The sequence below is a fragment of the Lysinibacillus sp. UBA5990 genome (genome assembly GCF_002429815.1).
Lineage (GTDB): Bacteria > Bacillota > Bacilli > Bacillales_A > Planococcaceae > Lysinibacillus > Lysinibacillus fusiformis.
In genome coordinates this window covers 1-57,518 of sequence record NZ_DJAY01000017.1, presented here as the reverse complement: position 1 = coordinate 57,518, position 57,518 = coordinate 1, and the positions used below count along the sequence as shown (strand labels likewise).

55 protein-coding genes, 16 tRNA genes, 1 rRNA gene and 1 other annotated feature are annotated in these 57,518 nt (G+C 37.5%); of the genes, 22 read left to right on the top strand and 50 right to left on the bottom strand.

The genetic code is table 11. From position 1 onward, the window contains the following. Window positions 1–79 precede the first annotated feature (79 nt). Window positions 80–1,060 carry a peptidylprolyl isomerase gene (locus B3D94_RS22850; RefSeq protein ID WP_291761140.1) on the top strand — a complete coding sequence of 327 codons (981 nt, stop codon included), beginning with the start codon at window positions 80–82 and terminating at the stop codon, window positions 1,058–1,060. 87 nt (window positions 1,061–1,147) lie between these two features. On the opposite strand, the gene B3D94_RS22845 is transcribed toward B3D94_RS22850, so the two are convergent. From B3D94_RS22845 to B3D94_RS22830, 4 genes are all read right to left on the bottom strand, one after another. Continuing rightward, window positions 1,148–2,452, bottom strand: coding sequence for a methyl-accepting chemotaxis protein (locus B3D94_RS22845; protein WP_193833052.1), 1,305 nt, complete (start codon window positions 2,450–2,452; stop codon window positions 1,148–1,150). A 164-nt stretch (window positions 2,453–2,616) separates the two neighbouring features. Next, window positions 2,617–3,552, bottom strand: a complete 936-nt coding sequence (gene yhaM, locus B3D94_RS22840) for a 3'-5' exoribonuclease YhaM (protein WP_025117259.1) — start codon at window positions 3,550–3,552, stop codon at window positions 2,617–2,619. Next, complete coding sequence (locus B3D94_RS22835) at window positions 3,549–6,437, bottom strand: ATP-binding protein (protein WP_291761133.1); 2,889 nt, start codon at window positions 6,435–6,437, stop codon at window positions 3,549–3,551. The genes yhaM and B3D94_RS22835 overlap by 4 nt, the downstream gene beginning before the upstream one ends. Window positions 6,438–6,442: 5 nt before the next feature. Then, entirely contained in the window at window positions 6,443–7,657 is a 1,215-nt protein-coding gene (locus tag B3D94_RS22830; protein WP_069482608.1) for a metallophosphoesterase family protein, read from the bottom strand. Between the two features lie 266 nt (window positions 7,658–7,923). On the opposite strand from B3D94_RS22830, the gene B3D94_RS22825 reads away from it, so the two are divergent. Then, window positions 7,924–8,109 carry a YhzD family protein gene (locus B3D94_RS22825; RefSeq protein WP_008173354.1) on the top strand — a complete coding sequence of 62 codons (186 nt, stop codon included), beginning with the start codon at window positions 7,924–7,926 and terminating at the stop codon, window positions 8,107–8,109. A 46-nt stretch (window positions 8,110–8,155) separates the two neighbouring features. Here B3D94_RS22825 and B3D94_RS22820 read toward each other — a convergent pair whose 3' ends face one another. Next, entirely contained in the window at window positions 8,156–8,938 is a 783-nt protein-coding gene (locus tag B3D94_RS22820) for an enoyl-CoA hydratase (protein WP_069482609.1), read from the bottom strand. A gap of 139 nt (window positions 8,939–9,077) precedes the next feature. Here B3D94_RS22820 and B3D94_RS22815 point away from each other — a divergent pair, with 139 nt between their 5' ends. After that, window positions 9,078–10,049 carry a rhodanese-related sulfurtransferase gene (locus tag B3D94_RS22815; protein WP_291761129.1) on the top strand — a complete coding sequence of 324 codons (972 nt, stop codon included), beginning with the start codon at window positions 9,078–9,080 and terminating at the stop codon, window positions 10,047–10,049. Window positions 10,050–10,111: 62 nt separating this feature from the next. On the opposite strand, the gene B3D94_RS22810 is transcribed toward B3D94_RS22815, so the two are convergent. Further along, the gene (locus tag B3D94_RS22810; RefSeq protein ID WP_291761126.1) at window positions 10,112–11,761 is read right to left on the bottom strand and encodes an FAD-binding dehydrogenase; all 1,650 of its coding nucleotides are present in this window, start codon (window positions 11,759–11,761) and stop codon (window positions 10,112–10,114) included. Window positions 11,762–12,164: 403 nt separating this feature from the next. Next, window positions 12,165–12,405 (top strand) — a binding site (T-box leader). A 159-nt stretch (window positions 12,406–12,564) separates the two neighbouring features. On the opposite strand from B3D94_RS22810, the gene serA reads away from it, so the two are divergent. Then, window positions 12,565–14,172, top strand: coding sequence for a phosphoglycerate dehydrogenase (gene serA / locus B3D94_RS22805; protein WP_069482612.1), 1,608 nt, complete (start codon window positions 12,565–12,567; stop codon window positions 14,170–14,172). Between the two features lie 175 nt (window positions 14,173–14,347). Here serA and B3D94_RS22800 read toward each other — a convergent pair whose 3' ends face one another. The 5 genes from B3D94_RS22800 to B3D94_RS22780 all read right to left on the bottom strand — a co-directional run bounded on the left by B3D94_RS22800 (window position 14,348) and on the right by B3D94_RS22780 (window position 19,288). After that, window positions 14,348–15,136 (bottom strand): HAD family hydrolase, encoded by a 789-nt coding sequence (locus tag B3D94_RS22800; RefSeq protein ID WP_069482613.1) that lies wholly within the window; start codon window positions 15,134–15,136, stop codon window positions 14,348–14,350. 171 nt (window positions 15,137–15,307) lie between these two features. Next, the gene (locus B3D94_RS22795) at window positions 15,308–15,556 is read right to left on the bottom strand and encodes a DUF3006 domain-containing protein (protein WP_291761122.1); all 249 of its coding nucleotides are present in this window, start codon (window positions 15,554–15,556) and stop codon (window positions 15,308–15,310) included. Continuing rightward, on the bottom strand, window positions 15,543–16,730 hold the full coding sequence (locus B3D94_RS22790) for an MBL fold metallo-hydrolase (protein ID WP_069482615.1): 1,188 nt from the start codon (window positions 16,728–16,730) through the stop codon (window positions 15,543–15,545). The genes B3D94_RS22795 and B3D94_RS22790 overlap by 14 nt, the downstream gene beginning before the upstream one ends. A gap of 71 nt (window positions 16,731–16,801) precedes the next feature. Further along, window positions 16,802–18,148 carry a GntP family permease gene (locus tag B3D94_RS22785; RefSeq protein ID WP_291761118.1) on the bottom strand — a complete coding sequence of 449 codons (1,347 nt, stop codon included), beginning with the start codon at window positions 18,146–18,148 and terminating at the stop codon, window positions 16,802–16,804. Further along, entirely contained in the window at window positions 18,149–19,288 is a 1,140-nt protein-coding gene (locus tag B3D94_RS22780; protein ID WP_291761115.1) for a glycerate kinase, read from the bottom strand. It lies immediately after the preceding gene. 164 nt (window positions 19,289–19,452) lie between these two features. On the opposite strand from B3D94_RS22780, the gene B3D94_RS22775 reads away from it, so the two are divergent. Continuing rightward, window positions 19,453–20,532: a CdaR family transcriptional regulator gene (locus tag B3D94_RS22775; protein WP_291761112.1), complete on the top strand. Its 1,080-nt coding sequence runs from the start codon at window positions 19,453–19,455 to the stop codon at window positions 20,530–20,532. A gap of 39 nt (window positions 20,533–20,571) precedes the next feature. On the opposite strand, the gene B3D94_RS22770 is transcribed toward B3D94_RS22775, so the two are convergent. Continuing rightward, window positions 20,572–22,077 (bottom strand): coproporphyrinogen III oxidase, encoded by a 1,506-nt coding sequence (locus tag B3D94_RS22770; RefSeq protein ID WP_291761109.1) that lies wholly within the window; start codon window positions 22,075–22,077, stop codon window positions 20,572–20,574. A gap of 175 nt (window positions 22,078–22,252) precedes the next feature. Here B3D94_RS22770 and B3D94_RS22765 point away from each other — a divergent pair, with 175 nt between their 5' ends. Then, window positions 22,253–22,621, top strand: a complete 369-nt coding sequence (locus B3D94_RS22765; RefSeq protein WP_069482620.1) for a hypothetical protein — start codon at window positions 22,253–22,255, stop codon at window positions 22,619–22,621. A 46-nt stretch (window positions 22,622–22,667) separates the two neighbouring features. Here the strand turns inward: B3D94_RS22765 and B3D94_RS22760 are convergent, their stop codons facing one another. The 4 genes from B3D94_RS22760 to B3D94_RS22745 all read right to left on the bottom strand — a co-directional run bounded on the left by B3D94_RS22760 (window position 22,668) and on the right by B3D94_RS22745 (window position 25,994). Further along, window positions 22,668–23,576, bottom strand: a complete 909-nt coding sequence (locus B3D94_RS22760) for a copper amine oxidase N-terminal domain-containing protein (RefSeq protein WP_291761106.1) — start codon at window positions 23,574–23,576, stop codon at window positions 22,668–22,670. 119 nt (window positions 23,577–23,695) lie between these two features. Next, complete coding sequence (locus tag B3D94_RS22755) at window positions 23,696–24,358, bottom strand: ribonuclease H family protein (protein ID WP_291761103.1); 663 nt, start codon at window positions 24,356–24,358, stop codon at window positions 23,696–23,698. A 129-nt stretch (window positions 24,359–24,487) separates the two neighbouring features. After that, window positions 24,488–24,835, bottom strand: a complete 348-nt coding sequence (locus B3D94_RS22750; protein ID WP_008173388.1) for a YlbF family regulator — start codon at window positions 24,833–24,835, stop codon at window positions 24,488–24,490. Window positions 24,836–24,851: 16 nt separating this feature from the next. Further along, a complete protein-coding gene (locus B3D94_RS22745; RefSeq protein WP_069482623.1) occupies window positions 24,852–25,994 on the bottom strand; it encodes a DUF445 domain-containing protein in 1,143 nt (380 codons plus the stop codon). 189 nt (window positions 25,995–26,183) lie between these two features. On the opposite strand from B3D94_RS22745, the gene B3D94_RS22740 reads away from it, so the two are divergent. The 4 genes from B3D94_RS22740 (at window position 26,184) to B3D94_RS22725 (ending at window position 29,802) form a co-directional block, all read left to right on the top strand. Further along, window positions 26,184–26,387 (top strand): YheE family protein, encoded by a 204-nt coding sequence (locus B3D94_RS22740; protein ID WP_291761176.1) that lies wholly within the window; start codon window positions 26,184–26,186, stop codon window positions 26,385–26,387. Window positions 26,388–26,558: 171 nt separating this feature from the next. Next, a complete protein-coding gene (locus tag B3D94_RS22735) occupies window positions 26,559–26,975 on the top strand; it encodes a hypothetical protein (protein ID WP_291761094.1) in 417 nt (138 codons plus the stop codon). A 465-nt stretch (window positions 26,976–27,440) separates the two neighbouring features. Then, window positions 27,441–28,760 carry a hemolysin family protein gene (locus B3D94_RS22730; protein WP_175423136.1) on the top strand — a complete coding sequence of 440 codons (1,320 nt, stop codon included), beginning with the start codon at window positions 27,441–27,443 and terminating at the stop codon, window positions 28,758–28,760. 133 nt (window positions 28,761–28,893) lie between these two features. Continuing rightward, window positions 28,894–29,802, top strand: coding sequence for a cation diffusion facilitator family transporter (locus tag B3D94_RS22725; protein WP_069482626.1), 909 nt, complete (start codon window positions 28,894–28,896; stop codon window positions 29,800–29,802). Between the two features lie 18 nt (window positions 29,803–29,820). Here B3D94_RS22725 and B3D94_RS22720 read toward each other — a convergent pair whose 3' ends face one another. Both B3D94_RS22720 and B3D94_RS22715 read right to left on the bottom strand, forming a co-directional pair. Next, window positions 29,821–30,561: an effector binding domain-containing protein gene (locus tag B3D94_RS22720; RefSeq protein ID WP_291761090.1), complete on the bottom strand. Its 741-nt coding sequence runs from the start codon at window positions 30,559–30,561 to the stop codon at window positions 29,821–29,823. 63 nt (window positions 30,562–30,624) lie between these two features. Then, window positions 30,625–31,554 (bottom strand): helix-turn-helix transcriptional regulator, encoded by a 930-nt coding sequence (locus tag B3D94_RS22715; RefSeq protein WP_291761087.1) that lies wholly within the window; start codon window positions 31,552–31,554, stop codon window positions 30,625–30,627. Window positions 31,555–32,125: 571 nt separating this feature from the next. Here B3D94_RS22715 and B3D94_RS22710 point away from each other — a divergent pair. Beyond that, complete coding sequence (locus B3D94_RS22710) at window positions 32,126–33,247, top strand: response regulator (RefSeq protein ID WP_069482629.1); 1,122 nt, start codon at window positions 32,126–32,128, stop codon at window positions 33,245–33,247. Window positions 33,248–33,301: 54 nt separating this feature from the next. Here the strand turns inward: B3D94_RS22710 and B3D94_RS22705 are convergent, their stop codons facing one another. Further along, on the bottom strand, window positions 33,302–33,949 hold the full coding sequence (locus B3D94_RS22705) for a response regulator (protein ID WP_193833073.1): 648 nt from the start codon (window positions 33,947–33,949) through the stop codon (window positions 33,302–33,304). Window positions 33,950–33,961: 12 nt separating this feature from the next. Beyond that, window positions 33,962–35,077: a GAF domain-containing sensor histidine kinase gene (locus B3D94_RS22700; protein WP_025117285.1), complete on the bottom strand. Its 1,116-nt coding sequence runs from the start codon at window positions 35,075–35,077 to the stop codon at window positions 33,962–33,964. 183 nt (window positions 35,078–35,260) lie between these two features. On the opposite strand from B3D94_RS22700, the gene B3D94_RS22695 reads away from it, so the two are divergent. Both B3D94_RS22695 and B3D94_RS22690 read left to right on the top strand, forming a co-directional pair. Continuing rightward, the gene (locus B3D94_RS22695) at window positions 35,261–35,686 is read left to right on the top strand and encodes a disulfide oxidoreductase (RefSeq protein ID WP_008173406.1); all 426 of its coding nucleotides are present in this window, start codon (window positions 35,261–35,263) and stop codon (window positions 35,684–35,686) included. A 54-nt stretch (window positions 35,687–35,740) separates the two neighbouring features. Next, on the top strand, window positions 35,741–36,580 hold the full coding sequence (locus tag B3D94_RS22690; RefSeq protein ID WP_193833074.1) for an RluA family pseudouridine synthase: 840 nt from the start codon (window positions 35,741–35,743) through the stop codon (window positions 36,578–36,580). Window positions 36,581–36,628: 48 nt separating this feature from the next. Here B3D94_RS22690 and B3D94_RS22685 read toward each other — a convergent pair whose 3' ends face one another. Both B3D94_RS22685 and B3D94_RS22680 read right to left on the bottom strand, forming a co-directional pair. Then, on the bottom strand, window positions 36,629–37,459 hold the full coding sequence (locus tag B3D94_RS22685) for an aldo/keto reductase (protein WP_291761075.1): 831 nt from the start codon (window positions 37,457–37,459) through the stop codon (window positions 36,629–36,631). Between the two features lie 84 nt (window positions 37,460–37,543). After that, window positions 37,544–37,714: a hypothetical protein gene (locus B3D94_RS22680; protein WP_008173412.1), complete on the bottom strand. Its 171-nt coding sequence runs from the start codon at window positions 37,712–37,714 to the stop codon at window positions 37,544–37,546. A gap of 394 nt (window positions 37,715–38,108) precedes the next feature. Between B3D94_RS22680 and B3D94_RS22675 the strand changes: the two genes are divergently transcribed. Further along, window positions 38,109–38,954: a VOC family protein gene (locus B3D94_RS22675; protein WP_069482634.1), complete on the top strand. Its 846-nt coding sequence runs from the start codon at window positions 38,109–38,111 to the stop codon at window positions 38,952–38,954. A gap of 36 nt (window positions 38,955–38,990) precedes the next feature. Here the strand turns inward: B3D94_RS22675 and trmL are convergent, their stop codons facing one another. Further along, window positions 38,991–39,464, bottom strand: coding sequence for a tRNA (uridine(34)/cytosine(34)/5-carboxymethylaminomethyluridine(34)-2'-O)-methyltransferase TrmL (gene trmL / locus B3D94_RS22670; RefSeq protein ID WP_069482635.1), 474 nt, complete (start codon window positions 39,462–39,464; stop codon window positions 38,991–38,993). Between the two features lie 42 nt (window positions 39,465–39,506). Next, complete coding sequence (gene queG, locus B3D94_RS22665; protein ID WP_291761069.1) at window positions 39,507–40,667, bottom strand: tRNA epoxyqueuosine(34) reductase QueG; 1,161 nt, start codon at window positions 40,665–40,667, stop codon at window positions 39,507–39,509. Window positions 40,668–40,726: 59 nt separating this feature from the next. On the opposite strand from queG, the gene B3D94_RS22660 reads away from it, so the two are divergent. The 3 genes from B3D94_RS22660 to B3D94_RS22650 all read left to right on the top strand — a co-directional run bounded on the left by B3D94_RS22660 (window position 40,727) and on the right by B3D94_RS22650 (window position 43,825). After that, window positions 40,727–41,416 carry a B3/B4 domain-containing protein gene (locus B3D94_RS22660; protein ID WP_291761066.1) on the top strand — a complete coding sequence of 230 codons (690 nt, stop codon included), beginning with the start codon at window positions 40,727–40,729 and terminating at the stop codon, window positions 41,414–41,416. Window positions 41,417–41,431: 15 nt separating this feature from the next. Continuing rightward, window positions 41,432–41,941, top strand: a complete 510-nt coding sequence (locus B3D94_RS22655; RefSeq protein WP_069482638.1) for a hypothetical protein — start codon at window positions 41,432–41,434, stop codon at window positions 41,939–41,941. Between the two features lie 297 nt (window positions 41,942–42,238). Then, a complete protein-coding gene (locus B3D94_RS22650; RefSeq protein WP_291761063.1) occupies window positions 42,239–43,825 on the top strand; it encodes a catalase in 1,587 nt (528 codons plus the stop codon). Window positions 43,826–43,872: 47 nt separating this feature from the next. Here B3D94_RS22650 and B3D94_RS22645 read toward each other — a convergent pair whose 3' ends face one another. The 3 genes from B3D94_RS22645 to nagB all read right to left on the bottom strand — a co-directional run bounded on the left by B3D94_RS22645 (window position 43,873) and on the right by nagB (window position 46,208). Next, entirely contained in the window at window positions 43,873–44,274 is a 402-nt protein-coding gene (locus tag B3D94_RS22645; protein ID WP_069483418.1) for a cytidine deaminase, read from the bottom strand. Between the two features lie 22 nt (window positions 44,275–44,296). After that, window positions 44,297–45,199 carry a S66 peptidase family protein gene (locus tag B3D94_RS22640; protein WP_291761061.1) on the bottom strand — a complete coding sequence of 301 codons (903 nt, stop codon included), beginning with the start codon at window positions 45,197–45,199 and terminating at the stop codon, window positions 44,297–44,299. A 295-nt stretch (window positions 45,200–45,494) separates the two neighbouring features. Next, entirely contained in the window at window positions 45,495–46,208 is a 714-nt protein-coding gene (gene nagB / locus B3D94_RS22635; protein WP_193833083.1) for a glucosamine-6-phosphate deaminase, read from the bottom strand. Window positions 46,209–46,394: 186 nt separating this feature from the next. Between nagB and B3D94_RS22630 the strand changes: the two genes are divergently transcribed. After that, on the top strand, window positions 46,395–47,141 hold the full coding sequence (locus B3D94_RS22630) for an arylamine N-acetyltransferase family protein (RefSeq protein WP_069482642.1): 747 nt from the start codon (window positions 46,395–46,397) through the stop codon (window positions 47,139–47,141). Between the two features lie 40 nt (window positions 47,142–47,181). Here the strand turns inward: B3D94_RS22630 and B3D94_RS22625 are convergent, their stop codons facing one another. Both B3D94_RS22625 and B3D94_RS22620 read right to left on the bottom strand, forming a co-directional pair. Further along, window positions 47,182–48,267, bottom strand: a complete 1,086-nt coding sequence (locus B3D94_RS22625; protein WP_291761056.1) for an S-layer homology domain-containing protein — start codon at window positions 48,265–48,267, stop codon at window positions 47,182–47,184. 82 nt (window positions 48,268–48,349) lie between these two features. After that, complete coding sequence (locus B3D94_RS22620; RefSeq protein WP_291761053.1) at window positions 48,350–48,709, bottom strand: VOC family protein; 360 nt, start codon at window positions 48,707–48,709, stop codon at window positions 48,350–48,352. 174 nt (window positions 48,710–48,883) lie between these two features. Between B3D94_RS22620 and B3D94_RS22615 the strand changes: the two genes are divergently transcribed. From B3D94_RS22615 to B3D94_RS22605, 3 genes are read left to right on the top strand one after another with little or no spacing between them, the layout of a single operon-like run. Beyond that, window positions 48,884–49,480, top strand: a complete 597-nt coding sequence (locus tag B3D94_RS22615) for a TetR family transcriptional regulator C-terminal domain-containing protein (protein WP_069482645.1) — start codon at window positions 48,884–48,886, stop codon at window positions 49,478–49,480. Beyond that, the gene (locus B3D94_RS22610; protein ID WP_069482646.1) at window positions 49,481–50,182 is read left to right on the top strand and encodes an SGNH/GDSL hydrolase family protein; all 702 of its coding nucleotides are present in this window, start codon (window positions 49,481–49,483) and stop codon (window positions 50,180–50,182) included. Between the two features lies 1 nt (window position 50,183). Beyond that, entirely contained in the window at window positions 50,184–50,993 is an 810-nt protein-coding gene (locus B3D94_RS22605; protein ID WP_069482647.1) for an SDR family NAD(P)-dependent oxidoreductase, read from the top strand. Between the two features lie 40 nt (window positions 50,994–51,033). Here B3D94_RS22605 and B3D94_RS22600 read toward each other — a convergent pair whose 3' ends face one another. The 4 genes from B3D94_RS22600 to B3D94_RS22585 all read right to left on the bottom strand — a co-directional run bounded on the left by B3D94_RS22600 (window position 51,034) and on the right by B3D94_RS22585 (window position 54,214). After that, entirely contained in the window at window positions 51,034–51,708 is a 675-nt protein-coding gene (locus B3D94_RS22600; RefSeq protein WP_291761047.1) for an ABC transporter ATP-binding protein, read from the bottom strand. Between the two features lie 2 nt (window positions 51,709–51,710). Then, window positions 51,711–52,742 carry an ABC transporter permease gene (locus B3D94_RS22595; RefSeq protein ID WP_258270438.1) on the bottom strand — a complete coding sequence of 344 codons (1,032 nt, stop codon included), beginning with the start codon at window positions 52,740–52,742 and terminating at the stop codon, window positions 51,711–51,713. A gap of 146 nt (window positions 52,743–52,888) precedes the next feature. Then, a complete protein-coding gene (locus B3D94_RS22590) occupies window positions 52,889–53,689 on the bottom strand; it encodes a phosphotransferase family protein (protein WP_258270439.1) in 801 nt (266 codons plus the stop codon). A 174-nt stretch (window positions 53,690–53,863) separates the two neighbouring features. Beyond that, entirely contained in the window at window positions 53,864–54,214 is a 351-nt protein-coding gene (locus B3D94_RS22585; protein WP_193833092.1) for a hypothetical protein, read from the bottom strand. A gap of 390 nt (window positions 54,215–54,604) precedes the next feature. On the opposite strand from B3D94_RS22585, the gene B3D94_RS22580 reads away from it, so the two are divergent. Beyond that, complete coding sequence (locus B3D94_RS22580; RefSeq protein WP_291761036.1) at window positions 54,605–55,426, top strand: DUF2785 domain-containing protein; 822 nt, start codon at window positions 54,605–54,607, stop codon at window positions 55,424–55,426. A 516-nt stretch (window positions 55,427–55,942) separates the two neighbouring features. Here the strand turns inward: B3D94_RS22580 and B3D94_RS22575 are convergent. The 17 genes from B3D94_RS22575 to rrf all read right to left on the bottom strand — a co-directional run. Then, window positions 55,943–56,023 (bottom strand) — tRNA-Leu (locus tag B3D94_RS22575). Window positions 56,024–56,070: 47 nt separating this feature from the next. Then, window positions 56,071–56,144, bottom strand: a tRNA-Cys gene (locus tag B3D94_RS22570). Between the two features lie 8 nt (window positions 56,145–56,152). Beyond that, window positions 56,153–56,227, bottom strand: a tRNA-Gly gene (locus tag B3D94_RS22565). A gap of 7 nt (window positions 56,228–56,234) precedes the next feature. Next, window positions 56,235–56,309: transfer RNA gene (locus B3D94_RS22560), tRNA-Gln, on the bottom strand. A 4-nt stretch (window positions 56,310–56,313) separates the two neighbouring features. Continuing rightward, window positions 56,314–56,389: transfer RNA gene (locus B3D94_RS22555), tRNA-His, on the bottom strand. Window positions 56,390–56,430: 41 nt separating this feature from the next. Then, window positions 56,431–56,506: transfer RNA gene (locus tag B3D94_RS22550), tRNA-His, on the bottom strand. Between the two features lie 12 nt (window positions 56,507–56,518). Beyond that, window positions 56,519–56,592 (bottom strand) — tRNA-Trp (locus B3D94_RS22545). Between the two features lie 22 nt (window positions 56,593–56,614). Next, a tRNA-Tyr gene (locus B3D94_RS22540) sits at window positions 56,615–56,698 on the bottom strand. 9 nt (window positions 56,699–56,707) lie between these two features. Next, window positions 56,708–56,783: transfer RNA gene (locus B3D94_RS22535), tRNA-Thr, on the bottom strand. Between the two features lie 10 nt (window positions 56,784–56,793). After that, window positions 56,794–56,866, bottom strand: a tRNA-Phe gene (locus tag B3D94_RS22530). Window positions 56,867–56,881: 15 nt separating this feature from the next. Next, window positions 56,882–56,957: transfer RNA gene (locus B3D94_RS22525), tRNA-Asp, on the bottom strand. A 3-nt stretch (window positions 56,958–56,960) separates the two neighbouring features. Beyond that, window positions 56,961–57,035 (bottom strand) — tRNA-Met (locus B3D94_RS22520). Window positions 57,036–57,061: 26 nt separating this feature from the next. Further along, window positions 57,062–57,137: transfer RNA gene (locus B3D94_RS22515), tRNA-Val, on the bottom strand. Window positions 57,138–57,156: 19 nt separating this feature from the next. Next, a tRNA-Glu gene (locus tag B3D94_RS22510) sits at window positions 57,157–57,231 on the bottom strand. A gap of 23 nt (window positions 57,232–57,254) precedes the next feature. Further along, window positions 57,255–57,346, bottom strand: a tRNA-Ser gene (locus tag B3D94_RS22505). A 5-nt stretch (window positions 57,347–57,351) separates the two neighbouring features. Next, a tRNA-Asn gene (locus tag B3D94_RS22500) sits at window positions 57,352–57,428 on the bottom strand. Window positions 57,429–57,444: 16 nt separating this feature from the next. Further along, window positions 57,445–57,518: ribosomal RNA gene (gene rrf / locus B3D94_RS23140) — 5S ribosomal RNA — on the bottom strand; the annotation flags it as partial.

Below are 57,518 nucleotides of genomic sequence, written 5' to 3'. Positions count from 1 at the left end.
AGGGGGAACCATTTTGTTTTTAAAACGTTTATGTTATAGTAAAAAATGGACGAAACCATGTTAGGAGAGAATATCCACTATGAAAAAGACAGTTTTATCTTTAACTTTAGCTGCTTCTGTTTTAGCGCTTGGTGCGTGTAGCGGCGGAGATAGCAAAGCAATCGTTACTTCTAAAGCTGGCGATATTTCAGTTGCTGACTTTAATGAAAAAGCCAAATCTTTAACAGGCTCATATGTATTACAACAAATGGTGACTGAAAAAGTATTGTCTGACAAATATGAAGTAACAGATAAAGAACTTAAAGAAGCTTATGATACTACAGCTTCACAATTTGGTGATGGTTTTGCACAAGCACTTGCTGAAAGTGGCTTAACAGAACAAGGCTTTAAAGATTCTTTACGCGTTCAACTTCTTCAAGAAAAAGCTTTAAAAGATCAAGCTATTAAAGAAGAAGATGTGAAAAAATACTACGAGCAAATGAAAACAGAATTAAATGGTCGTCATATTTTAGTAGCAGATGAAAAAACAGCAAAAGAAGCCATTGAAAAAATTAAAGGTGGCGCTAAATTTGCTGATGTAGCAAAAGAGTACTCAACAGATACAGCTTCTGCACAAAATGGTGGAGAGCTTGGTTGGTTCTCTGTTGGTTCAATGGTTGATGAGTTTAACGATGCTGCTTATGCGCTTGAATTAAACACTTTAAGTGGGCCAGTAAAGTCTAGCTTCGGCTATCACGTAATCGAAATTACGGACAAGCGTGACGTGAAAGATGTTGGTTCATTTAAAGATGAAGAAGAAAAAATTCGTACATCGATGTTAAGTAAATTGAACCAAACAGGTGAAGCGCAAACTATTCTAAAAGACATCGTTGCGAAAATGGCAAAAGATGCAAATGTTAAAACTTCTGATAAAGATTTAAAAGATTCCCTAGAATTCTTTACTACAACAAGTGAAGAACAAGCTAAAGCAGCTGAAGAAGCAGCTAAAAAAGCAGAAGAAAATGCTTCTAAGGAAGAATCTAGCGACAAAGCAGAAGATACAGATAAAGAATCTAAATAATTAGGATGATTGACCTTTTTCATTAAAGGAGCGACATCCTCAAAAAAAGGGAGCATCTCATAATACGGATGCTCCCTTTCTCTTTTGCTATTTTACTTTAAATTGGCTTATTTCGGCTTGTAAGTCATTCGACATTGTCTGGAGAACATTTGCTGCACTTGCAATTTCCTCGTTAGAAGCCGTTTGCTGCTCTATAGAGAGCGCGATATGCTGTATACCTGAAGATGTGCTATTTGCAATACCAACAATTTCTTTCGTTGCATAATCTGTTTGGCTGGCCTTCTCATTTACACGCAATACTATATCCGTAACTTCCTTGGTACGATGGCTAATTTGTTGTAAATATTCTACAATATTTTTAAAGGCACCGCCTGTTTGTTCAACAGCCTCTCGCCCTTCCTCCACAAATTGTGTACCACTATTAATAGCATAAACTGCGCTTGATGTTTGGCTTAAAATATCATCTACTAATGTTCTAATATTGTCAGCAGCTTTCCCAGATTCCTCAGCTAGTTTTCTTACTTCATCGGCGACAACCGCAAATCCTTTTCCTGCTTCTCCTGCACGTGCTGCCTCAATGGAAGCATTCAATGCAAGCAAATTTGTTTGATCCGTAATGCTTGTAATGAGTGCTACAATTGTACTAATTTCCTTCGATTTTTCCCCTAATGCATTGACAACTTCTGTTGATTGGTGAACAGATTCATTAATAGTATTCATTTTTCCAATCGTTTGTTCAATTAACTGTAATCCTAAATCAGCCTTTTGATTCGTTTCATTCGCTATATCTGCAACTGCCTGTACTGCGGATGAAGCATGTTCCATATCTTTAGAAATTAAGTTAGCAGAGTCGGATAATAAATCCATTTGCTCCAATTGACCTTCCGCACTAGCAGCAATTTCACGAATCGCAACAGAAATGGTTTCAACTGTGTTACTACTTTGCTCTGTAATTGTCGTAAATTCATTTGTATATGCAGAGACATCCGTAGATGCTTTATTCGCCTTTTCAATAACTGAGCCAATTTGCTCTAACATATGATTAAATTCAGTCGATAACTGACCAATTTCATCTTTCAATTTATCATCAATACGTACTGTTAAATCGCCATCCGCAGCTTGCGTCATTGCTTTTAACACGCGCTTTACACGCTTTAAGACGATATATCTTGTACATAAAGAAATAATTACCGTCCCAATAAATAGTGAAATAAAAGTATTGATGGCAACACCCGCGCTACCATTTAACTCCACTACCTTTTCGATTTGTTGGCTGACGAACTCAGAAATATGTGAGCTAATAAATAAACTGATACCAATAGCTAGTATCATCTTGAAAATCAAACTTTTCCAAAATTTTATTTTACGTGAAACAAGTTCCTCTTTATCCATTGTTTTTCCCCATTCCTATAAATTCTTCCTATATTCTAAAATAAATACAGTATTGGTACAATGGATAGGTACTGAAATTCCACAGATATATAATTAGACTTATATAAAAGCTCGCTCACACAGTGATTTAGAAACAAAAATTTCACAAACAATATGTTGAGTGATTAAAATGTTGGCTTATAAAACGATCGGTTATCCAGAGGGAATAGTCGCTCTGTAAATTCACCAGGTGCCGTTTTACCTAATGCTCTAGTCAGCATATTCATCTTAGCATCGATGTTATCAATATAATGTAAAATTTCTGCTTCTTGAACCATCGGCTTTTTCGGGCTACCCCACTCTTCCTTACCGTGGTGAGATAATACCATATGCTGTAAAAGCATCACTTCTTCACCTTCGATTTCTAGTTCACTAGCAATCTTAGCAATTTCATTCACCATAATCGTAATATGTCCTAATAGGTTGCCCTCCACTGTATACGTCGTAGCAACTGGTCCAGACAGCTCCACAACTTTTCCAATATCGTGCAAAATAATACCTGCATATAACAGGTCTCGATTAAGAGTTGGATATAAATCAGCAATGGCCTTACCTAGTTTTAACATAGACACCATATGATCTAATAAGCCAGAAGCATAATCATGATGATTTTTAGTAGCCGCTGGAAAAACTAATATGGCGTCTTGATGTTTTTTAATAGCTGCTCTCGTAATACGTGAAATATTTGGATTTTTAATATCAAAGAAAAATTGATTCAACTCTTCAAATAGTTGTTCCTTTGGTGTTGCAGAGGAGGGTACTAAATCATGAATGGCAATTCCTTCTTCTGGCTTTGCCACACGAATGGCTTTGATGCGCAATTGATTTTTCCCTCTGTAGTCGTGAATTTCTCCACCGACACGTACAATGGCTTCAGCATGATACATCTTTTCATGATCTTCATTTGTATCCCAAAGCTTAGCCTCAATATCTCCACTTTTATCTTGTAATATTAGCGACATAAATGGCTTCCCAACAGTGGTAACTCCTTTTGTCGCTTGTTTAATTAATAAATATTGATCAACCGATTCTCCAACCTGGAGCGTTGTAATTCCTTTCATGTTGACGCCACTCCCCTTTCATTTGCTAGTGCCCCTACATCAATAATTTGCTCTTTCGGCCAATGTTTGAGCATTTCGTCATGGCAAGTAAAATATAAAATTTGACGTTCATATCCTACTTCTTTCATTAATTGTACCATTTTGTCTGTACGGTTTCGATCAAAATGGACAAACGGATCATCCATAATAATCGGGAATGGCGCTGAGGTCATCAACGTTTGCGCAAGTGCCATACGTAATGCAATGTAGGCTTGCTCCTTAGTCGCCTGCGATAATTCGACCATTTGATAACGGAGTCCCGCCACATCTTTCGCAATAAAGTAACCCTCTTCATGAATCGTAAGTTGATCGTAGCGCCCTCCTGTAAGTAATTGGAATATCCCATTCACCTTCGATAAAACATGTGGCAATTTTTCTTCCCGAAGACGAAATAATGTTTCATGAATAGCAGTCGCCACCGCTTTTTTCGTTGCCCAATGCTCAATCAGCTGCTGTAACTCCGACTTTTCCTGTTCAAACTGTTGAAGCATTTGGCCATATTTTTCGTCATTTAATAACTGTTCTTTTTCAATTTGCAAGGCAGCACGATGCTCAAGACATCGGTCTATTTCCACTTGCAAAGAAGTTTGCTCCTGCTCTAAAACACGCATATTCTCTATAACAGAGTCCTCTATTAACTCATCGTGTTTAGATAAATTCAACGAGGCTAATTGAGCCTGAACCGTTTGAAGCTCTGTCGTAATTTTCCTCTGCTGCTCAAATTGCTCATATCTCTCATAATAAGCTCTCTCGTTTTGCACCTGCGCTTCGTTCAATAGCTTTGTCATATCAGCGGTATAACAATCTATTCGTGTTTGTCCATTTTGTAGTTTAATCTTGATGTCAGCTAGCTGAGCTTGTGCTTGCTGTACTTGCTGTTGCTGTTGCTGCGCTTCCAGGTAGGCTGTGCGCAAATACATATATATTTCATGTTCATTATAAATTTCATTTAGTACTTGTTGAAGCTGTTCATAAAGACTGTTCTTTTCATCCTGAATTTCTTGTAAAAGGATAATTGAGCCGTCCCTTTTTACCGCCAATTCTTGCACATTTCGTATGCGCATAAATAATTCTGGCATTAACGTTCTAGCTATCGTACCTTGTAATCGATAGCGTTCTAAAAATTGCTGCAATGACTGCGTAGTTTCTTCACTCTCTGTCTCTGCTTGCTGAATTTTATATTCCAATTGGGCATACTGCTGCTCCTTATCACTTTGCTGCTCATTGACATGTAACCAGCGATTTTCCAAGCTTTGTTGTTTTAGGAGTATAGTTTGTACAGTCATTTCATCTTGCTCTAATTGTCGTAAGAGGTGACTATTTTCTTTATTGGGCGTCTCAGTCGCTTGTCTAACAAACTTTATCAACAATACTGTTATGATTGTCAAAACTACACCAATAATGGCTACTGCCATATTTTTTTGCATAACCCCATAAACAAATGACAATAAACCAATCAATAAAATCATCCAAGAAAAATAATTAGGCTGCCTTTGTTTAGTCCGTTGCGATTTGGCAGCACGCAATTGCTCTAGCCTCCGCTTTTGTTGAGGCCACTGTGCTAAAATATGTTCTTCTTCCTTTGTTAATGACTCCTGCTTTAGCCTTTGCTTTTGTTGCGTTATGGCGTCTAATTCTTGATGGACTTGCTCTAGCGAACGTAAATGAAACTTTAGCTCATCCTCCGCTGCTTCCAGCTTTTTTAATTGCTGTTGAAATTGCTGTTCCTGCTGTAAGGATACTGTTTCTCCAAGAAGAATGTTCTGTGCCTCTTTTTCTTGCACACCCAATAAACGAAACTGCGTATCAATTTCTTGCTCGAGCATAAAGAGATCATCTCGTAAGTTTTTCTCCTTCACGATCAACTGATGCCATGTTGCCTCTTTTTGCATGAGAAGGCCCATTTCATTTATGGTTTGCTCATTCACAGTAGCTAGCACTTTGTCCTGTAGCAATTGATATTGTTCTTTTAATTGCAGCAAATGCTGACTTTCGTGTAAAAGACGGTCCTTTACTTGTTCATATCGTCTTACACCTTCTGATGGAAATTGAACATGCTGATCATTCCCTAATGCTTGCTGCAACATCTGTTGTTGCTTGATAAGAGGCAAGGCCTGCTTTTGAACCGTTAAATATTGCCATTGTTGTTGTTGCTTTTTTTGAGTGGCATAAAGTTTCTCTAGGTTTTGCTCAAGGAGTTGCAATTGTTGTAATTTATCCTCAAATGTTTGAATCTTACCTTGCTCGAGTCTAATCGTTCGCTCCAGTTGCTTTAACTGCTCAATTTTTTGATTAATTACTGGAACTTTACCTGTCTTCTTAAATAACTCGTTCGCCTCTTTGTCCATTTTTTTCTCAAGAGCAGACAGATGCTGAATACCTGTTGTGCCAGAGGAGAGGAGAAGATGTGTTAGTTCCTCCTCTGACATTTTTTCAATACCTTGAAGCTCATGCAATGAAAAGGAAAAAATGGATTCAAAGGATGCTCTAGAATAGCCATATAAAAGCTTAGCTAACAGCTCCTCCTGTCCCGTTGTACCATCTTCAAGATAAACAGTAACATCACCTGCAGCCTTGCCCTTCACACGCTCAATAATGCATGAGCCATAAATAGGGTGTAATAGTGTCAGTTGACCACCAAACTTCGTCGATGCTTTTGGTTCATATTTGCGCTGTGTCTGCTGCCTTGTTGGAAAGCCAAAGAGCATCTGTAAAACAAATTGCTGAATCGTTGTTTTTCCTGCCTCATTTAATCCATAAAAAATTGTAACGCCTTCATTTAAGGGAATCGTCAGGTTTTCGTGCTTACCAAAGCCATAAATTTGTAGTTTTTTGATTGTTAGCATGTGCATCACGCCCTTTGAATTTCTTCCGCCAATAGTGACTGTGCGTTGTGCGTTAGATTCTTTATATCCTTTTCAGATAAAGGCTCGATCAGCCTAGCGCCACCAGCATACTGGTATAAGTCTTTTAGTATATCCTTCCAGTCATTACTATCCCATTGCTCCATTAAACTTACGACTGATTGCGTGGCAGCAGAATATTCACCATGAATCGAAGGTTTTTGTAACACCATTTTTTGTACCCAACACATTGGCTCAATCCCCTCTTCTGCCTCTCGAATGGTCTCCAGCCACGCGTCCACCGTCGCATGCTCAAACAAGGCCTCTGTCTGCTCATCAATATTTTTTAAATAAAGTTCCACTACCGCCGCTCCCAATGAAGTACGATTGACAGCAATTGCTTCTTCGCATCTTTTAAGTAATTCATTAGCATGTACGATATTCGTACAATCCACCTCTATCGTGTTATAAACAATGGCGGAGGTAGGCATAAAATCAAGTTCACATGTTGTTTGAGATAAAGTTACATCATAGAAACCTTTTATTCCTTGTTCTTTACGATGACGACTTTGAATATTGCCTGGATAAACTATAGGGGGGTTTTCATGTAAGAGCTGTCGTTTATGAATATGTCCCAACGCCCAATAATGGTAGTTCTTTTCAAGCAGCTGCTGTTTTGTAAATGGAGCATATAAAGCATGTGAAGTATCGCTAGCCTCACTGCCATGCAACATGCCAATATGAATTGCATGAGAATCTTGAGCGATTGGATAAGTATCAACAACCGACTCCTTTAAGTGGCGTTCACTATAGCTGAAGCCATATATACAGACTTGCTGACCACGGATTTTCAAATGGACAACACTTGTCTCAGCCGGTAATTCATAAACATTGCTTGGTAAAGAAAAACGTGTCCAAGTTCCTTTTAAATGATCATGGTTCCCATAGCTAATAATTACAGGAATATTGTGCTGAAAAAGTTTCTCCATTGCCTCTTGAAATTTTCTTTGAGCTTGTAAACTGCGATTTTCACCATCGTAAATATCTCCGACAATTAATAAAAAGTCGGGCTGCTCCTGAATCGCCTTTTGAATAATTTTATCAAAAGCATCAAACGTACTTGATCGAATTTCTTTCAAAATGTGTTCAGGTAAGCCAAATAAGCCCTTAAATGGACTATCTAAATGTAAATCTGCCATATGGAAAAAACGAATTGCTGACATCCAATCACCCCAACTATAGATAATTCCCACCTCAGTTAGTTACTACAAACTATCAACCAAGGCAGTCATATGATTACAAAACCGAATATTTGTTCTATTTTATCATACTTCCCTATTTATGAAAAATGGTAATGCTTAAAAAAAAGTGCCGACTTACTTTTTCCACAATTTTCGTAATTTATCAAATAGTTTACTAGTTTTACCGTGAAGTTTATAAATCTTCTATGTATAATAGATATATATTTCAATAAAAGGGTGGGGTTTGTATGGAGAATTATCGTTTCACAGCTTTCGAAAAAACAGGGGAAACATTGTTTGATGAAACATGGACTTTTGAAAATGATGAGGCTGCTAAATTAAATGGCCAACAACAAATAGAAGAAAAAGGTGTTGCCAACAAAACTCATCGTCTTGTAAACGCTTCAGGTAAATTAATTTTATTCCATGTTTAATAATTGAGAAAAGGCACGTAGGATATCTACATGCCTTTTCTTATTTTTATTTCCCTACAAAGACAGGTGTTCTTTTCTCTACAAAGGCATGAATTCCTTCTAAATGATCTGTCGTTTTACGCATAGTTGATTGACCTTCCGCTTCCATTGCAAGGATATTTTCGAGCTGTGGTAAATTTTGAGCGTGTAAAATATTTTTTGTCGTAATCATAGAAGAAATAGGTGAGGCAAGCATTTTACCAACTAGCTGATCTGCCATTGCAAATACAGTGCCGGCTGGTGCTATATAGTCAATTAATCCTGCATCTAATGCTTCTTGTGCTGTAAGGACCTTACCTTCCCAAATCATTTGTTTCGCTTTCACAGTCCCGACACGTTCCTTCATAAAGAAGTGACCACCTCCATCCGGAATCAGCCCTATCCCTATGAAATTCATAGCTAGCTTACTATTTTCACATGCCACAACAATATCTGCCCCTAGTGTTAAACTAAAGCCAAGACCTGCCGATGCACCATGAACTGCCGCAATGACAATCATAGGTAGCTGATAATAGGCCTTAACGATGCGTGTAAGATATACCATCGCTTCATCAATATTTAGAGGCTTATTTGAATCAAGCATCGCCTTAATATCGCCTCCAGCAGAAAAGACCTTCCCTTCTCCACGAATAACAAGTACTTGTATATCTTTTTCCTGTTGCAAAGCCTCAAAGCATTCAGCGAGTTCTCGCATCATAACGTCATCCATCGCATTCATCGCCTGAGGACGGTTCAATGTTAACGTTGCACGGCGATCTAACATTTCTAAAGTAATCGTTGAAAATTCCATCTCCATTACCCCCAAATATGAATAGTCATTCACTATTACTATTCGTGTTTTTTTAGAAAACTCCTTCTCCGCTAAACAAATTCGCTTTTGCTTATGCTATATTAAAGGACGAATATTGTTATAAAGGTGGTTACACATTTTGACACAAAAAGACTATCGTATATTACTTTATTATAAATATGTTACGATTGAAGACCCTATAGCATTTGCTGAAGAACATTTAGCATTATGTCAAGAACTCGGACTTCTTGGCCGTATTTTAGTTGGTTATGAAGGAATTAACGGAACTGTTTCGGGGACTATTGAACAAACAGACGCTTACATGAATCATATGAAGGTAGATCCTCGATTTAGCGATATCATGTGGAAAATTGACGAAGCTGATGGGCATGCTTTCAAAAAAATGCACGTTCGCCCTCGCCGCGAGATCGTTCACTTAGGTTTAGAAAATGATATTAATCCATTAGAAATAACAGGAGAATATTTATCTCCAAAGGAATTTATGGAACAAATGCAAGAAGAGAATACAATCATTATCGATGCACGGAATGACTATGAATTCGACCTTGGTCATTTTAGAGGCGCTATTCGACCAGATATTGAAAATTTCCGTGACTTACCAGAATGGATGGAAACACATAAAGAAGAATTTGCTGATAAAAAGATTTTAACTTACTGTACAGGTGGAATTCGTTGTGAAAAATTTTCTGGTTGGTTAAAACGTGAGGGCTATGGAAAAAGTGTTGGTCAATTACATGGTGGAATTGCCACATACGCGAAAGATCCTGAAGTAAAAGGTCAACTCTGGGATGGTCAAATGTTCGTTTTTGATCGTCGTCGCAGTGTACCAATCAATCAAGTGGAGCATGTCGTTATCGGAAAAGATTATTTCACAGGTGAGCCTTCCGAACGTTATACGAACTGTGCAAATCCCGAATGCCATAAATTAATGCTATGTGAAGAAAAGCATGAAGACTTTTATATGCGTAGCTGTTCTGATGAGTGCCGTCGTGCCAAACGTAACTTCTTCGTTGAGGAGCATGGCTGGACGGTAAATCAAATCGAAGAGCAAATCGCTAAAATTGCAAATGCCCAAAACGCAAATTCATAATAGACATCACTCCATTACTTGGCGGCAAAAAGAGCATCGTTTATGACGATGCTCTTTTTGCACTAAACTTCTGCTAAAAAACGTCCTACCTGAATACCACTAAATAAACAGCCACCAACAAACGTGCCTTCTAAAGCGCGGTAGCCATGAACACCACCGCCTCCGAAGCCACTTACTTCCCCAGCAGCAAATAATCCTTGAATAGGCTGACCATCTATCCCTAACACTGCCCCATTTAAGTTTGTTTGTAAGCCACCTAAGGTTTTTCTTGTTAAAATATTTAATCGTACCGCAATTAATGGCCAATTTTTAGTATCTAAAATTTTATGTGGCTTAGCAACACGTACAAGCTTATCCCCAATATAATTTCTGGCACCGTGAATGGCGTTCACCTGTAAATCTTTTGTAAACTTATTATCCATTTCTCGATCCCTTGCTAAAATTTGCTCTTTAATTTTCATGAAATCGAGTAAATTATTGCCTGCTAGTTTATTCATTCCATCTACTAGTTCTCTTAAATCATTTGCAATCACAAAATCCTCACCATGGTTTTTAAAGGCTTGGATTGGAGCAGGTGGTCCGGGCATGATCCTTTTTAAAACATCTCCAATGCTTTTGTTTGTTAAATCCGGATTTTGTTCCGAGCCAGATAGAGCAAATTCTTTTTCAATAATTTTTTCTGTTAAAATAAACCAGGAATAGTCATAGCCTGTTTTTTGAATGGTTTCTAGTGTACTGAGTGTATCGAATCCAGGGAAATTAGGTGCATGAAATCGGTTACCTTCTGCATCAAACCATAAGGAAGAGGGACCTGGCAAAATTCGTATTCCATGATTAGGCCAAATCGGATCCCAATTTTTTAATCCTTCTGTGTAATGCCACATACGATCACGATTCACAATACGTCCCCCTGCATGCTCTGTAATTTCTAGCATTCTCCCATCTACATATGCAGGGACACCACATACCATATTTTTAGGAGGGGTCCCTAATCGTTCAGGCCAATTTTTTCTCACTAAATCGAAATTCGCCCCGATACCCCCACTTGCCACAATAACGGCTGCAGCCGCATAAGAAAATTCTCCGACTCCTAATCTTGAGCTTTTTTCCCCTCGACTGATAAAGGTTTCTGCTAGTACTGTTCCACTTATCCCCATAATCTTTCCGTCTTGCTGAATAAATTCATCCACACGATGTCGTGGTTTAAAATCAATATAGCCATCTTTTATTGCCTGTTTGACTTTATCCACAAATGGCTTAACAATGCCTGGACCTGTTCCCCATACAATATGAAACCTCGGCACTGAATTTCCATGTCCACCAGCAAGAGAACCACCCCGTTCTGCCCAGCCAACAACAGGAAAAAATTTAATCCCCTTCGACTTCAACCAATCATATTTTTCACCAGCAGCAAAATCGACATAGGCCCTCGCCCATTTATATGCCCAGGAATCCTCATCTTCTAAACGATCAAAGCCTGCTGTCCCTAACCAGTCCTGCCATGCCAGCTCCTTACTATCCTTAATGCCGAGTCTTCTTTGTTCAGGAGAATTTACTAAAAATATGCCACCAAAGGACCAAAATGCCTGTCCCCCTAATGAATTTTCAGGCTCTTGATCTACTAAAAGTATTTTTTTCTTTGCATCGACTAACTCGCAGGCTGCCACTAAGCCTGCCAGTCCGGCACCAACTATTGCAACATCGTATTTCATTACTACACCCCCAAATCAATCATCCTTAATTTAAATTCTTCTCTCATAGTCTATTTACCTTCTAAAAATCAAAGTTTTGTCTAAAATGTGACAAGGCAAAATGTTCGTTTTCTTTCATGAAACAAACTAGTTCTAACTTAGAACAATTAATTAATTCCATTTAATTGCCATATAATATTTTTGCTATAAGCTTCATGGAACCTTGATACAATCAGTCTTTTTAAATAACGTTAACGCTTTCATTGTACACCCCTAAAAGACGAACATTATCAAGCTTAAATGCACAAAATATTCGTGTATTGGTATTTTTCAGACTTTTGAAGTCAATTTTTTTTTAGTTTTTTAGAAATATCATTGACAAAGGTGAACAATAGGGATTATGATGTTAACAAATTTAATCATAAAAAATATAACGACGGAGACACACTAGTCGAAAGAAAATCCAAAGAGAGCTGATGGTTGGTGTAAATCAGTGATTTCTACGATAATAGTTCCACTCCTGAATAGTTAAGCTGAACCATCTAAGTAAGCTTATCCGTCTCATGCACGTTACGCATATTGCTAAGACTGCAAGAATAGGTTTTTCTAGCAGTGATTAAGGGTGGTACCGCGAACCAATGTTTATACAGCCTTTCGCCCCTTACAACACAATAACTGTGTTTGTAAGGCGTGAAAGGCTTTTTATATTGCTTTCGATTCGGAAAGGAGATTGTTTGCATGTTGTAAGATGTTAGAATTTTACAAATTTCAGACCGTCGTCAATAAGACCACAATTTACATTTATTAAAAAGGAGCTAATTATAATGATTACTGCCACAAAAACAATTAACGTATTTATTGCTGACCCACTAAGTGAGGATGGGATTTTCCCATTACGCCAGGAACAAGATTTAGATTTAAACATTATCGTAGACACTGGCCTAGCACCAGAAGAATTAATCGCTAAAATTGCAGATGTAGACGTGTTACTTGTTCGTTCACAAACTACTGTGACACGTGAAGTAATTGAAGCGGCAAAAAGCTTAAAATTAATTGGTCGTGCTGGTGTAGGTGTCGATAATATTGACCTTGCTGCTGCCACTGAGCATGGTATTATCGTTGTCAATGCTCCAGATGGTAACACAAACTCAGCTGCTGAGCATACAATCGCCATGATGACATCACTTGCACGTCACATTCCACAAGCTTTTAATACATTAAAAAATGGGAAATGGGACCGTAAATCTTATGTTGGAGTAGAGCTAAAAAACAAAACATTAGGTGTCGTAGGCTTTGGCCGAATCGGTGTTGAAGTAGCTTACCGTGCAAAAGGTCAACGTATGAATGTTATGGCATATGATCCTTTCCTAACTGATGAGCGTGCAAAAGAATTAGGTGTCACAAAGGCGACAGTGGAAGAAATTTGTGAAGCAGCAGATTTCATTACTGTACACACACCACTTCTTCCTGAAACACGTAATCTCATTAATAAAGAAAAGTTTGCAATGATGAAAGATGGCGTACGTATCATTAACTGTGCACGTGGCGGTATCATTAATGAGGACGATTTGTATGATGCAATCGTAGCTGATAAAGTAGCAGGTGCTGCACTGGATGTATTCGTATCTGAACCAGCGACAGACCATAAGCTTCTTACTTTACCTCAAGTAATCGCAACACCTCACTTAGGTGCATCTACGATTGAAGCACAAGAATCTGTAGCTGTTGATGTATCAAATGACATCATTAAATTTTATAAGACAGGTACTGTAACAAATCCAGTGAATATGCCATCTATTCCGAAAGAACTTCTTGCACAAGTCGAGCCTTTCTTTGAATTAGCGGAAAAACTTGGTTCATTCTTATCACAAGTAACAACAGAGCCTGTAAAAGAAATCAACTTATCTTATGCTGGGGATGTAGCAAACTATGATGTCCGTCCATTAACTTCTAATGCATTAAAAGGTTTATTAGCTAAAAACCACGGCAATCATGTGAATGATGTCAATGCTCGCTATCTATCTGAGCGTATTGGTATGAAAATTATTGAGCATAAAACGACAACAGCTAAAGGCTTTACAAGCTTAATTACGATTGAAATTATTACTGCAAATGAAACACATACCGTAGCTGGTACATTATTAAATGGCTTAGGTGCACGTATCGTCAAAGTAGAAGACTATGTTGTAGATGTTATTCCACAAGGACATCTACTATATATTAAAAACACTGACAAACCAGGTGCAATAGGTCGTGTAGCCACTAAACTTGCAGAAAAAGATATCAATATCGCAACTATGCAAGTTGGTCGTGCCCAAGTTGGTGGAACAGCAGTTATGATGTTAACGATAGATAATGTTGTAACAGATGAGGATTTAGCATTTGTTGCACAGCTTGAAAATATCGATGAAGTAAAAGCTATTAATTTATAATAAGGAAAATGAAAAGCAGGGAGTTTTTACTCTCTGCTTTTTTGATTACTCTTTAAAGGGGAAGCTAGTGATCGTGATATTGGTGATAGCTTTTCTATTCATACGCTTGGCATAAAATATAAAATTTTTCCAATCAAAAAAATGTACTGCATCCATGAAGGAGCAGTACATTTCTCTAAAGTTTTTCCACTAGTTGTAATAAGTCTGTCAAGGAGACTATCTCATAGGTAGGTGTCACAGCTCCATTGGCTATATTATTTTCGCGATTAATCCATACGTTTCGCATCCCAACGCGAGAAGAGCCTAGAATATCAGTATTAAGATTATCGCCAACCATAATCGCCTCATCTGCTGTAATGCCTACTCTCTCCATTACATGCTCAAAAATAGAAGCGTCAGGCTTACCTTTTCCAAAGTCTCCTGAGATAATAATATGATCAAAGTATGGAGCAATTTCTGGCGTAATTTCCAGCTTTAAATTTTGCAAACTAGGTGCGCCATTGGTAAGTAAAACAAGCTGGTACTTCCCTTTTAATTCGTCTAACACAGTAAATGTATCTTCGTATAAAAATGGTGAGGCTTTGCGCTCAGCTACAAAACGTTCTCCTAGTTCTGTTCCGAAGTTTGCATCCTCTATACCAAGAGCAGCTAAACCTTTTGTCCATGCTGAAGCACGATAGCTCGGAACAAGCCCCTTCATTGTTTGAAAAGATTCAGTCGGGTCATCAAAAGTTCCCCATAGTCCTTCGAAAGGATTAATACCAATTAATACTGTATAGTCGTATGTTACATAACCTTCGTATAACGCACGAGCCTCTCGACGAACCGCTTCCTCTAGCTCAGCAGAATTCACATTATGTATCGTAGCAGCATAGTCGCACGTTTTTTCAAAAGCAGTTTTTACTGATTTTTTATCCCATAGTAGTGTATCATCTAAATCAAAAATAATAGTGTTTATCGACATTTTGTCCGTCCGCTCCTAGGTTCTGATTAATACTATTATTTTAGCATATTTTCAAAATATTTAGGATAACAAATTATGTCCAATTCCTCTCAAATTCCACCCATCTACAAGACATTACTGATTCAAAAATAAAAACAAGCTGTGGATAACTTCCTCACAGCTTGTCACCTTTTATTGATGTTTATGACGTAAACGGTCCATTAAATTCTGGATATCGGCTCTTTTTCGTTCCGTTTCTTCCCTTAAAATTTCAATATGGTACATGCCGTCGATTTCTTCTATCTGTACACGATCCCCAACAAGCACGGTCTTATTCATAGCTGACTGTAAAATAATGATTTGTTCTTCTTCCTCAGGATACTTTAAAAAAACAGCATAACCGTCTTCAATACGATCTAAAGTATATTTAGTCGAGCTCACTAACAAGTTCCCCTTTCTCATTCCGTAATTGCGCAGCATCTCCACCGTTTAGCCATATCTGTTTAGTGGTCCATTTTAAATAATTATCCCCTTCACGAGCATTAGCCCCGCTAGTAATATAAATGATCTTACCAGGCTGTAGTGATAAATTAGGAAAATTAAAAACTTGATTTCCTTCTAGAGAAATAAGCTGCCAATCGTTTAACGAAACAGCTTGTTGACCATTATTTTTAATGCCTACAATTTCTGTCACTAAATCTTTGCTGACGATCTCAACAGCTGAGGAAGGTAAAACAGTGGATGGAGTTTTTGGAGTTACAGCTCTGGAAGCCTCCTTTCCATTCACTGTGTAGTTTACCCCATCTGTTGCCACCATAATCGTTCCTAAGTCAGCAGTAGCATAGATGTTACTGCCAATTGCTTGCAATCGATCCACTACTTCTGCATGTGGATGTCCATATTTATTATCTTCACCATAGCTTAATATAGTGACTTCTGGCTTCACTGCATGAATGAATTCTTCTGAACTACTTGTATTAGAACCATGGTGTCCTGCCTTCAGAATAGTGGCTGTCACATCATTTTGCATCATTTCTTTTTCTAATGATATGCCAGCATCCCCCGTTAATAAAAAGGATACGTTGCCATAAACAACTTTTAAAACAATCGAAGCATCATTATTATCTGTTGCATGTTCATTTGCATTTAAAACCTTCACCTGTACATCCTTATCAAATTCAATAAGGTCCCCTGTTTTCGGTACATAATAAGGTATGTTTTTTTCATCAATCGCCATCAGCATTTCTTCAAAGGTTTGAGAGGTATGTACTTTGCCCGAATCATAAAATTGCTCAATAGGGATTGCCTGTAACACTGGAATGAGCCCACCTATATGGTCAGCATCGGGATGTGTTGCCACTACCTGATCAAGTTTATTCACACCAAGTTCCTTTAAATAAGAAACTACCTGCTGTCCTGCACCTTTCACGCCACCGTCTATAAGCATTGTTTTCCCATTAGGCGATTCAATTAATATGGAATCCCCTTGTCCCACATCAATAAAATGAACTCGCATCTCATGGCCAGCCGATACAGGCACTTGCTCTGTCTTAACTGCTTCTGTACAGCCTGCTAATAAAAAAATACAAAGGAGTACTACTATTAATTTTTTCATGTTACTAACTTCCTTTCTATCTTTCTATTATACAAAAAAGAGAGCTTACCATGGGCAGCTCTCCCCGTACTTTAAACAAATATCCACCATAAAACCATTGTAATCATGATTGTAACAATACCTTGCAATAATGTTGCAACGGTTTGTGCCTTATAGGCTTGTGTAACTTCCATTCCACTATACTGTGTAATTACCCAGAAGAAACTGTCGTTCACATGACTAACTGTCATTGCACCAGCTCCAATGGCCATTACTACTAATGCTAACGGGACAGCTCCCTCAATGCCAAGTGTCACGAGCATTGGTGCAACTAGAGTAGACGTAATAACAAGCGCTGTCGTTGAAGATCCTTGGGCGGTTTTTAAGGCAGCAGCTACTATAAATGGCACTAGCAGGAATAAAGTACCTGACGCAAACATCCCCAAATCCATTTCCTGCAGCATTTCTCCAACACCAGCATTTTTAATAACGGTTCCAAATGAACCGCCCGCTCCTGTAATAAGTAAAATGGGAGCGGCTTCTTTTAAACTCTCTCCAATCCAACCCGTTAAAGTCGTTTCACTAATTTCAGGTAATAATAAAAAGGCAGCAGCTACCCCTAAAAATAATGCTACTGTTGGTGAACCTAAAAACTTAAAGATCGTATTGAATGTTGATTCCGGATCACCTACTAACGATGCTATCGAACCAAGACCAATTAAAACAATTGGGAGGACGATTGGTAAAAAGGCTTTAAATGTTGAAGGCATTTTTCCAAAGGATTTAATGACTTCCTCATAGTCTAATGCCTCCACCTCGTCTTCAGGTACTCGAATTTTGGTTGCAACTTTCACTGACCACATATAGCCTACGAATGTAGCTGGTATAGCTACTAATAAACCAATGACAATAACTGTCCCTAAATAATTGGCCGCCCCAATATTTCCTGCTGCTGCTATGGGACCCGGTGTGGGGGGTACTAATACATGTGTCGCAAATAAGCCCGTTGCTAAAGCTACTGCCATTGATGCAATCGTTACGTTAGCCCGTTTTGCTAATGATTTTTGCAAACTCGATAAAATAATAAAACCCGAATCACAAAATACTGGGATGGATACGATGTAACCAATTAAAGACATCGCAAGTTGTGGACGTTTGGGACCGACGATTCGTAAAACCACTTCTGCCATTCGATAGGCAGCACCTGATTTCTTTAATATTAAACCTATAATAGTTCCAGCGATAATCACTAAGCCAATGCTCGTCATTAAACCACCGAAACCAGTGTTAATACTTTCTACCACTGTTAATAGTGGCATTCCTGAAGCAATTCCAACGAAGAAGGCACTAATTAATAACGCCAGAAATGGATGTAGCTTTAATTTTGCTGTGCCCAATACAACAAACAATACCCCTATTAAAATAATAATGAACAACATCTAGTCAGCCCCCTTTTGTATGTAAAGCTCTAAGATTTTCTTAGTTTTTAAACGAATAAAATGAGCAGGTTCTTGCATTGCCTGCTGAGTAGTAATCTCCTCATCTACTAATGTTTCTACAACGCTAAAATACTTTTGAAGTGCAGGTTTAGCCGTACTATCAATGTCTCCAGACAATAAAACTGCATCTACATATGCTAACGCAGCGGTTTTCGCAACCCCCAATGGAGCCTTACCATGTAATGTTTGGAGATCCGATTTTCCTTCACCCGTTATTACTAACTGTGCGGCTGCTATATGATCCTGTAACTGGACAGCATCTATGACTATATCAATTCCTGCATGAAATGTCCCATTTAAAAATGCGATTAACGCGCCTCCCAATCCTCCTGCTGCTCCCGCTCCTTGATAATCATGCAAACGAATAGAAAACTGTTGTTCGACGATATCTGCAAAATGCTTTAAACAGTTATCAAAATGTGTGACTTGATCATCCTGCACACCTTTTTGAGGACCAAATATAGCTGTTGCTCCTCGTTCACCAATGAATGGATTATCCACATCACAGGCAATGGTAAATATCGCTTCTGTTAATCTAGCATCCAGTCCACTTACATCGATTGCTGTTAACTCCAATAGACTAGAAATCCCATCCTCTAAATCGGAACCATCTTCCTTTATGAATCGCACACCTAATGCCTTGAGCATACCAATCCCTGCATCATTTGTGGCACTTCCACCTATACCGATAATAAATTTACTAAAGCCACGGTCGAGAGCTGCTTTAATAATTTGGCCAGTACCATAGGTTGTGGCAAATTCAGGATTTTTTTCGTTGTCTTGTAGCAACATGATGCCTGATGCCTGAGCCATCTCAATCACACATGTTTCTTTATCACCCAAAACACCATATTGTGCCTGAGTGTCTCTTCCTATTGGATCTAATACATCCACTGAAAAATATTGCCCCTTCGTAGAGGCAATAAGTGAATCAAGTGTCCCTTCCCCACCATCTGCAACTGGTAGAATAATGGTTTCTATTGATGGATCTGCATCCAGAATTCCTTTCTGCATGGACTTCGCTACTTCAACTGCTGACAGAGTACCCTTGAAGGAATCTGGACTAATAATGACTTTCATATAATACCTCCACTTATGTCGTCCATTGACATTTACGTAAATTTTAAATTCTTAAGTTAAGCGCTTACAAATTATTATAATGACAATAAATTCAGAAAACATTATAATAAATGTACAATTTAACTGTTCTATAACAGAATGTTTTTTATCCGAGGTGTATAAACATGTTGACCAAAAAATTAGCAGAAGATATCGTCCATCAAACAATGTTGCGTTTACGTCACAATATTAATGTCATTAGCCCTACTGGTGTAATTTTAGCCTCTGGAGATAAGATGAGGGTGGAAGATATTCACGAAGGTGCAGTTTATGTAGCACAAACAAAAAAAACATTGATTATTAATGAAGACAATATAGAGTTGTATCCAAATACAAAGCCTGGCATTAATATGCCTATTATGTATCAGGATGAAGTAGTAGGTGTGATTGGTATAACTGGAGATTCAGAAGAAATGCTTGAAATCGCCAATCTTGTTCAATTAACGACAGAGATCATGACACATCAGGCACTCGTTGAGTCTAAAAGCGAGTGGCAACGGAAGAATAATGACTACATATTCGAGGCACTCGTTCATGGAAGTAAGCTTGATGCTACTTTAAATAAACGAATTCAGAAATTACCCTTCTCACTAATAGCACCCTTCCAAGTTATTTTAGTGAGTTTACATGAAACATCTTATTTAGAAAATACGATGCCCTTCTTTTTTGAGGATTTATTTTATAGACAGCCCATTCTAGCTGGACATAGCCAATTACAGGAGTACTATATACTGCTAACCCATTGTCAGGAACAAAGCTGTCAATCTATTATAAAAGCTCTAAGAAAGAAAAAACAAAAACTACCTTCCTTACAAATTGGTATTGGTCCTGTTGTCCAGCAACTTTCACAACTTTCCTATAGCTATCAGGGAGCTAGAACAGCTCTTGAATTCGCGAACGTCCATAACGAGATTACTTTTTTTGAAGATGTAGAGTTATTTTCTCTTTTTAAACATCGTGAATCAGAGGAGGTACAAGCCTTTCATCACCGAATCCTTAAAAATATCAATGCAAAACAGTTGGAAACATTACAATCATTTTTTGACTGTAATTTACAGTTAAAGCTTTGTGCACAGCAACTAAACATTCATCGTCATACACTTACTTATCGATTAAATAAAATAAGAGAGCTGACAGGCTATGACCCACAATATTTTGAAGATGCAGTGATATTGCAAATGGCGTGTACATTACGAACTCTATAAATAGTAAAGGCAATCTGAAACACTCAGATCGCCTTTATTTTATATTTTGTATAACTCATCTAAAAACTCGATTTTTTTCTCAATAGCCTCTTCAAAGGTCATAATATATGCTGCAGGATCTTTTGGGTTGTGGAATTGCGTGATTTTTCCTGTTTCAGGATGAACAAATTTAGAAGATGCGCCACAACCAATCCCTAAGATTGTCTGTACCTCTTCCATGATCACAATATTATAAATACTCTCTTCACCAGCTTTACTATAGCCGACATTTTCGAGATTACCTAAAATATTTTTTTGGCGATATAAATAATATGGAACATAATCATTTTCCTTTGTCCAATCCTGTGCCATTTGCATCATTTCAGCAACCGTATCACGATCCGCTACTTTATATTTATCTTTATTGCGAGTCATTTCAGATGCACGTTTAAATGATAATGTATGGACAGTTAATGATTCAGGCTGCATCTTAGCCGATTCCACTAACGAATGTTGGAATTCCTCAATACCTTCATTTGGTAAACCAATAATGAGGTCCATATTAATATTGTTCATACCTGATTCACGAGCAAGCCAAAATTTATCAATTGTTTCTTGAACTGTATGATGACGACCAATAGCCTTTAACGTTTCGTCTGTATAAGATTGTGGATTTACACTAATACGATCAATTCCCCATTTTTTAAGCACTTCCAATTTTTCAGTTGTAATCGTATCTGGTCTTCCTGCTTCAACTGTAATCTCTCGAATTGTTTCAGGGTTTGGGAAGGATTCATACATCGTTTGATATAAGGCGTCCATTTCATCTGCTTCAATGGAAGTTGGAGTACCGCCCCCCCAATAAATAGAGGTGATTTTCATATTATTGTCCTTGAGCCATTTTCCCATTTCACGTAATTCAATATGCAAGCCATCTAAAAATGTATTTACACGACCTTGCTTACGATTACTTCCAATCGCATAGGCTGGGAACGTACAATAGGCACATTTCGTTGGGCAAAATGGAATGCCGATATATACACTAATCTCTTTCCCAATTTGATCAATATCTGGAATGGTTATTAATTGACGTTCCACGATATCCTTTAAAAGTGCTACCTTCTCCTCAGACAGGCGAAAATCTCGAATTAATAGCTCAGCAATTTCTTGATCCCCTTTTCCTTCTTTTCTAAACTTGTGATAGAGCTTAGTCGGACGGACTCCTGTTAAAATCCCCCATTGCTGAAGTACCCCTGTATGCTGCTCGAGAACATCTAAAAATACATGGGATAATGCTCGTTTCATTCGAATATTGAGGTCACGACCTGTTGCAGCTGATTCGTATTGGATACTGTAATCATTTGTATATTGCTGTCCATCTACAGTTAATATTGCTTTTGTAGCTATAGAAAAATTCTCTCCAACATCGTACGTAAATGAGACCGACATATCTGCTTCCCCCGGCTCAACTCGCAGCTTGGAATCCTCAAAAAATAAATTCGCTATATGATTTAATACGCGAATCCAATCCTCAGGATATTTTTGATCTATGTGAATCATTTTCATATTGTTTCGCTCTCTTCTTTTCTTATTCCATATATATTGCAGATTTAAGTTTAACAAATTTCTATGACTATAAGCAAAGTAACAATAAGAAACGATTAAAAACAGAATATTCAGTCTACATATAGACAAACTATTTTTTTGTCATTATAATTTTTTACAAAAGGTGGTGTTGATAGTGTTTCTTTTAAAAAATAGTAATCGTCCATCCATTTCGAGCTTTATTCATCAAGTAGAGGTAGCATTCCACCATTTTGACTTAGCGCGATGTGATGAAAAAACATTATATGTCACCGTATTATTTAAATATGGAACATTTAATGTGATCTGTGACTTTATCTACATCATTGACCAACAAGAAATGTACGGAGCTATTTCTATCAACAAGCACTACGAGAAAGCTAGGGCATTCGTTAAACAGCACTTCCAGCAATTTTTATTGTATTCAGATGAAATGATATTAGCTAAAAATTTTATGAGTACTGTTTCTTTCAAGCAATGCCTGCAGCAATTTGCAAAAAGATATCCTTCCAGAATAGTCTCTTGAAAAATAAAACTAGTATGCCATAAAAGTTGGCATACTAGTTTCAAATTTATTTCAAAAATTCTTCAATGAATTCAACAGGGACATATGTTTTCGTGTCTTTCAACGTTGGTGCCACTGACAAAGTGCGTAATGATTTGTTATAACCAATCGTTTTATCTCCACGTGTGATTGTATAAGATCCATTGCCCTTTGTTAGGATAACCGTTTTACCTTTTGATTCTACTTTAAAGCCAAGCTTTTCTGAAATGCTACGTAATGGCACCATTGTTGTTTCTTCTACCATATAAAAATCTGTGGCGATGATTTTATTAATTTCCTCATCTACTGGATTCAAAGAACTTTTCGAATTGTCATCTAGAACAATCACCTTCGAAGGTGTTGTTTGTGCCGGAATACTCTTAGTGGATGCTGTATAGAAAACAGCTAAATGCTTCTCAGCTAAATCTTTTGACGTTACTTTTTCACCTTTGGCATTGAGTAGCTCTGTTTCTTTCCCAATATTTAATTTTAAAATATCATATGTGTTTGTTAAATCCTCAAAGAAATAATCCACTTCTACAAACCCAACTTCTTTTGAATCAACAATGACAATCTCTGGATTAAATTGCGGTGGATAGATATATTTTTGTGGTTTATTGGCAAATGTATAGGCCTCTACTTTATCCCCTTCTTTAAGCTCTACTTTTTTACCCGTATTATCATACACAGGAGTATCTTTTGTAATTTCTAGTACATTTATTTGCTCTCCGTCTTTAACAGTGTAATATGTAATGTCATTACCAACACGAATATCTTCAACTGTTCCATGTGTTTGATTGAAAATGTGTACTGGATCAATTTGAATTTGTGGAATTGCAACTTCATCCTTCTGCTCATTTGCCGAAGCAACAGGTATGACAACACTTCCCATTAATAATGCAGACAAAGCTGCTGGTGCTAATTTTTTCATATACATAAAATATCTCTCCTTATTGTTTGGGTTCATAGGAGTAGTAGTTTCAAAATGGAAAAAGTTTCATTACCTATAGAGAATTAAAAAAAGAGGTGACAGTAACTACCGACACCTCTTTCGATTTATTCTTTTACGAGTTCGCTCAAGCCTGTAATATCTATACCATTTAATGCTTGTGTAGCAAGCCGATCTGCTTCTGAATTGTCCTTGCGAGCGATTAGCTGATAGTCCGGTTGAATAGTGAGCTGTGCTAATTTGGCATCAATCTTATCTGCCCAACCTACTAGATCTTTTTCTAATGCTGCCCATTCCCCATTTAATTGATTGATAACTACTTGGGAGTCTCCTTTAATTTGGACAGGTAAATGATGAACATTTAGTAATTCTAGCTCCACTAAACCTAAATAAAGCGCAGCATATTCTGCTTCATTATTAGATTTAAGCTCGGATGAAAAAGCATTTCTTCTTAAACGATAAGGCTTGCCATTTTGTTCATAGTAAATAGCACATCCAAGCCCTGCCTGTCTTGTCCCCCGATCAAAACCTCCATCGAAATAGACAATGATATTATGCGGCTCTGTATCTATTTCTTTTAAATAGGCTTTTAGCTCTTTTAATGTCCAACTTGTATCTTGACGATCCAAACAATGAATGGACTTGACTCTTCCGGTCTTCTCCATATCCTCTGCTAGTAATAACGCTTGCGCTGCAGGCATTTCTTCAGAACGTAAAACAGTTGTTGCTCCCTTCGGTGTTTTATAGGTCCATTCAATGAATACATGCATAGTTGTAACCTCCAATACAATCGACTGGTGTATATAAAGTAAAAACGTGATCCGATTAGCGGATACACGTTTTCCTCTTACTTGTATATGTGCAATTCCTGAGACAATTATTCCTTACAATATGGATGATTATTGAATATCTTCGTATAGGCCTTGAATTGGCTTTATTAAAATACGATTCACTTCTTCAATGACTTTACTTAACTTCATTTCTGCCTCAAGCATAGCTGAAATCTTTTCATTTTGCTGCACAAGCTGAGATGCCTTTTGAGCATAAACAAGTTCATCCTCCAATAAATCCTCTCCAGCTAATTGTTTCTTTTGTAATTCAATTTGAATTTTACGGAAGTTTTTAAAGACATTTAACGCCTCTTCATCACTCTTTACAACTTCCACCGCCGCTTGTAAAGCCTCAAACTCTGGGGTCTTACGGAAAGTTGCCTCTAGCGCATTAATGTCGTTATAAATATTAACCATTTATACAGTCTCCTTTTTAAATAAAGTAAACAATTAAACCTTGCACAATTCCAATCAATCCACCAAGAACTGCACCTAATACGGTAATCATTTTAAATTCACGTTTTGAAATACCTAATACAAGTTCCTCTAATTTCTCTACAGGGAAAGAGTCCACTTGCTCACGAACAACTTCTTGTAAATTTAAACGTGTAAGTACATCCTCTAGTTTTTCCTCTGCCTTGACAAAAGCTTTTTCAATCGCCTGTGGGATGACGGAATTTTTCATCCATTCATTACCTTCAGGCCAATAATAAGAAATTGGTTGATTTAAACGTTCAGCGACAGCTAATTGCTCTTTTACATACATTTGTAATTTCGATAAAATTGGATCAAACTGCATGTCTTGTAAAAAGTCCATCGCTGGTCGATCTTTTAATTTTTCCCATTCTTGTGTAAATATTTTTGTTAATAATGTTGACGTACCTGGAGCTTGTAAAAATTTGACGAGCTCACGTTGAACTTTTCCTACAAGGGACGATGAATCACCTAAAAACATATTGATCATACCACCAAATGATCCTTTTGATGATAAGAAGTCATCAATCATTGCTTTAATTGTCATTTCACCTTCTGGTGATAAAAAGTAATCCTCGCCTTTTTCTAGTATATGACTGACTGCTACAGGAATCTTGGCATCAAGAGTATCCTGCATATCTGAAGATAGCAGTGTACGAATTGATTTTGTTGATAGTGTATTCTTCACTGATGCAAATTGTCCCTCAACAATCGCTTCAACTTTCTGCTCAATAGTAGCTGGCATATGAGCAAACCCTGCAATATTTAACCAATCTTGAATCGTTTTATCGTTTGTAAAGATGGTTTCCTCTACTTTTGTTTGCACGAACTGTTCAACCTTTTCCTGAATATCCTTCGAGAAAAATTTCTTTCTAAATGTTTCAGGAGTTAATAAATAATTTACAACGGTAAGACCAAGCTGTTTTGCTAATTCATCGCGTCGTTTTGGAATAAGACCAGGTGTAAATGGAACGCGCCAGTTTTTAATATATAGTGCGTTATGTGGACGAAAAAGCATTTTAATGGCTAGGTGATTGGTAACGCCTCCGATTGCTGCGCCAATAATTGCCATAAAAAGTAATGTCACTATAAAATTGTCCATTAGTATCCTCTCATTTCAGTTGAATTCACGATTGGCGTTATTTGTCGCCTTCTGCACTTATTATAGCAGAGCAATGATTTCCAACGAAAGAAATACCCTCTTTAGATTTCAGTATAAAAGTGAATAGTTGCAAAATTACCATTATCCTTGAATAATATGAACTACATACTATAGAAATGAGGTTTGATGATGATTCAGCATTTCAGTTTTAAGCCATTATTTGAAAATATTCAACTTCCAGGATGGACTGTTTCATTTTTTTATCGTCGTGAACGCTACTCTGCTGAATATTTAAAAGATGGCACTATTCAATGGACAGGGCCAACACCACCAAATGAAGAAGATGTTAAAAAAATGATTCATGAGCTAATGCTATTCCATGTGTATGATTAAAAAATATAGTAATTCTTTCGCTTAATTCCCACATAAAAATACCTATATTTACTATATATAGCACGTCCTTTATGCTAATTATGTTGATACATGTTGAAATTCCTATTTATTTCTTATACATTAGGGTTAGCAATTTAATAGTATATGTTTTTTATGCAGGGGGCCATTTCAATGAGTAAAGTCACGCTTTCCGATGACTTAAACAGTTATCATTCAAAAGCATTAATACGTGTAAAAGTAAAAGAATTTTTTTCAGAATTTTCCGCGAAAGTATTCGAACTAGCTGACGAAGCTGGTAAATTAGATAACAAAAAATTTGAAGCCATTTCTGGCATTAATGGCGATTTCTATAATGAATATTGTAGTCAACTCAAAGGTTTCTTTGACTCTTCTGCTAGCACTTTTGGTAAAAAATCAATTAAAACAATGTACTTTACTTATAACGGTAAAAATTACATTTTGACTCAGCAAGGTATTACAGAAAAAGCACCAATATCTATAGCACCATTTACGGGGAATTTACCTTTGAAAGAATCCTTTCATGATGTAGAGAAAGCATGTTTAAAATTACGTTTCCAACAGGAATAAACTTAGAAGGAGCAGTCTACAGATGTGACTGCTCCTTCTAAGTTTTTTATCATATAAAAAAAAGGAAAGTCTCAATTGATGATCGAGTCTCTCCAATAGCTATTAAAATAATTCATTTAAAAAAATCCGCAAGTAAAAGCATTCTTGAGATTTTTGACGTGTCGTAATATATAAGATGCAAAATGCTTCTTTCCCTAAACAAACTATCTTTGCTCAATTTAAGTTAGCATATTGCAATCGCGTTTACAATCACTTTGCTTTTGAATCTAGCTACTTTTTTAAACAGGATAGAAAATCAAATGAAAAAGTTGTTGTCAATATTTGTGTTTTTCTTTTAAATAACTTATTATTGAAACATCCAACAATTTTTTAAATCATAGGAGGTGTACACTTTGTTTACTTCCCTCATTTGGGCGGGAACAAAGGAATTATTTGGACGGAGACATATTGGAGATAACCATTAGGTTGGCGGCATTCGCCCTACTAATTATAATGACAGGATTTTTCGTTGCAACAGAATTTGCAATCGTTAAAGTGAGAACTACCCGCATTGATCAATTGCTCGCAGAAGGGCATAAGAAGGCGAAAAATGCAAAACGTGTTGTTTCAGATTTAGACGAGTACTTATCTGCATGTCAGTTAGGTATTACTATCACTGCACTCGGTTTAGGTTGGTTAGGTGAGCCTACATTCGAAATTATTTTGCACCCAGTGTTTGAATTTCTAAATTTGAATGGTAGTATAACATCTATCCTTTCATTTATACTTGCATTCTCAATCGTAACGTTTATGCATGTTGTTATTGGGGAATTGGCGCCAAAAACATTAGCCATCCAAAAAGCAGAATTTGTCACATTAAACTTATCTGGCCCATTAATTTTATTCCACAACATTACGTATCCAGTCATAAAGTTATTAAACGGATCTGCCCGTGGCCTAACTGGCCTTTTCGGCTTAAAAATGATGTCTGAATCAGAAGTAGCTCATACAGAGGAAGAACTACGTATGATTTTATCAGATAGTTTAAAGGGTGGAGAAATTAATAACGCAGAATATGAATATGTAAATAGCATTTTTGAGTTCTCAGATCGTCTTGCAAAGGAAATCATGGTACCTCGAACAGAGATTGTCGGCATTGAAAAAGAACTGACAATTAAAGAGGTATTTGATTTAATGGGTGTTGAACAATATACTCGTTATCCGATTATTGATGGCGATAAAGACCATATAATTGGTTTAGTTAATATGAAGCATTTATTAACCGCTTACATTAAAGACCCGAAAAATGGGGATAAACCAGTTATTGACTATATGCAGCCGATCATTCGAGTGATGGAAACAACGCAAATTAACGAATTATTACTCAAAATTCAACGTGAACGTATTCATATGGCCATTTTAATGGATGAATATGGCGGAACATCTGGTTTAGTGACGATCGAAGATATTATTGAGGAGATTGTCGGCGATATTCAAGATGAATTCGACGAAGATGAAATCCCGGAAGTACAAGAAATTGCAGATAATCATTTTATTTTAGATGCCAAAATGCTTCTTGAAAATGTGAATGATATGCTAGGTACTGACATAGAAGATGATGATATTGATACTATCGGTGGTTGGTTTATGACAAAGCGCTTCGATGCAGTCGAAGGGGACAGTATTCAGGAGCAAGGTTATGAATTTATTGCAAAAGAATTAGATGGTCACCATATTTTATACTTAGAAGTTCTGAAGTTACCTGAAAGTGATTTATCAAATGAATTTGACGCTGTTACTGAGTAAGATTCATAAATATGGACTTTTCCTCACACCTTATATAGGTGGGAGTTAATACCGTGATAATAGATATAAACGACTCCCTTTTAAAAAGGGAGTCGTTTTCTAATGTCCGAAAATTTTGCGAGGGGGAAACAAAATGGAGCTCTATACAAATTTACGCGAAGGGGAAAAAGGCGCTTGGTTATCCATTGGGACTTATTTAATCCTAAGCTCCATCAAACTAACGATTGGTTATATCGGCACCTCTGAGGCGTTAAAGGCAGATGGTTTAAATAACACCACGGATATTATCGCCTCTATCGCCGTCTTGATTGGCTTACGCATTGCTCAAAGACCGCCCGACTCTAACCATCAATATGGGCATTTGCGTGCTGAGACCATTGCCTCTTTAGTAGCATCATTCATCATGCTTGTTGTTGGTCTCCAGGTTTTAATTAATTCTTTAAAAAGCTTATGGGCACCACCTGGCACAACGCCTTCCCTCTTAACAGCATTTGTAGCGATAGGTAGTGGTGCTGTCATGTATATCGTTTATCGCTATAATTTGGCACTATCTAAAAAAATAAAAAGCTCCGCTGTCAAAGCAGCCGCCTTTGATAATCGCTCAGATGCATTTGTCAGCATTGGCACTGCAGTAGGTATTTTTGGTGCGATTTTTGGTTTTCCCATTATCGATTCTCTAACAGCTCTTATCGTTGCCTTTTTAATTATTAAAACAGCAGTAGAAATTTTTTGGGAAGCTGTTCAAAGTCTTACAGATGCATTTGACATCAATGAAGTGGAAACATTATCAGTCCTAATTCGTAATGTGGACGGTGTGATCGAGCTCTTAGACTTTAAAGGCCGAGCTCATGGTAATATGTATTTTATCGACATAACCGTAACTGTTGACCCCAATTTAAATGTTTTTGACAGTCACCGCATTACTGAAGAAATCGAACGTACCATCTTGCGAGAAAATCGCTTTTGTCAGGTTCTTGTGCATATCGAACCACATATTGAAATAATTCCCCCCCAAAACGATGAAAAGTCTCCTACCAATTGATTGGTAAGAGACTTACTTTTATTTAATAGCGATATAAACTTCCACCTGTGCCTCTTGTGGGTTTGCACAACGTTCATCATACAATTCAAAATCACCAGTATATGTTCGTTCCACCTCAGAATTTGCAAACCATGCCCAAATTTCTTGCCATGTTTGGATAACAATCTCCGGCATTTTTCCTTTTTGTGATGTGAATACTAAATATTTGGCTGCTGGAATAGTCTTGATGACTAATTCAGAAGGTGGTTCGTTCAATGGGCCTTCTACACCAAGTGTTATGGAATAATTGCCGTTTACATCAGTTTCATAGTCCGAGTACAAACCGTACACGCTTTGATTATCCAACGTAGAAAGTTGGCCAACAATATTTTGCTCATAAAAATCATGCCATAATTGCGGGATTTTGGCTTGTGCTGTCATTTCATTGGCATTGCTTGTTTCCGCCGAAATTCCTATGATTTGAAATGCCTCTCTGTTTATAATTTTTGGTTCTGACCATTCCTGTTTTCTCCATCTTTTTAAGCTTGGCAAAAAAGATGTGAGCATATGACGGGCCTCGTTTTCAGGCATGCCTTCTCCCTTTAGATGTGGCACGCAAATATCAATCATTGCTTCTACGGTTAAATCAGGTTGTTTAAAACTCCCCTTCTCATAACAATATGTACAATAGTCATGATTTTTGTGACCTTCTTTTTCCGTTCCTAATAAAGCCTCATCTGTTAGAGGCATTCCACAGCTTTGACAATAGCTTTGCATCATGGTTGATTCCACCCTTCGCTTTATTTGTCCTTACTATAGCAAAGGAAACCTGACAACTGTCTGTCAACTATTATCCGGATTCTTATATAGTTGAAAAATTTCCTGCGCACGTTTTTGAAGAATATCTCTAATGTGAGGTGGTTCTATAACTTTTATGCGATTGCCAAAACTAAGTAAAAAGCCGTACAACCACTCATCCTCTGGTATAGATATATTAATTTTGGCCAGCTCATGATCAACATATTCTACTCCAAAGGATTCTTCCACTAATGTCGTCACAGCCATATCAAAACTAATGACTAAATCGACTACGTTTTGTGGCTGATACCATTCTTTCCCCCATGGAAGTTCACTTAAATTAATTTCCTTTCGCTCAAAGTGTAGATCTTTTTGCATTAAGTTTTTAATCCTTGCCAGTTTAAAGAGACGAAAGTCCATTCTTAACGTGCAATAGCCATATAAATACCATGTCTTCCCTTTTTGAACCAATGTATGCGGTTCAACTACTCGCCTTGTTAACTCTCCATGTGTCGTCGAATACGTAAAGCTTACACAAAGCCTATTTTCTATAGCACTTTTTAAAAATGTAATATGTTCCTTAAAAAGAATATTTGGCCCCCATGGACTCAAATCTACAAATAAGTGGTCCATGGATTGTTTGACTTGATCATCTGCAATACTTGTTAACTTCTCAAGAACAGCTTCTGCATGTGAATCTTCATAGGTAGTCAAAGCACTTTTAATGGCAATTGTCAGAGACGCAAGCTCATCCTTTGTTAAAACCTGTTTATCTACACGATAACCATCTATTAAGCTAATTCCTCCGTGCACCCCTTGTTGGCTAATAACAGGTACCCCTGCACAGCTTAGTGTTTCAATATCTCGATAAATAGTACGAACCGATACATTAAATACTTCTGCTAATTCTTGTGCGGTAACCTTTTTTCGATTGATTAATATCATTATCATTGTTAGCAGACGCTCTAATTTCATAGATAAGCCCCTTTCTTAATAGATCTTATTTTTTTTTCAGTAAAATGCATTTTAATTACTATCATCCTATATTTTTAAGTATTTTTTAAGTACTTTTTGAGTTTTATTTAAGACAAATGTACTATAATAACGCCTGATTAATTATTACAATCATTATACTATTTTTACAATATAAGAAAAAATATTACTTTTTAAAGTCGATCTCTTACAGCATTTAATTCCTACTAAATATAAACTGTTTCAATTTTTTATAAGAATAGTTTGATACATAAACGCCTAAACAATTATTTCAATTCTCTTAACACAAATAAATAACTTCTTTCTTCTATATAATGAACGGCGAATACTTTCTAAGAAGGGATTTGGCGTGATGTGACATCCCCACAGGATTACTAACTCTCGCCTGTGGAAGACCTACAACAAATTGCTTTATTTTAGTATCAAATTTTTAATAGAGAAATTAAGTGATTTTAACTTTTCATGCCCTTTCAGTATATATAGAAAGCCTTTTCAACCAAAATGAACTAAAGTTTAATGGTTTTCAATTTAATTGTAAAAAGGAGAGTTTGATGTGATTCGAGCCGTTTTAATAGACAATGAACCTTTAGCTTTACAATATTTTCAAAATAAACTACAAGTATTTCAGCAAATACAAATTATTCAAACCTTTACGAGTGTAGAAGTATTTCTTAATGAGCTGCCCTCGATAGAATTTGAGGTTTTATTTTTAGAGGTAAAACTCAAAGAACTTTCTGGTCTTGAAGTAGCAGACATTATTAAAACAGAGCGTCCACATGTCAGTGTTGTTTTTATTACTTCCTATCATGAATTTGCTTTACAGGCTTACGAAATTGGTGGTCTAGACTATTTATTAAAGCCCATCAGCCATGCTCGTTTAGAAAAAACGGTGACTCGTATTGAGCATGAATTTTCTATACAGCAAATGCTTCAACAAGCAACTCAAACGTTATTAAATGTACAATGCTTTGATCAATTTGCTGTTTATAGCAATAAAAGCTTAGTGGCATTTAAAACTGAGAAGACGAAGGAATTGTTTGCTTATTTTATTTTGCATCCAAATATTCCTATTCACCGAGATTATTTAATTGAAATTTTTTGGCCAGATTTAGATTATGTAAGAGCCAAATCAAATCTTCATACAGCTTTGTCGTACTTAAGAAAAACATTAAATACGATTGGCTATGAAAACTGTATTGTTTTTTCAAATAAGTACTATATCTTTGAAAAACCAAGCCTCGTGTGTGACTTATATGATTTTCAAAAACTTCATGAGGATTTTTCACGATTAGAATTTCCTTCTATTTCTTTAATTCATCAATGTCTAGCAATTTATAAAAATGGTTTATTTGTATTTGATGATTATGAATGGGCAAAAGCCTATAAGGATAGATTAACGAAATCATACATAGAATTATTAGAAAAAGGGTTCCAAACTACAGTCTTTTCAGATACTGATAAAGCAATCGAATTTTTACATGCTTTATTAGAATATGATCCTTATAATGAACAAAAACTTGAGCACTATTTATACACATTAATTCAGGCAGGTCTTCATGAGCAGGCACATAAAATTTTCCTAACGTATAAACAAAAACTAAAAGAGGATTTAGCATTAACTCCAAGTTCTACTTTATTAGAGATATCAAAAAAATTATTTGTGGAAAGTAAATAATCATACTAAAAACGACGGGCTCCTACAATATTGTAGAAACTCGTCGTTTTTGCTTTAGCTACCACTACCCTCTGTCAAACCATGCTTAACCGCATATAGAGCAGCCTGGGTACGATCTTGTACTTGTAATTTTGTAAATATATTAGAAATATGAGTTTTAACTGTTTTTTCTGTAACAAATAATGAGGAAGCAATTTCTCGATTGCTTTTCCCTTTTGTTAGCTCTGCCAGCACATCCTGCTCACGAGGCGTCAATGGATTTAACGAATGCGGGGCATTCTCTGCCTCCTGGCGATCCATTTCAAGCGTCGTTGTAGCCTCTGGGTGTAATGTATTTTCGCCACGCATAATGCGACGAATAGATAAGACCAATTCATCTGGCTCAATATCTTTCAATTGATAGCCTGCTGCCCCAGCCTCCATTGCAGGGACAACATGGTCCCGATCTGAAAAGCTTGTCAGCATTAAAATCTCTATTTTTGGAAATTTTGCTTTAATGCGCTTTGTTGCCTGTATGCCGTCCAACTCAGGCATCACTAAATCCATTAAAATAATGTCTGGTTGGATACTTTCTGCTAATGATACGGCTTCATGTCCATTTTTTGCCTCTCCAACAACCTCAATATCTTTTTGTGTCTTTAAGAAAAACAGTAATCCTCGACGCACTACGTGATGATCGTCTGCAATTAATACACGTATCATGTCCTCTCCCCCTTAATATGGCAAGCGGATTAGCAGCTCCGTACCTTTGCCCATTTCACTTACCCAGTCAGCAGTGCCACCCACTGATTTTGCACGGTCCTTAATGGATTGTAAGCCCATTGACAATAGCTTCGTATTATTGTCAATGACAAATCCTCGTCCCTCATCGCGTATAACTAATAAAATATCTGTAGATGTGACGGTAATATAAAGTGCCGCCTCTAAAACACCTGCATGGCGTCGAACATTATTTAAAGCCTCTTGAGCTACTCGAAATAATGTCTCTTCAATACGCGATGGAAATTGTAGAACTCCTGAAACCGTAACATGTAATTTTAAGCCAAGCATCTCAGCATATACTTTTATCGCTTCCAGTAAGCCATTTTCCAATCCCTTTGGTCGCAGCTGCCAAATCAATGCCCGCATCTCTGTTAGCGCATCCTGAGTTAAATGCTGTATCTCTTTAAATGTTTCTTTCACATCGCTATCCTGTGTCATTTCAATACCAGCCCTCGCCGTTAGCGTAACCGAGAATAATAGTTGATTGACAGAATCATGTAAATCTCTTGCTAGACGGTTGCGTTCCTTTACAAGGGCCATTTCTTGCTCTTGTTTCGTCAGTAAAATTCGCTTTATAGCAGAACCCATCTGAAATGCTACCGACTCCAATAGGGCTAGCTCCTCCTCAGAAAAGCGTACCGTATCCTTTGAGGCAACATTTAATACACCAAAACGTTCTTGTCCAGATTGAAGGGGCACCGTGGCATGATGGGTGATTCCTTCATGATCCCCAACATTTGCTGCAATCGCACTTTCAATGCGTTGACATTCAATAATATTAGATGCCTTTTTTAACTCCTCATTACGATAACGCGATACACACCAACAGCCACCTTTTTTTAAATAATGACAGTTGTTAAATTCCAATGCCTCAGGTAAATTTTCATGAACAACAAGCTCCGAGCGTCCCTTTGCATCAATAAAAAAGATCCAACCTGTTTCAAAATTCGTTCCATTTAAAAATTTGATAAGGGCCCCTTTTAGCATCGTAACGATTTCAGTTTCTTCATTTAATAGTTCTGCAATTTCCTTCAATATACTTATATTGGAGTGCTCATTTTCCTTCACGAAAACACCTCTTCTTTAGCATTACTATTGTTAATGATACCATTAAGGCATTAGGCTCGTCTGCATTAGTCATTCATACTTTAGACTGAAATTATCGTCCTTATTTTGCGTAAGTTAATTTACATATAAAACTAGAACAACTATAATCGTACAAGTAGTGTTTTTATAAAGGGGAGAATCGATATGTCTAAAAAAGAGGAAAATGGCTTATTATTTATATGGATAGTTTCTGCTGTAGCTACACTAGGTTCATTATACTTTTCTGAAATTCGTCATTATGAACCGTGTAAACTATGTTGGATACAGCGTATTTTTATGTACCCGATCGTCATTATGGCCACTGTAGCCTTTATACAAAAAAATGCTCGTATTGCTGTCACAACAGCGGTTTTCTCAGTTATCGGAGGCTGTATCTCACTTTATCATTACGGCATTCAAAAGCTTAGTTTTTTAGCGGATAATGCCCCTTCTTGTGGCGCCGTATCATGTACAGGACAATATATTAACTGGTTAGGCTTTATCACTATTCCATTTTTAGCATTAACTGCATTTATTTTAATTGCAGGGGCAAGCTTCTATTTAATAAAAGCTACAAAAGCTGCAAAATAATCAAGAGACCGTGTTCTACCATTGGAATACGGTCTTTTTTACGGAGGAAGATCAATGTTTCTTTATACATTTAATGAAGATCACTTAACGATTGAGGAACTGTTACGTAATCATTGGCGACTAGGCAAAAAGCTCGTCCATGAACTACGGATGGCAAAAGCTATTACATTAGAAAATGATGAGCTTGTTCAATGGAATACTCCTTTACAAGTAGGCACTATTGTTAAATTTACATTCCCAATCCCAGCGTCTAGCTATAAACCAACACCTGTTTGTGCGATTGATATAGTTTATGAGGATGATCATTGCTTAATCGTATCCAAGCCAAAGGGAATGGCAACGCACCCTAATGATGACCGAGATACCCATACATGTATGAACCACGTTATGGCGCATATCCAACAACAAGGTGGTATGTATGCAGAGCATGTCCATCGGCTAGATAAAGGGACACAAGGTTTATTACTCGTAGCCAAGCATCCTTTAGCGAAATCAATTTTTGACCGAATGATTGAAGAAAAATCGATTATTCGGACGTATGCGGCAGAAGTACAAGGAAATATACGCTCCTCATCAGGTACCATTTCCGAATCTATTGGTAAAGATCGACATCATGCTTCTAGACGTGTCGTGTCCAAAACTGGTCAGCATGCAGTGACACATTATGAAGTCGTATCACGCTACAAAAATTCTTGTGTGGTCCATTTGATTCTTGAAACGGGTCGAACACATCAAATTCGTGTCCATTTAGCCTATATCGGCCATCCCATTATTGGTGATACTATGTACGGTGCAAGAGAAACGGCTAGTGATGACTATGAACTCCATGCTATCCAATTAGAATTTGACCATCCATTTTTAAATAAACGCATTACAGTCAAGGACGATCAATAATTAAAAAATCCCGCTTCTCTGTTACGAGAGCGGGATTTATATATAGAACTAAAAATCAAATTTGAAATGATCAGGATCTTGCCCAAATCGTTGATTACGATTTAATGACGCTATCTTATCCATTTGAGTCTGTGTTAATTCAAAGTCAAAAATCTGTGCATTTTCTTCAATTCGACTTGATGTAACCGATTTAGGAATTATCAATGTGTCATTTTGTAAATGCCAGCGTAACACTACCTGAGCAGCCGTCTTGCCGATCTCCTTACCAATTTCTACGATAGTTGAATCATCAAGTACCCCACCTCGTCCTAACGGTGACCATGCAGTAACTGCAATCTCATGTTCATGGCAAAATGCGCTTAATGTTTGTTGTTGTAAATATGGATGCATCTCCACCTGATTAACCATTGGAGCAATATTGGCCTTTGCCAGTATTTTTTCTAAATGATGTTCATGATGGTTCGACACACCTGTTGCACGAATTAGTTTTTCATCATATAGGCGCTCAATGGCACGATATGTTTCCTCAAATGTTTCTGGAACAGCCCAATGTGTTAAATATAAATCTACGTAATCCATATTAAGTTTCTTCAGCGATACTTCAAATGCGCGTAAGGTTTCATCATATCCTTGGTCATTATTCCATACTTTTGTTGTAACAAAAATATGTTCACGTGGTACACCTGAATGACGAATTGCTTCTCCTACCTCTGCTTCATTCCCATACAATGATGCCGTATCGATAGCTCGATAACCAACCTTCAGAGCTGTATCGATGGATTGTAATGTTTCTTCATGATCTGTCATTTTATAAACACCTAAGCCGAAGCGAGGCATTTCTACTCCATTTAATAATGTTTTCGATGATTGTAAATACATGAATCACAACCCCTTTCTTTTTCCTAGTACCATTATACAAAAAATTGGATTTAAGAAAAATAAAGAAGCTACCGTTCTCCACCACTATTCATCCTTTTCTTCGATACTTTCCAATTGAATAGGGTCAGCAATACGCTCATCCTCCGCAAGCTCTAGACCATCACGTAAATGTTCCATTTGTTTGCCCAAATCTTTTAATTCCTTCATATCTCTCGCCATCGTACCATTTTCAATGTTTGGCACTTTTTTTTTCATATGAATCACCTCCTTAATAGTTTTCCCGATAACTATACGTTTGAACCATTTCTGACATATTTTATTCAGGTATGTCGTTTCATTTTCACAGTAGATAGGCTATACTAAACAGAGATGTCTTTATTACATGAGGAGGGTTACTTCCATGAAACTATTATTAATCATTGGTGTAACAGTTGCTTTCTTAACAGCTATTTTTACTGCTGGGTACGAAGGCGATTACAAAGCGGATAAATAATACCTCGAGAAAATCACTGAGCATTAGATGTGCTTAGTGATTTTCTTTTTTTGTCAAACAATAAAATTACTTACTTGACTTTCAGTTATTTTTAAAATAAACTAACTTACATAAAGTAACTAAATAAATAAAAATAACTTACTGGAGGTATTCTATATGCATTTCCATGAAAAACCCAACACATATGTAACAAATGTTGAAATAAAAGTAAGCAATCTACAACGTTCTTTAGCATTTTATCAAGACGTCATTGGCTTCAACGTTTTACACGAAGGATCACATAAAGCTACTTTAACAGCGGATGGGCATACTGCACTATTAACAATAGTCCAACCAGACACAGTGGAAGAAAAACTGAGCAGGACGACTGGACTTTATCATTTTGCACTACTCTTGCCAACTCGTCGTGATTTAGCAAATATTATCACGCATTTTCATGAAAAAGGAGTATATCTTGGGGCTTCTGATCATGCTGTCAGTGAAGCACTCTATTTAAATGATCCTGATGATAATGGTATTGAGGTATATGCAGATCGCCCTGAAAATGAATGGGGATGGCATATGGATCAAGTGCATATGGTGACAGAGCCACTAAATATTCGTTCGATTTTAGAAGAAGGTGATGAAAATTGGAATGGCCTTCCTGCAGGTACGGTCATGGGACATATTCACTTATCTGTTTCTAACTTGGCAGAGGCTGAACAATTTTATACAAAGGGCTTAGGATATGATATTGTGGCGCGCTATGGTTCACAGGCATTATTTATTTCTACAGGGCGCTATCACCATCACATTGGCCTAAACACTTGGCACTCAGAAAATGCTCCAAAGCTTGGCGAAAACCAAGTAGGCTTAAAAACGTACTCACTGCGTTTAGATAATGAAGAACAAGCATCAATGATGAAAGCGAACCTTCGTGCAATGGGTGCACCTGTTATCGATATAGACGGTGGATTCCAAACTGAGGACCCGGCTGGAAATGCCGTATTATTAAAACTTTAGTAAAAAGCAGTTCTCACAAGTTGAGAACTGCTTTTATTAATGTAAACCTGGATATCCTTGTTGTCGTAATGCCTCATATATAACAATCGCAGCCGTATTAGATAAGTTGAGTGAACGGACATGATCACTTTGCGGAATACGTAAGCACATATTACGACGTTCATATGCAAATTCTTTCGGCAGTCCTGTTGTTTCTTTCCCAAACATAAAGTAAATATCACGCTCTTTATCACTAAAATCATGCGTAGTGAACGGCTCATCACTATAAGTTTCGATTAAATATACGTCTCCATCTTTAGAATACTCTATAAAATCATCCAGTGAATCATGATAAACAATGTTCACACTATGCCAATAATCTAAGCCTGCCCGTTTTAGCATTTTATCGTCGGTTGAAAAGCCTAGTGGACGAATTAAATGTAATGATGTATTTGTACCAGCACAAGTGCGAGCAATATTTCCTGTATTCGCTGGAATTTCTGGTTGATATAAAACGATATGCAATGGCATAACAATACACTTCCTTATTGTCATAATTTCTTTTAGTAGAACTCATTTAGTTGAGTTGTTGTTCTCTTCATTCATCCTGAAAAACTTCAAACCTTTGTGAATTTCATGCAATACTTCTTCGTCCTGCTCACTAGCTTCCGCATCATATAAGGCAGACTTAGCCTGTTCGCCGCCGATCTTACCTAAAGCCCATGCGGATGTGCCTCGAATGACTGGACGATTATCGTTTTTCAAAAGGTTGATGAGATCTGGTATAGCCGCTTCCTCTTTAAAATGAGCAAGGGCGAGGATCGCATTTCGTTGAATGGGCTTTTTACCTCGCCATGAACCAGAAACGTGGCCAAATTTCGCCTTAAAATCTCTATTGGAAATCGTTAATAGTGGTGTTAGTAATGGCTTGGCAAGCTCTGGATCAGGCATAAATTCTTCATGAATCCAATTAATTTTCCCTTTATTTTTGGGACACACAGTCTGACAAGTATCACAACCATAGAGACGATTACCAATGTGGTTTCGAAACTCTTCAGGAAGTGTTCCCTTCGTTTGAGTGAGGAAGGCAATACAGCGTTGTGCATCCAATTGCCCTCCTTGGATTAATGCACCTGTTGGACAAACATCCAAGCATAGGCGACACTCACCACATTCATCCTCCATTGGCTTATCTGGCGAGAATGGAATATTGGTAATAAGCTCTCCTAAATACACATAAGACCCAAATTCAGGTGTTATAATCGAACAGTTTTTACCGCTCCAGCCTATGCCTGCACGTTCTGCTACTGCACGGTCTACAAGTGCACCTGTATCAACCATTGACTCAATACGTACACCTTCGACACGCTCCTCAAGCCAAGCAGATAATAACTTCAAACGTTCACGTATTGCTGTATGATAATCGACTCCCCATGAAGCACGGCAAAATATCCCACGTCTTGCTCCCTTTTTGCCAATGGGTGCATTTTGCATACGTGAGGGATAAGCAACCGCGATCGAGACAATACTCTCTGCCTCATTTAATAATTGCAGGGGTTCGGTACGTTTCTCAATATCACTTTCCTCAAAGCCAGACTGATAGCCAAGCTCCTGCTGACGACGCAGTCGGTTTTTTAATTCTGTAAAGGGAGCTGCTGTTGTAAAACCTATTTTATCAACGCCAATGGATATTGCATATGCCACAAAGTCGCGTTGTAGGTCATGTATGTTCATTTTATTTCCAACTCCTTACATGGTACAATAATAGAAATAGATAAAGTAGGTGATGTTCTTTGGAAATTTCCATTAACGAATCTCTATTAACACAACATCCCGAGCTAAAAATCGGCATTATTCATTATACCAAAATTGTTGTAGCAGAATCCCCTCAAATGATTAAAGGTCGGATGCAATTGTATCAAGAAAACCTTTTTCTAGACATGCAGGACCTTCCAGTGAACCAGCGTGAGGGCATTGCAGAATGGCGAGCACTATGGAAAAAGCTAGGTGCCGATCCAAATCGTTATCGTCACTCAGCAGAAAGTCTTATGCGTCGGATTAGTAAACAAAACTATTTAACACCATTTCATTCTGGTGTAGATTTAAATAACTTCTTCTCTCTTCAATATGAAATTCCAATTGGCCTATATGATGTAGCCCTTATAAAAGGGTGCGTAGAAATAGCTCTTGGCCATGAAGACATTGGTTATGAAGGTTTAAATGGGCGTTTTAATACATTCAACAACATCCTCTTTAGTCGTGATGAAAAGGGAGCATTTGGTTCTCCATTTGTCGATTCTAAACGTACAGCCGTTACAGAAGATACGACTGAGGCGCTACATATTTTTTATCTTAGACCATCATTAACACATGAAGCAGCGAATGACCTTTTGGCGTCAGCAGGCAAAATGTTTAATCAAATTCACGGTGGTGACTATCAAATTGCCCTCCTGTCAAATAATGCACCATCTACAACACTTTAAAAAGGACGTGGTTTCGTGATCAATCTTGCAGAAGCTGTTAAACTAAAAAGTATTTTAGGAAAGAAAACGCAAGAGCTTATTAGTGAATTACATCGTAGTGCTTTTGTGACAGTAGAAAAGGGACAGGCTCCTAAAACAAGTAACCGTGCACTCTCTCTTATTGAAACGGAATTGGCACAAGTTCGTGAAGATATGCGTACGTTAGATCGTTTAGTGTATGAAGCAAACATTCAAAACACAGTAAATTTTAAAGATCAGAAACTAGCACTAGTAGAAGCTATCGAATTAGCTACACAGCTTCGTGCTGAGGCTGAACTATGTAAAGAATTTAGTATGCGGGAAAAAGAAAGTGTTCGTTTTGGCTATGGTGATGGTGCTATGTTATACGAGATTGCATTATATGAGCCTGATGACTATCGAGAACGAGCAATGAAGCTCGAAAAAGAGGCACATAAACTATCCAATCTTATTAATTCAAAAAATTACAGCATACAAATTAACTTTGATGATTCCCGATACTTCTAATCTCGGGGCGGTGAGACTCCAAACCGAGTTGGATGTGCTGTTTTCAAATTTAGCTATTCGGCTAATTAGATAAAAACCAATAACAAGTTACCTGTTACTGTATGACCGATGACTAATGACCAACTATAGGTAAAGGCCATACTCAAAAAACTTGATTCCATTTGAAAACGCCATCCAAGGCTCTCCTACATGTATGTATGGAGAGCCTTTTTATCAGCAAATATGTAAAAATTCCCTATGTCTAGATTGCCCCTTTCAAGGACAAAATGGAAGTAACTATTGGAAAGGGGTCATACTATGACGCAGCAAAATGATTCAACACATGAGCAAGATACAACATTGACAAATCGACAGGGGCATCCCGTTACTAACAATCAAAATTTACGAACAGTCAGTAATCGCGGTCCTGCAACACTTGAGAATTATGATTTTCTAGAGAAGATAAGTCACTTTGACAGAGAGCGAATCCCAGAACGAGTTGTTCATGCTCGCGGTGCTGGTGCACATGGTTATTTTGAAACATACGGTGTAGTAGGCGATGAACCAATTTCTAAATATACTCGTGCAAAAGTCTTTCAGGATAAAGGAAAAAAAACGCCAGTATTTGTGCGTTTTTCAACGGTTATCCATGGTGGACACTCGCCTGAAACATTACGAGATCCACGAGGCTTTGCGGTAAAATTTTATACAGAGGATGGCAACTGGGATTTAGTCGGTAATAATTTAAAAATCTTCTTTATCCGTGATGCCATGAAATTCCCTGACATGATTCATGCATTTAAGCCTGATCCTATTACTAATATTCAAAACGTTGAACGTTTCTTTGATTTTTGTGCTAGCTCACCAGAATCCTTTCATATGGTAACATTTGTATACTCACCTTGGGGTATACCCGCTAACTATCGTATGATGCAGGGTTCTGGCGTCAATACGTATAAGTGGGTTAATCAGGAAGGTAAAGGGGTCCTCGTCAAATATCATTGGGAGCCACTTCAGGGCATTAAAAATTTAACACAAAAAGAAGCAGAAGAAATTCAGCAGAAAAATTTTAATCATGCCACCCAGGATTTATATGATGCAATTGAACGTGAAGAATTTCCTGAATGGGAGTTACATGTTCAAATTATGGAGGATGGTCCACATCCTGAGCTTGATTTTGATCCATTGGATGACACAAAGCTTTGGCCAAACGATCAATTCCCATGGTATCCAGTCGGTAAAATGGTATTAAACAAAAATCCTGAGGACTATTTTGCAGAGGTAGAACAAGCTACTTTCGGTACGGGCGTACTGGTCGATGGTTTAGATTTCTCCGATGATAAAATGCTGCAAGGTCGTACATTCTCCTATTCGGATACACAACGTCACCGTGTGGGAGCCAACTATCTTCAATTGCCAATTAATGCTCCTAAAAAGCGTGTAGCAACCAATCAAAGTGGTGGCCAAATGATGTATAAACGAGATTTAGCACCTGGTCAAAATCCACATATTAATTATGAGCCATCCATGTTAAATGGCTTAAAGGAAGCTACACAGGATGGCAAGGAATATACTCCATATGTTGAAGGAAACCTTGTTCGAGAATCCATTGATCATCAAAGTAATACCAAGCAGGCTGGTGAAACTTACCGTAACTTTGAGCAATGGGAGCGCGATGAGCTGCTTGCCAATTTAATTCGTGATTTATCCGTCTGTCATATGGATATACAAAATGCAATGATTGCACTAGCAGAAGAAGCAGATGAAGAATATGGTCGTTTGCTAAAAGAAGGGTTGCATAAGGCAAGAAAGGAATCCTCTCCTTCAAAGCCGCTTGGCAATATTGATGGAAATCATGCCCCTCAAGATGCGATAGATAAAGGACATAATGCCGACCCTTATTAATTCACACCCAAAAAGACATTACATATTTTTGTAATGTCTTTTTTGCATTATTGTTCATAGGCCTTATACCAATGATATGGTTGTATCTCTTTTAACGTTTTAAATATTAGTGTACCGTCTGAATTCGTAACTGCTGCCTTCACATTCTCTCCCCAATAAAAGAGTCTTTCTTGGCAGACCCCACAAGGTGTGAGCACTACGAATTTGGATGTTTCATTTTCTCTAGCAACACAAATCGAATGGGTCACCTTTGTATTCAATTTATGCGCCTCTAAAATAGCACCCGTTTCCATACATAATTCAGTTGCTGCATTGATGACCTCTGGTGCTACACTAGTTAAAATATGCCCGTCCTCAGAATACAAAGCGGCCGCACCGCCCCATCCTGAGGGATATCTTTTCTCCACTAATTGGACGGCTGCTTCATAGAGCTTTTTTTCAATATCCATACCATTTAACATCTCCCTACAGTTAATATACTCCTGGTAATATTTTTAATACTTTTTCCTCTGCATCTAAATACGCATCTACCCCCAGAGGAATGCCTACATTCGTTGATTCATGTCCTATTTTAAAACCTGCCACAACAGGAATGCCTAAGTCTGAAAAATACTCTTTCATTAAATTGTGTAGTGCTGCTTCATCCGCTTCTGTTTGTGTAAAGGAGCCAATGACAACACCTGCTAGCTGCTCTAATTTTCTAGCTTGCTTTAATTGCTGTAGCATCGAATCAATGTTAGGAATCGATTCAGCTAACTCCTCTATCAATAAAATCTTACCTTCCGTCTGTATCTCAAATTTAGTGCCTAATGTGCTGACAAGACGATAAAGATTTCCTCCTATTAATTCACCACGTGCCATCCCACCAGCAATTGTTGTTAAAGGAGAAATTGACTCCGTATATTGTATTTCGATAGGGGAAAATAATTGTACAAACATTTTCTTCGATAGTTCATCCATTGTATTAGCAGCCATTAACATAGGTCCATGGAATGTTACTAAATTGGCGTACTCATTGATGGCACAATGCAAATATGTAATATCTGAAAAGCCCCAGAAAATTTTTGGATTTTCCTCTAATAACGTATAATCAATTTTTTCAGCTATTCGAGCAGCGCCATAGCCACCCTTTACACAAAAAATCGCTTTCACTTCAGGATTCTTTACCATTTCATGAAAATCTGCTAACCTGATTTCATCACTACCCGCTAAATAATCATGCTTTGCATGGATTGTATCCCCTACGATATAGTGAAGACCCAACTCATCTAAAAAAGATAATGCGTCCCCTAGCTTCTCAGGATCTACTAGACTCGATAGAGCAACTACACCTACTAAATCTCCCTTTTGTAAACGTGGTACGGTATTTTTCATGTTCATTCCTCCTCTTATTTTACTTATGCTGCCTCTAAGCTGGTGCGAGGCATTTATCTATTATTGCATCTTCTTCCCATTATTTTATACGGTTTTTTTCTACCTAAGGAGAAACTATCGACATTCTACAATTGCAGCCTTCAGACATTTAGACAGTAGACTTTACCTTCAACAAGGTGGATTTAATTGTTATTGTAGCAGTAATTTTCTGGAGCGTATATTCATTGCTCATACGTTTATCAGGAAAAGCAAGAAAGCAAAGACTTCAGACATAAGAAGGCTTTGCTTTTCATGGTTAATTTGTGCCGCCATAAATAATCGTGACGTTAGGATGTTTCAATAATTGACTTGCTGGGAAATCTTCTGTTATATGGCCACTTTTCAATTTTTGGATGGCCGCCAGCTTCTTCTCACCAAAGGCAATCAGGACAATTTCCTTCGCCTTCATAATAGATTGAATACCCATTGTAATGGCATGTGTTGGGACTTCAGCTTCATCATCAAAGTAAATCGCATTTTCTGTTCTTGTCGACTCCGTTAATTCAACAATATTTGTCATAGAATCGAACGGAGTACCCGGCTCATTAAAGCCTATATGACCATTTACGCCAATTCCAAGAAGCTGTAAATCAATACCTTCTGCCGCATCAATTCTTGCATCATATGCCATGCATTCAGCAGCTAAATCCTCTGCCTCACCATTTGGCAAATGTATATTTTCTTGTTTAATATTTACATCATTAAATAAATTATTGTGCATAAAAGTCCAGTAACTTGCAGGACTTGTTCGCTTAAGACCTACATATTCGTCTAAATTAAAAGTTTGTACATCCTTAAATGATAATTGACCAGCTTGATGTCGCGCTACTAATTCTTTATACATTCCTACAGGTGAACCACCAGTTGCTAATCCGAGCACACTATTTGGCTTCTTTTGTATTTGCTTTAAAAAAATATTTGCGGCCACTTCGCTCATTTCGTCATATGTATTGACTTCTATCCATTTCATTTTCCTTATCATACCTACCTTAAATTCTTATTCATTAACTATATTGGAAAAGATTTCACTTTATAGTAGCTAATATATTAATTCTACAAGTTATTTAGCTATTTTTCTATCATTTCCCTCGTAATATTATGCGTGTATTCTGATGCTGTTTCGGTTATGTTATAAATAAGGAAGTGAGGCGATTTTATGAATGCACAGATTCAGCAATATTTACAGCATATTCAATTTCAAGGAACTTTAGAGCCTACCGTCCAACTTCTTGGACAGCTACAGACAAAGCATCTATTGACCATTCCCTATGAAAATTTAGATGTTGCCTTGAACCTCGGTATCTCATTCTCTATTCCTGATTTATTTCAAAAGATTATTATTGAGCGACGTGGTGGCAATTGTTTTGAACTAAATATTTTATTTAGCTGGCTTTTACGGGAGCTCGGCTTTTCAGTTACCAATCGCTATGCTCAGTTTTGGCGCAACGTTGAAGAACATACTCCTCCTGAAGATATACCCATGCATCAGCTATTACTAGTAAAGGATGCGAAACTATCCTATATTTCAGATGTAGGCGTTGGTGCTTTAGCGCCTTGTAAACCAGTACCATTAATTGCAGGATATCAACACCGAGAAAATCGAGAATTATATAAAGTAGAGTATGATGAAGAAAATGGTTGGATGCTTTTTGAGCAAACCAAGCAACAATGGCGTTTGCTCTATTGCTTTCATAATGACGCTAATGATGCAAAATTTGCCCCACGACTCTCTAAACAAAAAAATAAAATTGCCATGATTCGAACGGCTCGTGGTCGTCACACGATGATGAACAATGAATTTAGAATTTACGAAGGACAATCCTTAACTACCTATACGACAAACACTGAGAAGGAATGGTTGCAGGCCCTGCAGCGTTTTTTTCATATCTCTTTACAACAATAAAGGAAAGCGAGTCCATCAATGGCTTGCTTTCCTTTTCTGATTATTTCATTGTCCGATTGAGCAATTCAAAAACAACCAGATCATTGTGCATCTCCTTGACTAAACCAATATCATCTACGAAATAATAAGTTTTTACCACATTACTAAATTCTGACCTTTTCTCTACTATTATTACACCCGTATATTGCACTTCACCAGCTTGTACTGTGCCGTTAGTTGATTTTACAGTTACTCGTTCTCCTGCAGTAACTCCTGGATCATCTTCATGTAAAATAACACCTACTCTAAGTGGTAGTTCCATATATAAATCATAATGTGTGTTTGCGTCACCTGCAATGGCTTGACCATATGCCCGATCATGGCCATATAAAAGCTCATTAGAAAAAGTTTGTCCTGTACTTACATTTTTGACGGTCCATACATCATTTTTACCGTCATGTTGCTCATATTGATAGCTTAAAGTATAACGCTTATTGTCACTTAAAGAATAATAGGCATACGTATATACAAATGCTGGGTCCTTTAGCAAGTGTGGCTTAGAAAGAGTCATTGCTCGCGCCAAAAATGCTGAGAATTGTGCACGTGTAACAGGGTTATTAGGTTTAAACGCACCATCCCCATAGCCCCTTACTAAATGATTATGAGCCAGTGTTAAAATTTCTTTATAACCACTTGTCTGCTCCGTCACATCTGTAAAATAATACGGATCTGAGCCTTTTAATTGAAATGCCCTATTTAGCACAATAGCCATTTCTCCTCTAGTAATCGGCGCATCTGGATTAAATTTATGGGCTGCATCGAATATCCCTTTGTTTTGTACAGCAGCTATTTCTTTGTAGTATTGATTAGCCGATGTTACATCTTGATAGTGGGGGTTTTCTATGTTGATTGTATTTAGTCCTAAAGCACGTGTGAGCATGACAGCTACTTGTGCTTTCGTAACAAAGTCATTTGGCTTGAATAACTGATTTGAATAGCCCCTCACAATATCCTGCTCCACTAAATAATGTATTTCTGTCAGCAAAGTATCATCCGTTAAATCTCTAAAGCTGGCTGCCTGCACTTCCTTCGGTATTATGCCAATCGTTATCAGGAAAAAACATACTAATTTCAATATGTTCCTCACATTATCCCTCCTTCACCGATTCTTTACCCATAAAGACGTGTAGTTATGCTTAAAATGAAAAAAGACTCTACTGAAAGAGACTTTATGCGTTATTTTTATGTTGAATTAATCCGATTCCTAGACCAGTCGGATCCACCAAATAAGCAAGATAAAAGCCATCAAACTCCATTTTCTCACGCAAAATAGTAGCCCCGTTGCTTGTTGCCTGTTCGACAACTTCGTCAATTGCATCCACTTCAATTTGAATTCGTGTACCATGTGGATAGTCACTCGGACCTTTACTAATGCCACCATTAACCCCAATTTTGCTTTTTTGCCCAGTTGTAACTGGCCAATAATCCCAATTCGGGGCCGCTACCTCCCAGCCAAACACTTTGCTATAAAAAACTGCCGCTTTCTCCGGTTCCTGACTATTTAATTCAAAGCCAATTACTCTTCCCATACATATCCCCCTTTTTATTTTTGCATAACAAATAATTCAACAATTAATTGGATTTCCCTTCCAACTTTAGAAATTTGACAGTATTTCGAATAAAAAATTTAACTATTTAATTAGTTAGAAAATTATGTATAATTAAATTAGAACGATTATTCAAATCATTAAAGGAGTACAACATTGAATAAAAGACGCTATGACAGTGACAAGGCAAAGATTGAAATTATCAAACATGCCATCCAATTATTTTCTCAACATGGCTATAATCAGACATCTGTTGGTGATATTTCGAAAGCCTCTGGTTATAGCAAAGGACATATTTATTATCATTTCGAAAATAAAGAAAAGTTATTTGTGCTTTTAGCGCAGCAATCGATGAAAAATTGGCATGACAAATGGTTGCAACAAGAATCTTCATACACCACATCAACAGATAAATTATATGGTATGGCCATGCATGTCCTCTATGAGTATCAAACACCTTTACTAAAATCAGGACAAGAACTGGCATCTAACCCTAAATCAAGCCCCGATTCTATACAGCAGTTATTCAATTTAGCTATTACACCAATGAATGCTTATCGCGCAATTCTTCAAGAGGGCATCGACCAAAATGAATTTGTTCATGGCAATGTAGATACATGGACCGTCTTACTTGGCACATGGCTAGGTGGTTTATGTCAGCTGACCAATACTCAAAACTTGAAATCATTAGAACCACTCTTTCAACAGGCAATAACGATTTTCTTAAAAGAAATTAAAAAAGGTGGGATTTAAATGAAAGTTTGTTTAATAGGTGATAGCTTAACAAAAGGTCGTCCAGGCGTTTCATTTTATAATCTATTGAAACTTCAATATCCTCATATTTCATTCGATAATCTTGGAAATCCAGGCGAAACGATTAAAAGTTTATTTACTCGCTTGGAAAAAGCACCACTCCAATCTTCCTATGATCTCCTTATTCTTTGGATAGGCGTCAATGACGTCTATTCAAAATTATTAAAGGTGCAAGCACAACCAGTGGCGAAGGATCATATTGAATTCGAAGAGTACTGCCTAAAAGTATTAGAGAAAGCACATGTCGCTTCTAAAAATGTAGTGTTAGTATCTCCAGCATTAGTAGGAGAAGATCTTCAAAATCACTCCAACAAAGAAATAAAAGAGCTAACGTCCGTTATGGAGTCCATTGCATTGAAGTCCGGCAACATTTATTTTGTGAATATGCAAAATCTCTTTAAAGAGCATTTAGAACATTTGGAGTGCTCAGGCTTTGTTAATACGAATGTAATGAGAGTTCTACTAGATGTTTTATTTTACAAAAATCCTTTTCGTATCGATAAATTATCTCAAAAAAGAGGGCTACATGTAACTTTGGATGGCGTTCATTTAAATAGTAAAGGTGCTAATATAGTGGCACAGCAATATAGCTCTATCATTGAACTTTATGGAGAAGAAGGAGACACAATCGGGAGGTCCTAAGATGAGAAAGATTGCTGTTGTTACAGGTGGTGTATCAGGGATAGGAAAGGCTATTTGCCAAGAATTAATTACTCGCCATATTTTCGTTATTATTGCTGATATTCAAGAACATGAGGGTCGTATGTTAGAAGCAGAGTTAAATAAAGATGCTGTCCATACAAAATTTGTACCTCTAAATGTAACCAATTACAAAAGTGTAGCATCTGTCATTCATGATGTATTTGAAGAATTTCACCGTATAGATTATCTGTTTAATAATGCTGGTATTGCTATGTATGGGGAGATGGCTGAAACGACTATTGAGGATTGGAAGGAAATTATGGATATTAATTTATGGGGTGTCATTTATGGTACTCAAATAGGCTATCCGCTTATGAAAAAACAAGGTTTTGGACATATCGTCAATACCTCCTCTGCTGCAGGGTTAGGACCCTCTCCTTTTTCTACTGCCTACGCTACTACCAAACATGCTGTTATAGGACTAACAACCTCTCTACACTATGAGGCTGAGGAATTTGGGATTAAGGTGAGTACCTTATGTCCAACGTTTGTGGATACACCCATTTTCGATAACGCCAAGGCGATTCATATGGATAAATCAATTATCACCAAACTATTAAAGCAGCAAAAAATGATCTCACCTCAGCGAATTGCAAAAATGGCTATAGAAGGTGTTCATCAAAATAAGCCTATCATTTGTCCAATGCCCATGCGCAAAACAATGGATGTTATTTTCACTATTTTTCCTTTTCTACACAAAGCGTTAATGAGAATGGTTTGTAAAGTGAGTCGTAATGCACGTTTAACCTAACGTTACACAAGGCTCCCTACTCTTGGGAGCCTTGCCTATTTTATAATACGACACCATCGCTCATTTTAATAATACGATCTGTATAACCCAACATTTCTTCGTCATGTGTCACTAATAATGTTGTTATATTTAACGTTTTTGTTAATGTTCTTAACAACAACATAATTTCTTTAGAGCGCTGTGAATCTAAACTTGCTGTTGGCTCATCTGCAAACAATACTTTCGGTTGATGAATAATGGCACGAGCAATTGCTACACGTTGCTTTTCTCCACCCGACAAGGAAGAAGGATAAGCATGTTGACGATGTGCTAACCCAACTAACTGTAATAAACGATTTACTTCATGCTTTTTTTCATGTTTCTTCAGTGGCGACCCAGCAACATCCAACATTAATAGCAGCTGCTCCGCTACGGTAAGAAAAGGTACAAGATGTGCAAACTGAAAGACAAAGCCAAATTTACTTGCACGCAGCCCTCGTACCTGTTCCTCGTTCATAGCCGTTAAATTATGTCCCTCAAAAAGGATTTGTCCATCTGTTGCTTGTTGTAGTCCAGCAGCTATAGTTAATAGCGTGCTTTTCCCTGAACCAGATGCACCTACCAATGCTGTAATTTCTCCTTCTTTTAAGGATAAATTAATGCCTTTTAAAATTTCCTCTTCGACATCACCATTTTTAAACGTTTTTCTTACTTCATCAATCGTAAATAACGTCATGACTAAGCCTCCCCTTGGTGTATTGCTTGTAACGGTTCGATTTTTTTAATTTGTAGACCTGACAGTGTAGCTCCCACAAAACCAATGACAAGGAACACTAACGATAGTTGTATGGTTGTACCTAGGTTTAACGTAAATGGCATCTCCTTTGGCGCAACTATATTGAATAATTGGCTAAGGCTGACTGATAATACTAATGAAATGGCAGTAATAATCACCATCTGTGTCCAGATCATGTTAAATAACCTACTTGTTTTTAATCCAATCGCCTTAAGAATGCCATATAATCCAATCTTTTGTACATTCATCATATAGAAGAAAATAGCAAATAGCATACCACTAATGACAACTAAAAACCAAATTATCATATTTAAAGACATCTGTTCCGCACTGTAACTCGGGATAGCATTCAGAAATTCTTTATTGCTATAAGACTGTAGCCCCTCAAATTCCTTAGCCGTATTTTGGGGAACGAAAATTAATTGCATATCCTTTACCCGATACATTTCCTGATAAGCCTCTTTACTTATATAAGCAACAGGGGCATGGCTATATTTTTTTTGCTCCACAAAGCCTTTCACTATAAACTCTCCACTATATTGATTGTTCGTTAATATATCTCCAACCTTAATTCCTTTATCCTGTAGTGAGCTGTCTAACAGCACCTCACCATGTCGTACATTTCTAAATAGTGTTGATTCCGTCGACGTGACAAAGGCCACACTTTGCTGTTTATCATCCTGATCACTTAAAAAGCCCATTTGAATAGAAAAGGCAACTGCCTCCTTCTCCTCAGTCATGACTTCCTGTTGTAGATCGCTAGAGATTCTCGAAAGATTAAACGTCCCATCTGCATCCTCCGTCATGTAAAATTGCCCATGAGGTAAGTCTTTTATTAAAGCTGCATTATCCTGCGACAAGCCATTTGCCAAACCTGAAATAATAAACGTTAAAAAACTAACTAGGAAGATGATGGAGCCCAAGATTAAAAACCGTATTTTATTTTTCTTCATTTCTTTCCAGGCAAGATTCATCCTTAACCCCTCCATTTCTTTGATTATCCTTAGCTTAAAATTGTTACATGAACAGAGTATGAACTAATCGTTAAAAATGTAGGGGAAAACAAATAAACCGCTCTGAAGGAAAGTAATTTATCCTACAGAACGGTTTAGATCTTCACCTAAAAAAACTCATATAATCCATTTTTAAAGTAATTGAACTCGTTTTGATTAATTAACTTTCTCCCATACCCTTCATAAAAAAACTGCCTGTCTCTTTCAGTTTCAAAGGCATGTGGCTTAGGTCGTACAGCTAGCGCAAAATCGTATCGTGGATCACCGAATGCTCCACCACTCCAATCAATAATACCCGATATTTTCTGATTATGAACGAGAACATTATCGATTGTGAAATCACCGTGTATAAATGTTTGCTGAATAGGTTCTGGTTTATTTCTTTTTAAGTCATCTAACAACTCTGAAGTACCATCCACCTCAAAATTTTTAAGATTAAACTCTGCCTGACCTAACATATCATCGATCCAAACTGCAATTGTACCCTCCTTTATTTCATGTGGGCATGGCGTCGAATGAATTGCTGCAAGCACCTTTCCATAATGAAAGATGATTGCATGCCTGTTTTCCTCTTTAGTTTCATTCTCTAACGCCTGTCTAATCGTGCTTCCTTCTATATATTCCATCAATGCCCATGCCTGATCGTCTGATGGTTGTTCAACAAAACAATATAAACGGGGGACAGGTAAAGTAGAATTAGATAGATATTTTAGGACAGTCACTTCTTTCTTTAACCATGAGCCATATTGCTTTCCTTTGGTTCTCTTTAAAACGAAAGTGCCTCTTTCAGAAAAAAGGATTCCAACATCCGATGTATGCCCCTGTCTTGGAAAAGAAATGTGGGTAACTCCACCAACATAATCGAGTATTTCTTTAGGTAATTCTATAAGCTGTATCGGCTTCAACATGATCACCACCTAGTTTAAAAGTTAGAACAAATATTGTCATAAAAAATAAGAATGCTAATAGAAAGATTCTTGTTTTATTTCAAAATTTTTTAGTAAAATTTGTATGTCCAATCGCTAGCCTAATTAACTTTAGCATTTCAATAGTTTTCTTTTAATCTTGTCCGTTTTATACGTTTATAGTGTTTTTATATACTTTATGATGTTGCTGATATTTTCAGAATTATATTCCGTCTCTGATAAAAGATAGTATCCACTTTTCGAAAAATCAATGTGACCGAGTAAACTTTTTAAGTATGGAGAAATTAAAACCAAAACGCCATCATTTTCTAATAATTCCTCTGGAGATTCAAATCCATGAGTAACTTCTACGTTAAAAGAACTCAAATGATTCTCTTTCAATGAAATTTCTATACTTTTTTTTAATCTCGCTGACCTTTTCTTGAAGAAGAATCCTTCTCTATCTAAACCTGTGGCAAATCCCCTAAACCCCATTGCTAATTTTGGATAAATATATATTGTTTTCATTATGATCACTCCTTCTAAAAAGGTTTATGCCCCTTTAATACTAGTGCTATAAGTTATTGCGCTTTAGATTAATTTAATTTAATATACAAATGGTAACTAAACAACCAGTAACTTACAAGTAAAATTCTAAAAATTATTATTTGGATTCTTTATCCTAAAATCATGTGGAGAAGTTTTTTAGATAGCAAGTTTACGTATAAAGTACAAGGAGGGAGAATTTTATGGATTTTATCAGGAAATAAACCGCTTGGACATAATTTATTCCTTTCTGCTATTCCGGATTGTCTCTGATTCTATCTGTCCCTTATAGTAAGGGAAGAGGGTACGGAAGAAACCAGTAGAAGTCCTTGAAAAAAGTAGTTCAAAAATATTCAAGTAGGAGCGTGTAAAATGAATTTAAAAGAAAAGTTGATATTAATACAAGAAAATGGGTACCAAGCACCCCCTGATACATTCCAGTTGACACTAGAAATGTTACATAACATCGGTTCTTTAGATGCCCAACTACGTGATGAGCTAATTTATACAACCTTATCACATTGGATTCCTAATAGTTCTCTAACAGCAAACGAACTAGAACAACTTCTACCGGTTATTTTGGATAAAAATCATTTGCTTTTTAAGCTTGGTGAAACAAATACAGACTCTGTCTTCACTCGATCTTTTTCCATGCTAGTCATACCACTCCTCTTCACGAGGCATAGAGAATTTCCATTTCTATCAAGAGAGCACATTCATCAGATAAAAGAGAAAGTATTTTACAATGTACAAGGAGAGCGAGATTACCGTGGGTATGACGAAAAAAAAGGCTGGGCTCATGCTATAGCCCATGCAGCAGATGCTTTAGAAGATTTGGCTCAGTGTTCCGAACTGGATAAAAATGACCTCTTAACTATCCTCGATTTGGTTTACGAAAAGATGACCATAACAGACCGAATTTACTCCGATGGGGAAGATGAGAGAATGGTAAAATCCATAATTAGTGTTTTAAATAGAAAAATACTTAGTCAGACTTATGTAGAGCAATGGATTCAAAGTTTTGGGGATGTGGAGAAAAATTCAGAATTTCTCCCTGCCTTTAAGCAAAAAAATAATATTAAGAACTTCTTAAAAAGTTTATACTTTCGAGTTAAATTTTACAAAGTGGATGCCGTTCTCTGCTCGACTATCGAGCATACATTATATAAAGTAGAAAAAGTATACTATTCCTAATTAAAAAAATGAGGGGAAGACTCTTACTTGTCCGTCTCCACTTCAACATTTTCACAGATAATTTGATTTGTAGGGATTCAGATAGAGCACCATTCTACATGGTATGAAAGGAACGTTGAGGGTTAAAATTATCTTTGAAGCAAGCATATGCAAACCTACAATAATTAAGAGGTGCGGATAACTCACTCTCGTTCCCATAAAAATAAGCGCCTCCAATAGATATTAGGATACATTAGCCTAAATTCAATTGAAGGATGCTTTTTTGTTTTGTCTAATCCGAAGGGGTCAGTTCAAAAATAAACATGGTCTTTTCTGTTTTGCTTCCTTAATCACTGATCGCACTTGTGTAAAAACTTCTGTAAAATGAACCTGTCTGTATGTAAAATTTCTATAAAATGATTTCGATTCTTAGCGTTTTCTATCGTAACGCCAAAAACAAAAAGCTCACAAACCCTGTACTATCAAGGATTGTGAGCTTTCTAAACTTACTAAATGTAACGTATATGTACGTAATGATACCGGTGGTCGGGGTCGAACCGACACTCCAAAGGAACACGATTTTGAGTCGTGCGCGTCTGCCAATTCCGCCACACCGGCATAATGGAGATAAAAAAAATCGGATAAACCGATTAGCAGTTAAAATATGGAGGCGGCAACCGGATTTGAACCGGTGATAAAGGTGTTGCAGACCTGTGCCTTACCACTTGGCTATGCCGCCATCATACTTGGAGCGGAAGACGAGGTTCGAACTCGCGACCCCCACCTTGGCAAGGTGGTGTTCTACCACTGAACTACTTCCGCAAAAAAATGGCTGGGGTACTAGGATTCGAACCTAGGCATGACGGAATCAAAATCCGTTGCCTTACCGCTTGGCTATACCCCAACTATGGGGCGACTGATGGGAATCGAACCCACGAATGCCGGAACCACAATCCGGTGCGTTAACCACTTCGCCACAATCGCCATGATATTATAGTTATTATAAAATTTACTTTATACTTGAATGGGGCGACTGATGGGAATCGAACCCACGAATGCCGGAACCACAATCCGGTGCGTTAACCACTTCGCCACAATCGCCATAAAATAAATTGGCAGGGGCAGTAGGAATCGAACCCACACCAAAGGTTTTGGAGACCTCTATTCTACCGTTGAACTATGCCCCTATAAAAATAAAAAAAATAAAACTGGTGGAGGGGGACGGATTCGAACCGCCGAACCCTAAGGAGCGGATTTACAGTCCGCCGCGTTTAGCCACTTCGCTACCCCTCCGGGAATACATGGTGCCGGCGATAGGAGTCGAACCCACGACCTACTGATTACAAGTCAGTTGCTCTACCAACTGAGCTACACCGGCAAAAAAATGATGGGTCAGGACGGAATCGAACCGCCGACACTTAGAGCTTCAATCTAATGCTCTACCAACTGAGCTACTGACCCATATACTATAAAAAATGGCGGTCCCGACCGGGATCGAACCGGCGATCTCCTGCGTGACAGGCAGGCATGTTAACCGCTACACCACGGGACCATTTGGTTGCGGGGGCCGGATTTGAACCAACGACCTTCGGGTTATGAGCCCGACGAGCTACCACTGCTCCACCCCGCGATAATGATATATGTTGTTTTTAAAAATGGTGGAGGATGACGGGCTCGAACCGCCGACCCTCTGCTTGTAAGGCAGATGCTCTCCCAGCTGAGCTAATCCTCCATCTGGGTATAAAAATGAATGGTGACCCCTACGGGATTCGAACCCGTGTTACCGCCGTGAAAGGGCGGTGTCTTAACCACTTGACCAAGGGGCCTTCGTTTGGAATAATTAAAGTGCTGGCGGAGAGTAAGGGATTTGAACCCTTGAGACAGTGTTAACCGCCTACACGATTTCCAATCGTGCTCCTTCGGCCACTCGGACAACTCTCCAAGAATGGCTCCGAAGGCAGGACTCGAACCTGCGACAACCTGATTAACAGTCAGGTGCTACTACCAACTGAGCTACTTCGGAATAATTTTAATATACAGCCTAGCGACGTCCTACTCTCACAGGTGGAAGCCCCCAACTACCATCGGCGCTAAAGAGCTTAACTTCCGTGTT

What these genes read in the sequence shown, in the direction of transcription:
- B3D94_RS22850 (WP_291761140.1), top strand. Translation starts at nt 80, where the DNA reads ATGAAAAAGACAGTTTTATCTTTAACTTTAGCTGCTTCTGTTTTAGCG.
- B3D94_RS22845 (WP_193833052.1), bottom strand. Translation starts at nt 2,452, where the DNA reads ATGGATAAAGAGGAACTTGTTTCACGTAAAATAAAATTTTGGAAAAGT.
- yhaM (WP_025117259.1), bottom strand. Translation starts at nt 3,552, where the DNA reads ATGAAAGGAATTACAACGCTCCAGGTTGGAGAATCGGTTGATCAATAT.
- B3D94_RS22835 (WP_291761133.1), bottom strand. Translation starts at nt 6,437, where the DNA reads ATGCTAACAATCAAAAAACTACAAATTTATGGCTTTGGTAAGCACGAA.
- B3D94_RS22830 (WP_069482608.1), bottom strand. Translation starts at nt 7,657, where the DNA reads ATGTCAGCAATTCGTTTTTTCCATATGGCAGATTTACATTTAGATAGT.
- B3D94_RS22825 (WP_008173354.1), top strand. Translation starts at nt 7,924, where the DNA reads ATGGAGAATTATCGTTTCACAGCTTTCGAAAAAACAGGGGAAACATTG.
- B3D94_RS22820 (WP_069482609.1), bottom strand. Translation starts at nt 8,938, where the DNA reads ATGGAATTTTCAACGATTACTTTAGAAATGTTAGATCGCCGTGCAACG.
- B3D94_RS22810 (WP_291761126.1), bottom strand. Translation starts at nt 11,761, where the DNA reads ATGAAATACGATGTTGCAATAGTTGGTGCCGGACTGGCAGGCTTAGTG.
- serA (WP_069482612.1), top strand. Translation starts at nt 12,565, where the DNA reads ATGATTACTGCCACAAAAACAATTAACGTATTTATTGCTGACCCACTA.
- B3D94_RS22800 (WP_069482613.1), bottom strand. Translation starts at nt 15,136, where the DNA reads ATGTCGATAAACACTATTATTTTTGATTTAGATGATACACTACTATGG.
- B3D94_RS22790 (WP_069482615.1), bottom strand. Translation starts at nt 16,730, where the DNA reads ATGAAAAAATTAATAGTAGTACTCCTTTGTATTTTTTTATTAGCAGGC.
- B3D94_RS22785 (WP_291761118.1), bottom strand. Translation starts at nt 18,148, where the DNA reads ATGTTGTTCATTATTATTTTAATAGGGGTATTGTTTGTTGTATTGGGC.
- B3D94_RS22780 (WP_291761115.1), bottom strand. Translation starts at nt 19,288, where the DNA reads ATGAAAGTCATTATTAGTCCAGATTCCTTCAAGGGTACTCTGTCAGCA.
- B3D94_RS22775 (WP_291761112.1), top strand. Translation starts at nt 19,453, where the DNA reads ATGTTGACCAAAAAATTAGCAGAAGATATCGTCCATCAAACAATGTTG.
- B3D94_RS22770 (WP_291761109.1), bottom strand. Translation starts at nt 22,077, where the DNA reads ATGAAAATGATTCACATAGATCAAAAATATCCTGAGGATTGGATTCGC.
- B3D94_RS22760 (WP_291761106.1), bottom strand. Translation starts at nt 23,576, where the DNA reads ATGTATATGAAAAAATTAGCACCAGCAGCTTTGTCTGCATTATTAATG.
- B3D94_RS22755 (WP_291761103.1), bottom strand. Translation starts at nt 24,358, where the DNA reads ATGCATGTATTCATTGAATGGACCTATAAAACACCGAAGGGAGCAACA.
- B3D94_RS22750 (WP_008173388.1), bottom strand. Translation starts at nt 24,835, where the DNA reads ATGGTTAATATTTATAACGACATTAATGCGCTAGAGGCAACTTTCCGT.
- B3D94_RS22745 (WP_069482623.1), bottom strand. Translation starts at nt 25,994, where the DNA reads ATGGACAATTTTATAGTGACATTACTTTTTATGGCAATTATTGGCGCA.
- B3D94_RS22740 (WP_291761176.1), top strand. Translation starts at nt 26,184, where the DNA reads ATGATTCAGCATTTCAGTTTTAAGCCATTATTTGAAAATATTCAACTT.
- B3D94_RS22735 (WP_291761094.1), top strand. Translation starts at nt 26,559, where the DNA reads ATGAGTAAAGTCACGCTTTCCGATGACTTAAACAGTTATCATTCAAAA.
- B3D94_RS22725 (WP_069482626.1), top strand. Translation starts at nt 28,894, where the DNA reads ATGGAGCTCTATACAAATTTACGCGAAGGGGAAAAAGGCGCTTGGTTA.
- B3D94_RS22720 (WP_291761090.1), bottom strand. Translation starts at nt 30,561, where the DNA reads ATGATGCAAAGCTATTGTCAAAGCTGTGGAATGCCTCTAACAGATGAG.
- B3D94_RS22715 (WP_291761087.1), bottom strand. Translation starts at nt 31,554, where the DNA reads ATGAAATTAGAGCGTCTGCTAACAATGATAATGATATTAATCAATCGA.
- B3D94_RS22705 (WP_193833073.1), bottom strand. Translation starts at nt 33,949, where the DNA reads ATGATACGTGTATTAATTGCAGACGATCATCACGTAGTGCGTCGAGGA.
- B3D94_RS22695 (WP_008173406.1), top strand. Translation starts at nt 35,261, where the DNA reads ATGTCTAAAAAAGAGGAAAATGGCTTATTATTTATATGGATAGTTTCT.
- B3D94_RS22690 (WP_193833074.1), top strand. Translation starts at nt 35,741, where the DNA reads ATGTTTCTTTATACATTTAATGAAGATCACTTAACGATTGAGGAACTG.
- B3D94_RS22685 (WP_291761075.1), bottom strand. Translation starts at nt 37,459, where the DNA reads ATGTATTTACAATCATCGAAAACATTATTAAATGGAGTAGAAATGCCT.
- B3D94_RS22680 (WP_008173412.1), bottom strand. Translation starts at nt 37,714, where the DNA reads ATGAAAAAAAAAGTGCCAAACATTGAAAATGGTACGATGGCGAGAGAT.
- B3D94_RS22675 (WP_069482634.1), top strand. Translation starts at nt 38,109, where the DNA reads ATGCATTTCCATGAAAAACCCAACACATATGTAACAAATGTTGAAATA.
- trmL (WP_069482635.1), bottom strand. Translation starts at nt 39,464, where the DNA reads ATGCCATTGCATATCGTTTTATATCAACCAGAAATTCCAGCGAATACA.
- queG (WP_291761069.1), bottom strand. Translation starts at nt 40,667, where the DNA reads ATGAACATACATGACCTACAACGCGACTTTGTGGCATATGCAATATCC.
- B3D94_RS22650 (WP_291761063.1), top strand. Translation starts at nt 42,239, where the DNA reads ATGACGCAGCAAAATGATTCAACACATGAGCAAGATACAACATTGACA.
- B3D94_RS22645 (WP_069483418.1), bottom strand. Translation starts at nt 44,274, where the DNA reads ATGGATATTGAAAAAAAGCTCTATGAAGCAGCCGTCCAATTAGTGGAG.
- B3D94_RS22640 (WP_291761061.1), bottom strand. Translation starts at nt 45,199, where the DNA reads ATGAAAAATACCGTACCACGTTTACAAAAGGGAGATTTAGTAGGTGTA.
- nagB (WP_193833083.1), bottom strand. Translation starts at nt 46,208, where the DNA reads ATGAAATGGATAGAAGTCAATACATATGACGAAATGAGCGAAGTGGCC.
- B3D94_RS22630 (WP_069482642.1), top strand. Translation starts at nt 46,395, where the DNA reads ATGAATGCACAGATTCAGCAATATTTACAGCATATTCAATTTCAAGGA.
- B3D94_RS22620 (WP_291761053.1), bottom strand. Translation starts at nt 48,709, where the DNA reads ATGGGAAGAGTAATTGGCTTTGAATTAAATAGTCAGGAACCGGAGAAA.
- B3D94_RS22610 (WP_069482646.1), top strand. Translation starts at nt 49,481, where the DNA reads ATGAAAGTTTGTTTAATAGGTGATAGCTTAACAAAAGGTCGTCCAGGC.
- B3D94_RS22605 (WP_069482647.1), top strand. Translation starts at nt 50,184, where the DNA reads ATGAGAAAGATTGCTGTTGTTACAGGTGGTGTATCAGGGATAGGAAAG.
- B3D94_RS22600 (WP_291761047.1), bottom strand. Translation starts at nt 51,708, where the DNA reads ATGACGTTATTTACGATTGATGAAGTAAGAAAAACGTTTAAAAATGGT.
- B3D94_RS22595 (WP_258270438.1), bottom strand. Translation starts at nt 52,742, where the DNA reads ATGAATCTTGCCTGGAAAGAAATGAAGAAAAATAAAATACGGTTTTTA.
- B3D94_RS22590 (WP_258270439.1), bottom strand. Translation starts at nt 53,689, where the DNA reads ATGTTGAAGCCGATACAGCTTATAGAATTACCTAAAGAAATACTCGAT.
- B3D94_RS22585 (WP_193833092.1), bottom strand. Translation starts at nt 54,214, where the DNA reads ATGAAAACAATATATATTTATCCAAAATTAGCAATGGGGTTTAGGGGA.
- B3D94_RS22580 (WP_291761036.1), top strand. Translation starts at nt 54,605, where the DNA reads ATGAATTTAAAAGAAAAGTTGATATTAATACAAGAAAATGGGTACCAA.